The sequence below is a fragment of the Indiicoccus explosivorum genome (genome assembly GCF_002167005.1).
GTDB classification, from domain to species: Bacteria; Bacillota; Bacilli; order Bacillales_A; family Planococcaceae; genus Indiicoccus; species Indiicoccus explosivorum.
Window position 1 is genome coordinate 57672 of the sequence record NZ_NHTN01000023.1, and the last position, 57671, is coordinate 115342.

General features: G+C 51.4%; 55 protein-coding genes, 1 pseudogene and 1 riboswitch (2 of these 57 cut by a window edge). Of the genes and pseudogenes, 46 read left to right on the top strand and 10 right to left on the bottom strand.

Features of this window, described 5'->3' with window-relative positions:
- The 5 genes from murJ to CCE92_RS08355 all read left to right on the top strand — a co-directional run.
- On the top strand, positions 1–1305 hold the 3' portion of the coding sequence (murJ, locus tag CCE92_RS08335; protein ID WP_088007062.1) for a murein biosynthesis integral membrane protein MurJ. It extends 225 nt beyond the left edge of the window; only the last 1305 of its 1530 coding nucleotides appear in the window; its start codon lies beyond the left edge, outside the window; its stop codon occupies positions 1303–1305.
- A gap of 196 nt (positions 1306–1501) precedes the next feature.
- Positions 1502–2518 (top strand): NAD-dependent epimerase, encoded by a 1017-nt coding sequence (locus tag CCE92_RS08340; protein WP_088007063.1) that lies wholly within the window; start codon positions 1502–1504, stop codon positions 2516–2518.
- Positions 2518–3798, top strand: a complete 1281-nt coding sequence (locus CCE92_RS08345; protein ID WP_088007064.1) for a nucleotide sugar dehydrogenase — start codon at positions 2518–2520, stop codon at positions 3796–3798. The genes CCE92_RS08340 and CCE92_RS08345 overlap by 1 nt, the downstream gene beginning before the upstream one ends.
- 783 nt (positions 3799–4581) lie before the next feature.
- Positions 4582–8553: a hypothetical protein gene (locus tag CCE92_RS08350; RefSeq protein WP_088007065.1), complete on the top strand. Its 3972-nt coding sequence runs from the start codon at positions 4582–4584 to the stop codon at positions 8551–8553.
- Positions 8543–9838 (top strand): protein kinase domain-containing protein, encoded by a 1296-nt coding sequence (locus tag CCE92_RS08355; protein ID WP_162287841.1) that lies wholly within the window; start codon positions 8543–8545, stop codon positions 9836–9838. The genes CCE92_RS08350 and CCE92_RS08355 overlap by 11 nt, the downstream gene beginning before the upstream one ends.
- A gap of 415 nt (positions 9839–10253) precedes the next feature.
- Here CCE92_RS08355 and CCE92_RS08365 read toward each other — a convergent pair whose 3' ends face one another.
- Together CCE92_RS08365 and CCE92_RS08370 are read right to left on the bottom strand one after the other, a co-directional pair.
- Entirely contained in the window at positions 10254–10868 is a 615-nt protein-coding gene (locus CCE92_RS08365; protein WP_241535929.1) for a transposase, read from the bottom strand.
- On the bottom strand, positions 10865–12403 hold the full coding sequence (locus CCE92_RS08370) for a YifB family Mg chelatase-like AAA ATPase (protein ID WP_338152468.1): 1539 nt from the start codon (positions 12401–12403) through the stop codon (positions 10865–10867). Before CCE92_RS08370 ends, CCE92_RS08365 begins: the two co-directional genes overlap by 4 nt.
- A 213-nt stretch (positions 12404–12616) precedes the next feature.
- On the opposite strand from CCE92_RS08370, the gene CCE92_RS08375 reads away from it, so the two are divergent.
- Positions 12617–13183, top strand: coding sequence for a DUF7686 domain-containing protein (locus tag CCE92_RS08375; RefSeq protein WP_088007069.1), 567 nt, complete (start codon positions 12617–12619; stop codon positions 13181–13183).
- 1202 nt (positions 13184–14385) lie between these two features.
- Here the strand turns inward: CCE92_RS08375 and CCE92_RS08380 are convergent.
- Both CCE92_RS08380 and CCE92_RS08385 read right to left on the bottom strand, forming a co-directional pair.
- On the bottom strand, positions 14386–14691 hold the full coding sequence (locus CCE92_RS08380; protein WP_088007070.1) for a DUF2442 domain-containing protein: 306 nt from the start codon (positions 14689–14691) through the stop codon (positions 14386–14388).
- Position 14692: 1 nt separating this feature from the next.
- A complete protein-coding gene (locus tag CCE92_RS08385; RefSeq protein WP_144390993.1) occupies positions 14693–14968 on the bottom strand; it encodes a DUF4160 domain-containing protein in 276 nt (91 codons plus the stop codon).
- A gap of 220 nt (positions 14969–15188) precedes the next feature.
- On the opposite strand from CCE92_RS08385, the gene CCE92_RS08390 reads away from it, so the two are divergent.
- From CCE92_RS08390 to CCE92_RS08400, 3 genes are all read left to right on the top strand, one after another.
- Positions 15189–15698: a YfiT family bacillithiol transferase gene (locus tag CCE92_RS08390; RefSeq protein ID WP_088007072.1), complete on the top strand. Its 510-nt coding sequence runs from the start codon at positions 15189–15191 to the stop codon at positions 15696–15698.
- A 367-nt stretch (positions 15699–16065) separates the two neighbouring features.
- The gene (locus CCE92_RS08395) at positions 16066–16491 is read left to right on the top strand and encodes a VanZ family protein (protein WP_088007073.1); all 426 of its coding nucleotides are present in this window, start codon (positions 16066–16068) and stop codon (positions 16489–16491) included.
- A 197-nt stretch (positions 16492–16688) separates the two neighbouring features.
- Positions 16689–17267, top strand: coding sequence for a DUF7713 domain-containing protein (locus CCE92_RS08400; RefSeq protein ID WP_088007152.1), 579 nt, complete (start codon positions 16689–16691; stop codon positions 17265–17267).
- 328 nt (positions 17268–17595) lie between these two features.
- On the opposite strand, the gene CCE92_RS08405 is transcribed toward CCE92_RS08400, so the two are convergent.
- A complete protein-coding gene (locus CCE92_RS08405) occupies positions 17596–18543 on the bottom strand; it encodes an Abi family protein (protein WP_162287843.1) in 948 nt (315 codons plus the stop codon).
- A gap of 457 nt (positions 18544–19000) precedes the next feature.
- Between CCE92_RS08405 and CCE92_RS08410 the strand changes: the two genes are divergently transcribed.
- Together CCE92_RS08410 and CCE92_RS08415 are read left to right on the top strand one after the other, a co-directional pair.
- Positions 19001–19231 (top strand): type II toxin-antitoxin system HicA family toxin, encoded by a 231-nt coding sequence (locus tag CCE92_RS08410; RefSeq protein ID WP_241535930.1) that lies wholly within the window; start codon positions 19001–19003, stop codon positions 19229–19231.
- The gene (locus CCE92_RS08415; RefSeq protein WP_088007075.1) at positions 19228–19446 is read left to right on the top strand and encodes a type II toxin-antitoxin system HicB family antitoxin; all 219 of its coding nucleotides are present in this window, start codon (positions 19228–19230) and stop codon (positions 19444–19446) included. Before CCE92_RS08410 ends, CCE92_RS08415 begins: the two co-directional genes overlap by 4 nt.
- A gap of 162 nt (positions 19447–19608) precedes the next feature.
- Here the strand turns inward: CCE92_RS08415 and CCE92_RS08420 are convergent, their stop codons facing one another.
- The 3 genes from CCE92_RS08420 to CCE92_RS08425 all read right to left on the bottom strand — a co-directional run bounded on the left by CCE92_RS08420 (position 19609) and on the right by CCE92_RS08425 (position 22622).
- A complete protein-coding gene (locus CCE92_RS08420) occupies positions 19609–21027 on the bottom strand; it encodes a purine-cytosine permease family protein (RefSeq protein WP_088007076.1) in 1419 nt (472 codons plus the stop codon).
- Positions 21028–21667: 640 nt separating this feature from the next.
- Positions 21668–21778, bottom strand: coding sequence for a putative holin-like toxin (locus CCE92_RS16200; RefSeq protein ID WP_241535934.1), 111 nt, complete (start codon positions 21776–21778; stop codon positions 21668–21670).
- 223 nt (positions 21779–22001) lie between these two features.
- A complete protein-coding gene (locus CCE92_RS08425) occupies positions 22002–22622 on the bottom strand; it encodes a hypothetical protein (RefSeq protein WP_144390994.1) in 621 nt (206 codons plus the stop codon).
- Positions 22623–22994: 372 nt separating this feature from the next.
- Here CCE92_RS08425 and CCE92_RS08430 point away from each other — a divergent pair, with 372 nt between their 5' ends.
- The 20 genes and pseudogenes from CCE92_RS08430 to CCE92_RS08525 all read left to right on the top strand — a co-directional run bounded on the left by CCE92_RS08430 (position 22995) and on the right by CCE92_RS08525 (position 44423).
- A complete protein-coding gene (locus tag CCE92_RS08430; RefSeq protein ID WP_088007078.1) occupies positions 22995–23624 on the top strand; it encodes a CPBP family intramembrane glutamic endopeptidase in 630 nt (209 codons plus the stop codon).
- A gap of 206 nt (positions 23625–23830) precedes the next feature.
- Positions 23831–24625, top strand: a complete 795-nt coding sequence (locus CCE92_RS08435) for a DUF4397 domain-containing protein (protein WP_088007079.1) — start codon at positions 23831–23833, stop codon at positions 24623–24625.
- Positions 24626–24653: 28 nt separating this feature from the next.
- Positions 24654–25250: a class F sortase gene (locus CCE92_RS08440; protein WP_241535935.1), complete on the top strand. Its 597-nt coding sequence runs from the start codon at positions 24654–24656 to the stop codon at positions 25248–25250.
- 293 nt (positions 25251–25543) lie between these two features.
- Positions 25544–27175 (top strand): AMP-binding protein, encoded by a 1632-nt coding sequence (locus tag CCE92_RS08445; protein ID WP_206601393.1) that lies wholly within the window; start codon positions 25544–25546, stop codon positions 27173–27175.
- A 120-nt stretch (positions 27176–27295) separates the two neighbouring features.
- Complete coding sequence (locus CCE92_RS08450) at positions 27296–27553, top strand: type II toxin-antitoxin system Phd/YefM family antitoxin (RefSeq protein WP_088007082.1); 258 nt, start codon at positions 27296–27298, stop codon at positions 27551–27553.
- Positions 27554–27811 carry a Txe/YoeB family addiction module toxin gene (locus tag CCE92_RS08455; RefSeq protein ID WP_088007083.1) on the top strand — a complete coding sequence of 86 codons (258 nt, stop codon included), beginning with the start codon at positions 27554–27556 and terminating at the stop codon, positions 27809–27811.
- Positions 27812–27896: 85 nt separating this feature from the next.
- Entirely contained in the window at positions 27897–30434 is a 2538-nt protein-coding gene (locus CCE92_RS16100; protein ID WP_088007154.1) for a plasmid pRiA4b ORF-3 family protein, read from the top strand.
- Between the two features lie 269 nt (positions 30435–30703).
- The gene (locus CCE92_RS08465) at positions 30704–31171 is read left to right on the top strand and encodes a hypothetical protein (protein ID WP_088007084.1); all 468 of its coding nucleotides are present in this window, start codon (positions 30704–30706) and stop codon (positions 31169–31171) included.
- Positions 31172–31441: 270 nt separating this feature from the next.
- The gene (locus tag CCE92_RS08470) at positions 31442–31771 is read left to right on the top strand and encodes a replication/maintenance protein RepL (RefSeq protein ID WP_088007085.1); all 330 of its coding nucleotides are present in this window, start codon (positions 31442–31444) and stop codon (positions 31769–31771) included.
- 250 nt (positions 31772–32021) lie between these two features.
- Positions 32022–32213: pseudogene (locus CCE92_RS16205) on the top strand (dihydroxy-acid dehydratase); the annotation flags it as partial.
- A gap of 173 nt (positions 32214–32386) precedes the next feature.
- Positions 32387–33775: an FAD-binding oxidoreductase gene (locus CCE92_RS08480; protein ID WP_420913231.1), complete on the top strand. Its 1389-nt coding sequence runs from the start codon at positions 32387–32389 to the stop codon at positions 33773–33775.
- Positions 33776–33794: 19 nt separating this feature from the next.
- A complete protein-coding gene (locus tag CCE92_RS08485; protein WP_241535936.1) occupies positions 33795–34799 on the top strand; it encodes a TRAP transporter substrate-binding protein in 1005 nt (334 codons plus the stop codon).
- Positions 34800–34865: 66 nt separating this feature from the next.
- Positions 34866–35336, top strand: a complete 471-nt coding sequence (locus CCE92_RS08490; protein ID WP_088007087.1) for a TRAP transporter small permease — start codon at positions 34866–34868, stop codon at positions 35334–35336.
- A gap of 2 nt (positions 35337–35338) precedes the next feature.
- The gene (locus CCE92_RS08495; protein WP_088007088.1) at positions 35339–36604 is read left to right on the top strand and encodes a TRAP transporter large permease; all 1266 of its coding nucleotides are present in this window, start codon (positions 35339–35341) and stop codon (positions 36602–36604) included.
- Between the two features lie 90 nt (positions 36605–36694).
- Positions 36695–37768 (top strand): tartrate dehydrogenase, encoded by a 1074-nt coding sequence (locus CCE92_RS08500; protein WP_088007089.1) that lies wholly within the window; start codon positions 36695–36697, stop codon positions 37766–37768.
- A 4-nt stretch (positions 37769–37772) separates the two neighbouring features.
- Positions 37773–38519: an SDR family NAD(P)-dependent oxidoreductase gene (locus CCE92_RS08505; RefSeq protein WP_088007090.1), complete on the top strand. Its 747-nt coding sequence runs from the start codon at positions 37773–37775 to the stop codon at positions 38517–38519.
- A gap of 59 nt (positions 38520–38578) precedes the next feature.
- Positions 38579–40024 carry an aldehyde dehydrogenase family protein gene (locus tag CCE92_RS08510; RefSeq protein ID WP_088007091.1) on the top strand — a complete coding sequence of 482 codons (1446 nt, stop codon included), beginning with the start codon at positions 38579–38581 and terminating at the stop codon, positions 40022–40024.
- Between the two features lie 307 nt (positions 40025–40331).
- Positions 40332–40412: riboswitch (cyclic di-GMP riboswitch) on the top strand.
- 54 nt (positions 40413–40466) lie between these two features.
- On the top strand, positions 40467–42107 hold the full coding sequence (locus CCE92_RS08515) for an S-layer homology domain-containing protein (protein ID WP_088007092.1): 1641 nt from the start codon (positions 40467–40469) through the stop codon (positions 42105–42107).
- A gap of 229 nt (positions 42108–42336) precedes the next feature.
- Positions 42337–42846, top strand: coding sequence for a Jag N-terminal domain-containing protein (locus CCE92_RS08520; RefSeq protein WP_162287844.1), 510 nt, complete (start codon positions 42337–42339; stop codon positions 42844–42846).
- A complete protein-coding gene (locus CCE92_RS08525) occupies positions 42735–44423 on the top strand; it encodes a flagellar assembly protein A (protein WP_088007094.1) in 1689 nt (562 codons plus the stop codon). The genes CCE92_RS08520 and CCE92_RS08525 overlap by 112 nt, the downstream gene beginning before the upstream one ends.
- A gap of 90 nt (positions 44424–44513) precedes the next feature.
- On the opposite strand, the gene CCE92_RS08530 is transcribed toward CCE92_RS08525, so the two are convergent.
- Positions 44514–44867 (bottom strand): DUF2200 domain-containing protein, encoded by a 354-nt coding sequence (locus CCE92_RS08530; RefSeq protein ID WP_088007095.1) that lies wholly within the window; start codon positions 44865–44867, stop codon positions 44514–44516.
- Between the two features lie 442 nt (positions 44868–45309).
- Between CCE92_RS08530 and CCE92_RS08535 the strand changes: the two genes are divergently transcribed.
- Positions 45310–45666, top strand: a complete 357-nt coding sequence (locus tag CCE92_RS08535) for a LysM peptidoglycan-binding domain-containing protein (RefSeq protein ID WP_088007096.1) — start codon at positions 45310–45312, stop codon at positions 45664–45666.
- 134 nt (positions 45667–45800) lie between these two features.
- Positions 45801–46139, top strand: coding sequence for a PepSY domain-containing protein (locus CCE92_RS08540; RefSeq protein ID WP_206601394.1), 339 nt, complete (start codon positions 45801–45803; stop codon positions 46137–46139).
- Between the two features lie 144 nt (positions 46140–46283).
- Here the strand turns inward: CCE92_RS08540 and CCE92_RS08545 are convergent, their stop codons facing one another.
- Complete coding sequence (locus CCE92_RS08545) at positions 46284–47045, bottom strand: SDR family NAD(P)-dependent oxidoreductase (protein WP_088007098.1); 762 nt, start codon at positions 47043–47045, stop codon at positions 46284–46286.
- A 278-nt stretch (positions 47046–47323) separates the two neighbouring features.
- Between CCE92_RS08545 and CCE92_RS08550 the strand changes: the two genes are divergently transcribed.
- The 13 genes from CCE92_RS08550 to CCE92_RS08610 form a co-directional block, all read left to right on the top strand.
- Complete coding sequence (locus CCE92_RS08550; RefSeq protein WP_206601395.1) at positions 47324–48094, top strand: SDR family NAD(P)-dependent oxidoreductase; 771 nt, start codon at positions 47324–47326, stop codon at positions 48092–48094.
- A gap of 470 nt (positions 48095–48564) precedes the next feature.
- Positions 48565–49776, top strand: a complete 1212-nt coding sequence (locus tag CCE92_RS08555) for a PocR ligand-binding domain-containing protein (protein WP_088007100.1) — start codon at positions 48565–48567, stop codon at positions 49774–49776.
- 17 nt (positions 49777–49793) lie between these two features.
- Positions 49794–50726 (top strand): response regulator transcription factor, encoded by a 933-nt coding sequence (locus CCE92_RS08560; protein WP_241535938.1) that lies wholly within the window; start codon positions 49794–49796, stop codon positions 50724–50726.
- Positions 50727–50954: 228 nt separating this feature from the next.
- Positions 50955–51224: a hypothetical protein gene (locus CCE92_RS08565; protein ID WP_088007101.1), complete on the top strand. Its 270-nt coding sequence runs from the start codon at positions 50955–50957 to the stop codon at positions 51222–51224.
- A gap of 280 nt (positions 51225–51504) precedes the next feature.
- Positions 51505–51897 carry a DUF192 domain-containing protein gene (locus CCE92_RS08570; RefSeq protein ID WP_088007102.1) on the top strand — a complete coding sequence of 131 codons (393 nt, stop codon included), beginning with the start codon at positions 51505–51507 and terminating at the stop codon, positions 51895–51897.
- Between the two features lie 15 nt (positions 51898–51912).
- Positions 51913–52110, top strand: a complete 198-nt coding sequence (locus CCE92_RS08575; RefSeq protein WP_088007103.1) for a Flp family type IVb pilin — start codon at positions 51913–51915, stop codon at positions 52108–52110.
- Positions 52111–52209: 99 nt separating this feature from the next.
- A complete protein-coding gene (locus CCE92_RS08580; RefSeq protein WP_088007104.1) occupies positions 52210–52716 on the top strand; it encodes an A24 family peptidase in 507 nt (168 codons plus the stop codon).
- Positions 52713–53087, top strand: coding sequence for a TadE/TadG family type IV pilus assembly protein (locus CCE92_RS08585; RefSeq protein ID WP_088007105.1), 375 nt, complete (start codon positions 52713–52715; stop codon positions 53085–53087). Before CCE92_RS08580 ends, CCE92_RS08585 begins: the two co-directional genes overlap by 4 nt.
- A gap of 8 nt (positions 53088–53095) precedes the next feature.
- Positions 53096–54001 carry a pilus assembly protein TadG-related protein gene (locus tag CCE92_RS08590; protein ID WP_088007106.1) on the top strand — a complete coding sequence of 302 codons (906 nt, stop codon included), beginning with the start codon at positions 53096–53098 and terminating at the stop codon, positions 53999–54001.
- An 11-nt stretch (positions 54002–54012) separates the two neighbouring features.
- The gene (cpaB, locus tag CCE92_RS08595; protein ID WP_088007107.1) at positions 54013–54996 is read left to right on the top strand and encodes a Flp pilus assembly protein CpaB; all 984 of its coding nucleotides are present in this window, start codon (positions 54013–54015) and stop codon (positions 54994–54996) included.
- Between the two features lie 261 nt (positions 54997–55257).
- Complete coding sequence (locus CCE92_RS08600; protein ID WP_088007108.1) at positions 55258–56145, top strand: CpaE/TadZ family protein; 888 nt, start codon at positions 55258–55260, stop codon at positions 56143–56145.
- Positions 56090–57517 (top strand): TadA family conjugal transfer-associated ATPase, encoded by a 1428-nt coding sequence (locus CCE92_RS08605; protein ID WP_088007109.1) that lies wholly within the window; start codon positions 56090–56092, stop codon positions 57515–57517. The genes CCE92_RS08600 and CCE92_RS08605 overlap by 56 nt, the downstream gene beginning before the upstream one ends.
- A 5-nt stretch (positions 57518–57522) precedes the next feature.
- On the top strand, positions 57523–57671 hold the 5' end (the start) of the coding sequence (locus CCE92_RS08610) for a type II secretion system F family protein (protein ID WP_088007110.1). It continues 784 nt past the right edge of the window; the window shows 149 of its 933 coding nt (coding positions 1–149); it begins with the start codon at positions 57523–57525; its stop codon lies beyond the right edge, outside the window.

A 57671-nucleotide genomic window follows, 5' to 3' on the forward strand; every position in this document is an offset into this window, starting at 1 on the left:
GAAGCAAATCAGTATACAAGTAATTTAATTAACATCCTCATGTTGTTATCCTTGTTTATTACGATTTCTGTTCTGATTTTTGCTGAACCTATCGTTTTGCTTTTTGCTTTTGGATTTGAGGAAGAAACGCTTAGTATTGCTGTTTTATTTACTAAAATCTGTATAGTTTCGATATTTCTTTTTACTCCAGTTTACGTTTTTAATGCTTTTTTACAAGCAAAAAACAAATTTTATTCGAGCGTATTAGTAGGGATACCGCTTAATCTCATTTCTATTGTAGCGATATATCTTAGTTCCACTGTCAACCTTCTGCTTTTACCAATAGGATCAGTAATTGCAATTGGCTCTCAGCTGCTATTTTTGTACCCAACTATAAAGAAAAACAAATTTAAATATAAGTTTGTATTAAATTTAAGAGATAAATACTTGAGTAAAGTCGTCTATCTATCTATCCCCGTTATTTTAGGTACATCTCTCAATCAAATTAATATGTTGGTGGACCGCACTCTTGCTTCCCAAATAGTTGTAGGAGGTATTTCTGCTTTAACATATGCAAATAAATTAAATTTGTTTATTCAAGGAATATTCGTTATGTCTTTAGTAACTGTTTTATATCCCAGCATTTCAAGAATGGTATCTGAAGGTAGAATTAATGATTTGAAAGATTCGCTCAAAGAATACATAGTTATCATGTGTATTTTGATACTTCCCATTTCAGTTGCTACTATGGTTTTTTCAGAAGAAATTATTACTATCCTTTTTGGAAGAGGAGCTTTTGATATAAAGGCTATTGAATTAACCGAAACAGCCCTATTTTTCTATGCCATTGGAATTGCAAGCTTTGGGTTGCGGGAGCTTTTATCCAGAGTTTTCTACTCCTTTCAAGACACTAAAAGTCCAATGATTAATGCGTCTATTGGAATAATTCTTAATGTCATCTTAAATATTATTCTTTCAAAATTTTTGGGTATAGGCGGACTAGCTTTAGCAACTTCTATTTCTGGAATTGTCACAACTTCGTTAATGTTTATTTCATTAAGGAAGAAAATAGGTTCTTTTATGATTAAGGATATCTTGTGGACCTCTTTGAAGGTTATCATATCTTCATGTTTTGCAGTTGGAATTAGTAGATTACTTTTCGAATCTTTAATTGTTAAACTAGATTTTAATTTGGCCGTTTCTCTAACTCTTGCTTTATTTGTAGGAATACTTATTTATCTAGTAACGATATTTTTATTTCGAATAAAAGAGTTTCATGTCATAGTCAACATAATAACCGCTAGATTCTGGCCAAAAACCATCTAGTTTTCTTCTTAAGCTATATCTCAAAGAAAGAGTCGTTAAATCATACTCTGAAAATTTTGTGATGAAGAGTCAACAATGCTAACTATTTCTGTTAACAAGTTCGGTAAGTTAGTATACTGCTTGTATTTTAAATTACTTCAATATAAAAATAATTGAAAGTACTAATAGCTTAACATCAAATGGAGGGATGGATATTATGAAACGAATATTAGTCACAGGCGTTGCAGGGTTTATCGGATCCCATCTTTCCCAACGGCTTTTGAAAGAAGGATATCGAGTTATAGGAATCGATAATTTAAATGATTATTATGAAGTGAGTTTGAAAGAAGCACGCCTCAAGCTGATCCAGAACCACGAGAATTTCGAATTTAAAAAAGTGGCGCTTGAAGATAAAAAAGCGATGGAAGAGCTTTTCTCCACGTATAATCCGGAAGTCGTGATCAATCTGGCGGCACAGGCCGGCGTCCGGTACAGTCTTGAAAACCCTCATGCGTACATTAATGCCAACATACTCGGATTCACAAATATTCTGGAAGGCTCACGCCATCATAACATTGAACACTTGATTTATGCTTCGTCCAGTTCCGTTTATGGCGCTAATACAAGCCTTCCATTCTCGGTACATGACAACGTCGATCACCCGATGAGCTTGTACGCTGCCACGAAAAAAGCCAATGAATTAATGGCTCATACATATAGTCAGCTCTATAATATCCCGACAACCGGACTTCGTTTCTTCACAGTTTATGGGCCGTGGGGCAGACCGGATATGGCGCTGTTCATGTTTACGAAGAACATCATCGAAGGGAAAGCGATCAATGTCTTCAACAACGGGGAGATGATGCGTGATTTCACATTTGTTGACGATATTGTGGAATCGATCACCCGTCTCGTCCCGAAGCCGGCGCAGCCGAGCCCCGAGTGGTCAGGTGATAGCCCTGATCCAGGCACGAGTTACGCGCCATATAAGATTTATAATATCGGAAACAATAGTCCAGTGAATCTTATGGATTTTATTGAAGCAATTGAAGAAAAAGTTGGCAAGAAAGCTATCAAAAATTATATGCCGCTGCAGGCTGGAGATGTGCCCGCTACTTATGCAGATGTGGAAGACCTGTATCGGGATATTGATTTTCAGCCAAAAACGGATATTAAAGAAGGCGTCGGAAAATTCATCGACTGGTATGTCGACTACTATGGAGTGAAATTATAATGGACAGAAAAATTGGTGTTGTGGGGCTCGGATATGTCGGATTACCCGTAGCCGTTGCATTTGGTAAAGAACATAACATTATTGGATTTGATATTAACGAGCACCGGATTTCGACGTTAAAGGCCGGCGCTGACTATACGAACGAAATCACGGATGAAGATCTTCAGGAAGCATCGATTGAATTCACGTCCGATGCCTCCCGTTTAGCCCAAACGGATTTTATTATCGTAGCCGTTCCGACACCGATTAATGAGCATAACCAGCCAGATCTGACACCGCTAGTTAAAGCATCAGAAACGGTCGGCAGGAACTTATCCAAAGGGACAATCGTTGTATTCGAATCCACAGTTTACCCGGGAGCGACGGAAGAAGTTTGTGTGCCGATCCTGGAAAAAATGTCCGGACTGACATGTGGCGAAGATTTCTTCGTCGGCTACTCGCCTGAACGGATTAATCCGGGTGATAAAGAGCATACGTTTACGACGATTACGAAAGTCGTATCCGGGCAGACGCCGGAAGTGCTGGATATCGTAGCGGATACGTACGCGAGCGTTGTGAAGGCGGGCGTGTATAAAGCGAGTTCGATTAAAGTTGCAGAAGCTGCAAAGGTTATCGAAAACACGCAGCGTGATGTCAATATCGCGCTGATGAACGAACTCGCGCTCATCTTTGACCGGCTCGATATCGATACGGCAGAAGTGTTGGCAGCAGCGGGTACGAAGTGGAACTTCCTGAAATTCTCCCCCGGCCTCGTCGGCGGTCACTGTATCGGCGTCGATCCATACTATTTAACACATAAAGCACAGGCTGTCGGTTATCAGCCGGACGTCATACTGGCCGGCCGTCGCATCAATGATGATCTAGGAAAATACATAGCCCGTACACTCGTCAAAAAGCTTATCAAGCAAGGCGTCGGTGTACAGGGAGCGAAAGTGACAGTGCTTGGCTTGACGTTCAAAGAGAACGTGCCGGATTTGCGCAATTCAAAGGTGATTGACGTCATCAATGAACTGAAGGAATACGACGTGGATGTGCAGGTGACGGATCCGGAAGCTGATCCTGCTGAAGCGATGAAGGAATATGGAGTGACTCTTCTTGATTCATCGGAATTAGAACCAGCAGACGCGGTGGTGCTGGCTGTACCGCATCGGGAATACTTGGAGAGCGGGTGGGATTTTGTAAAGGGGCTGCTGAATGACAAAAAGGGAATAGTTGTTGATATAAAGAGCTCCTTAGACAAAAAAGAGGCTCCAATGTCTGTTGATGTTTGGAGGCTCTAATATACAAAACCATTTCCGGAAAGGCAGATCGAACGGGTTGTATCCTAAAATGGTGGTTGGCGACGGAGCAAATAAGCCGATTGCGGGAGTGGTGGTTGCACCAAGTTGAACCAGGAGGGTTCACAGGCGGAAAGTTAGTATTCGACCGGTTCCCTCAATCGATTGCGTCGGAGAAAGAGCGACGACTCATTCGTTTTAAGAACCAGCGGTTCTTATGCTGCAATCGCAGATCACCTTCGTCTCATCCCGTTTGTGTAGGAAACCTCGTTATCCGGAAGCTCGTGATGAATCTTCACGCACTGTCAGAACAGGAACTGTCGATTGGCGCAGCACCGCTCGTCGCCGTCCTCCATCTGGAGTTTCCGTGAGCCGTTCACTTTGTAATCCTCTTTCTCGCAACGGGGACATACCACTCGTTCTGCACATTTAATTGAAAACACCGGTCAAGTTGTTTTCAACTTCCCTGTAATCTGATGCGGTGAGCATATATTTAAGAGGGACGTCTTCAGTACAGTCACGGTCATGGCTATACTGAAGACGTCTTTTTCCTTTCTTCAGGGTCACTGTGAGCATTATAGCTATCAATTCTCGGACAGGTAATACTTCGAATAATTTGTCATCATGTAGAAGCATTAACAGCTTGCATGATTTCTATTGTAAACTATTAATAGAAAGGGTTTCATATTGCAGTCCATTTTTGTTGAATGATCTCTTCTTTTTCTACTTGATTCATTTACGCGAGATATTTTACGCTCTCAATTTAATTTGTAAAGGAAGATTTTGATGACAAAAGCAAATGCTTCTTTAAATCTAAAAGATATTATTAATTACGTTAAAGGTGAAAACGGTACCAGTAAAGTAGAGCTATTAACAAGTGCGACAGTGACAGCTTTAATGATTGCGAATCCAACGGTAGGGGCAACAGCATCAGCAGCATATACCTTGCAAGGCTCGAGCGTTTCAGCTCAAGTAAAAAGATTATTTGGTGTTTTAGATAACAAGAGAAAAGAGAATCAAGCAATTGAAGTATATGAAAGATGTACATTTACTGAAGTTTTGCTGTCTAGACTCGCTGTTAAGGAAGTAATATTGAAGAATCTAAATAGCAGAGATAGACTGTTCGCTCAATGGCGGCTAATTAGAACTATTGAGGAAGAACAGCAAAAGGAAATTAGCCGGTTGGATGAAGAGCGAGAAAGTGAGTTTTTATATGCTTACGTACGTAGAAAATCTTTTAGCAAAGAAAATTATTGGAATGAGTTACTCGATAGCATTATTTTCAGAGTAATTGATGTGTATCCAGATGAAATTCTAAATTTCAAAGAGCAAATGTTAAATGAAGTAGAAAGTACCTACAAAGCATTTGAAAATCAAGTTTCTTACGAATCTCAATTGTTTAAAAATTATATTCATAGGGCAATGAGTGAAAAAAGCATCGAAAAGATAATAGAAAAGCTTAACGAGCAAGTGGAATTTATGCACTCCTACGGAAATATGTATCAAACAATAGATGAGGTTGACCAGTGGTTGAAAGCAAGTACTGATCCATCGATTAGTTTAAACTTTTTTAATTATGAAGAAAAAGCGTTTGAAGAACAGTTTATTCAACAACTTAGCAATGATGTCATTTATTTAAAAGGAAAAACTCGTGAAGAAGTAGCCTTTTATATCCTTTTTATTATCAAAAACCAAGTAAAGAATCGTGAACAGGATACGTATATTATTAATAAAAAGGAAAATTGGGATGCAATTAAAGGTAAATGTGAGGGTAAGATTTTAATCCCGAATTTTCATGCTTCAGTTGTAGAGACCATACCGAATAACACGAATATTATTATTTATAGTGAAGAAGACTATATTGGTAACAAGCAGCCGATTGAATTAAATAAGAGAATACTAAGCAATATGAGCAATATGCTACAGGACGAAGTGGAAGATTTAGCTTTAGCAAATAGAATTGTTGATAAATCCAATGGTCTTTATACTACTTTTAAGAGAATGGTATTCAAAGGGAAAATGGGTCACCCGAAGTGGGAAGAAAACACTGATGTATCTTTCATTCCTGCGTTATTAACTGGAAGCTGGACAGAATCGAATTCGTTAATGGACACAAACCTACTTAGTGAAATAGCTCAGTCATCCTACAAGGAATATAAACAATCGATAAGTAATATGGTAGGAGGGGAAGACCCATTTCTTTTAGTGCATAAAAATTACCAGGACAAGATTTATAAATTAGCTAACGTGGAGGAAGCTTGGGAAATAATCTTTCCATCTATAACACCAAAGGCGATCGCAGTTTTTAAAGAGGCGGTAGTGGAAGCATTGACAAATGTTGCTCCGGTGTATCATTTACAAGTAGAAGAACACTACAAGGGAAGCATCCTAAACAAAGGATCTGAGTATTCTGAGCGCATTAAAAAGGGGATGATAAGGTCTTTAATCATGCTAGCTAATATGGACGGTAGAGACAATTACATGGATATTCACTCAACACAAAATTGGGTAGATGCGTTGCTGATAGAAGTACTTGATCAAATCGACTCGCAAGCGAAGTGGTACGCTATTTCTGAATTTTTGCCAATGATTGCTGAAGCTTCTCCTAAAGCCGTGCTGAATGCACTGGAACGAGAAGCATCTGATTCAGAATCTCCAATATGGCAGTTGTTTGAAAAAAACAGCAATGGTTTTTGGGGAAGGAACTATTACACACATATCCTATGGGCATTAGAAAAATTAATGTGTTTGGAAGAAACAGCTCTACGGGCAATAAAAATAGTGGCTTTACTAGCAGAAAGAGAAGTTGAATATTCCATCAGTAACAGTCCGATGTCGACTTTACACCATGCGCTATGTGCATGGATGCATGATATTAATATTTCAGTTACTGAAAAAATAGAGATAACAGATTATCTAGTTAAGAGAAGTAAAATCGGTTGGGGACTCCTGGAGCTAATACTACCAGATAGAACACCTCGACAAGTGATGATGAAGATAAATGAACCTCAGTATAGATATTTTAAAATGAATTATAAGTTAACTCAAAGGAAAGAAATTAAAGACACTTATAAAGCATATACTGAAATCGCAATACGAGAAGCTAAAGATGATCTTAGTAAATGGGAAATTATTTTTAATAAATTTTGTTTCTTTGAGCTGGGACTGACAGATGGTGTGGTGGCTGGTGTAACCAAAGCAATTGGTCGTTGTGACTCAGATAAATCGAAATATATGTTTAAAGAAAAAGTTCGCGAATTATTGCACCGCCATCGCTTCTACTGTGAATCAGAGTGGGCTGTTAAAGAAGAATATCTATCTCGAATAGAAGAGGAAGTATTTAGTGCTATTCATTTTGAAAATAACCTCTTCGATTTTCTGCATTTGTTTACGGCTGACAGACTAATTTCAATACATCCAACACCTTACAAAGAGAAGCGGCACGATTATAGTAAAGAAAGACAAGACTTAGGACAAATGCGAAGTGAGGCTCTCGAAGCAATATTCGCAGATCCAAACATAACAGTTATTGATTTGTTAACGATGTTAAACGCCGAGCATCGAAATGGGCGCAGAGCAATCGGTCAGATTATAGCAAGTGAACTCGATAGATACATTCTGAATTCTGTATTTGTAGATGAACTATTAGAGGAGAACGAAGGGGAAGTTTTACTTGCTTACATTCAAACGATTTATGATAGAGAAGGACTCCAAATAATTTCAGAGGTCTTAAAAAAAATTGAAGATAGTTTGGAACTAAAAGTTGAATTATTAAAAATAGCTGAAGTGAGTGAAGAATTGCTAACATTGATAGCGAGCTGCGATCAAATGGTTGCCAAGTTATATTGGGAAACCTTCTCTCCCTATACAGAGGTGGAGGATGAAACAGTACGTTTAATTACTTGGGATAAATTATTGGAAAACAAAAATTACTCAGCAGCGATTGTTCTGCTTGATAACTACTATTTCGAGGACTTCCCTAAACATGTTGATTTGTTGACAAATATACTAGAAAATCCTGGAGATTATAATGTTAATTATGATCGGTATCATGTACAACGAGCTTTTCAACGTATTTACGAGATGAATGGTATAGCCCCAGAACAAGAAACACAAATACGCCAATTGGAGTGGGCTTATTTTCATCTCTTGAAAGATGAAATAAAACCTAAATATCTACTACAAGAATTAAAGACAAATCCCGTCTTCATGGCAGAAATGATCCACTTCGCTTTTAAATCCTCAGATGAGTTAGAGGAACCGAGGGAACTGACTGAGAACGAAAAAGCCCTAGCACAACAGGCATATAGCATCTTGTTTGAATTGAAGTTTTGCCCTTGTGTGGACGAAGAGAATGAACTCTCTTTAGAGGAACTTAAGCGTTGGACCAGCAAGTATTTAGAAAAAATTGATGAAAATAAGCAGACAACCATTGGTATACAACAACTCGGAGAATCTTTTGCTCACTCACCGACAGGTAGCGATGGACATTTCCCTCATGAAGCTGTACGAGAAGTATTCGAGAACCATTACTCTGAACACCTTCACCGAGGATTTATTATTGGAGTAAATAATAGCCGTGGAATCTATACGATAACAAACGGAAAAGAGGAAGATCAATTGGCTACCGAGTACGAGAGGCACGCTCGGGCTATGAGAGTAGAATACCCGCACATGGCGAGTACATTAAAGGCAATATCGGATGATTATAAGAGGCAATCCGAAGTGGATAGAGAGAGGGCAACTCATGACTTATAGAGGGAGCGCTTTAACATTCGAGAGAGGAAAAAGGATAGGTGGAGGCGGAAACGGCACAGTGTATGAAATATCTTGTGAACCACCTTCGGATATCCCCTTAGTAGCAAAATTCCTTAAGCATTCTTCTAGGGATTTTGGAAAGAAGTACACCCGGTTCCAGTATGAAGTTAGAACCATGAGGCAACTTAGCCAGCACTATTCAGGACTATTACCAGTCATTGATCACTATTTACCTCACCGGACGCCCCGCCGAAATAATCCTGCTTGGTTTGTTATGCCTTTTGGAATGCGGTTAAAAGATCACGTCTTTGGTCGCCAATTAAACGTAAAGGAAAAAATGAACGTTATTAAGAATATAGGGCAGATTCTTAGCCATGTCCATAGCGAAGGCTATTCACATCGGGACATAAAGCTTGATAATTTATTGATATATAGAGAGGAAATTGTGTTAAGTGATTTTGGACTCGTGGGTCATCAAGATTACGACCGCTTAACAGGAATAAATGAGCGAGTAGGACCTTGGAATACAATTGCACCAGAGATGCAGAGAATGGCATATGAGATAAGAGATGCTCGTCCCGCAGATGTATATTCTTTTGCAAAACTGATCTGGATTATCTTAATGGAAGATGAAGATTGCTTTGAGGGACAATATGGCAAAGAGAAAATTTTCGGACTGAAATGTGAACAATTTGATGTTGCATCAATTGAGCGTATTGACCAACTACTAGTGGAATCAACTGATGATGATGTGGGAAAGCGACCTATGATCGATGAAGCGATGGATTTTATCAATCAGTGGGAGCAAATCATTTCGGATGAAAAATTACTGAAGCAGGAACAGCGATCTATTGCTGCTCAAACTATAAGGCGAACATTAATACCTGAAAGGTCAATATTTACGGAATTTGGTTCAATACTGGATATTATGAAAAGGGTTACGGGTCTCTATACATTTAAGAGCCTGCAATTTGAAAATTTATCGCCTGAGACTTGCAAGCGTTCAGTTATACCTGGTTGTGTGGAAATCAGTGATAGCAGGAGTGTATACATTTTAAAACCAAGGGAAATTTCAATGGAAACAAGAGCTGATACAAGTGTATACTACATCCTGAAAATCGAAGATATTTCAGATCAAGAGATTCAGGCGTCCCAAGAGGCAGTAGTAAGACCAAAAGAAATTACTGTATTAGACATATTGGCAAATACAGTAGAATTTAAAGCACCGAAAATTGTTCTGCATGCAGAGGAGCGTGTGATACTTGAAAGTACTGAAAAAATGTAAGTATCAGTTAAAAAGAATTCCTGCAGCAGGTGTGTTGATTATCCACAAAAACCCATAAATAAACGACAAAAAGGAATCTCTTCTTGTAGAATGTAAGTATGACCAAACAAATCAAGAAGAGGTATCCCTTTCGAAAAAGAATACCGTATTTCTGGGTTTGCTTCAAAAGCTGTTTCCAAATGCTGAACTGCAGAAGCTCCAGCAGGAGATCGGCTATATCATTGTTGCGTCCCTGTGACAGGAACAATTCAGTTTATTCACTACAATTGCATATAGGAGCAGCCACCCTCAGCAAAATCAAGTGGCTTCGAGGATGGCTTCTGTATTTTTATCAGGAAAAAGAAGTAGTCATAATTGAACGGAACACAGGGGCGGAAAGGAAAAAAGGAAAGAGAAAAGAACCGAGCCGCCCGTGTTACATCACCGGCGGCTCCATCTCTTCTTCGTGCGGATCTTCCTCTGCTACTTGTTTATAGGCCAGACAGTACTGGCAATATGCTTCATTTGTCTTCTCAAAAGGCGGCGGCAGCAAGTCCTTCAGCAACTCCCGATCGAGAAACGGGGGAGCGGGTTTTTCCGCGTCCCAGTACAGCGGGAAGGAACTGTACGGATAATCCTTCAAGTGTTCGACCATCGGCACTTTCGTCTCGATCGGGTTCCGGTGGATGTAGCTGCTCACCACGAGCAGGCCGAGGCGCGAGTCCACTTCTTTCGCAAAAAAGCGTTTCTGGTAGATCCGGCCGATGTGGTGATGCCGTTTCGCATAGGAATCGCTGTAGCGCCGGTTGACGAGCGCCATGATCTTATGGAGCGGCGCGCCGTCCGCTTTGATCAGAAGGTGAAAGTGGTTCGTCATGAAACAGAAAGCGAGCATCGTGAACGGATGGCGGTGGTGCACATGGAGAAAAGCCCGGCGCAGTTCGAACATGTCCTCTTTTGTCCGGAAAATCGGCTGCCGGTTGTTGCCGCGCATGATGACATGGTAATAGGAATTCGGATTGAACGCACGTTTCCTTGTCAACTCATTCACCGCGCCAGCGCGCCGTGGACGCGTCCGGCCTGGAGCTTCCACTGCAGCGCTTCCTCGACTGCCGGGTCTGTCACCCGTTCCGTTCCTTCCAGATCCGCGATCGTCCGGGCTAGCCGCATGATTTTTAACGAAGCCCGGCTGCTCAGTTTTTCCTGGAAGGAGATATCGGCGACTTTCTTCCGCTGAGCTTCCGTGAAGCCAGCCCGTTCCTCGAACAGTTTCACCGGCACGATCGCATTCGTCGTGTTCATCCCGTAGCGCACCCGCTGCCGTTCGCGGGCGGATGTGACCCGTTCCCGTATCGCTTCGGAAGTCTCGGCAGCTGATTGCGCCAGGACGCTTTGGCTTTTCAGGCCCAGCACAAAATCCATCCGGTCGATGATCGGTCCGGTAATCTTCTGCATGTATTTCAGCCGTGCGTTATCGCTGCACGTGCAGTACCGTTCACTCGATCCGTAATAGCCGCACGGACATGGGTTCGTTGCCGCAATCAGATTGATCGCGGCCGGGAACTGATCGGAGCCTTCCACCCGGTTGATGACAGCGAAACCGGATTCGAGCGGCTGCCGCAGCGTATCGATGACCCGGCGCGGGAAATGACCGAGCTCATCCAGAAACAGCACACCGCGATGAGCCAGCGACAATTCGCCGGGTTTTGGATGCCGTCCGCCGCCGATGATCGCCCCTTCGGATGACGAGTGATGCGGACTGCGGAACGGCGGCCGTCCGGACAGGCTCCGGGCTTGCTTGGCAAGCTGGTAAATGCTGTATACTTCCAGCAGTTCCTCATGCGTCATGTCGGGCAGGATGGTATGAAACGCATTGGCGAGCAGACTTTTGCCGCAGCCCGGCGGACCGGTCATGAGCACATGATGGCCGCCTGCTGCGGCAAGCGTGAGTGCGCGCTTCGCTTCTTCGTGTCCGCGGATGGCTGAAAAGCAGGCATGCGGAACGCTGTCCGTTTCTTCCGGTATTGGATCAGGTGGTAAGAGGATGACATCGTCTGTAAACAGGGAGGGCTTGCCTTCCAGATGGGCAAGCAATGAAGGCATATCCGGCATGCGGATCAATTCGATATCCGCAGCTTTCGCAAAAAGGGAAATGTCAATCGGTGGGATGTAGATCTTCTTGAAACCGAGCAGAATCGCCTGGTGAATCGTCGGAATCATGCTGTGGAACGTGGTCAGCTGGCCGTCGAGTGTCAGTGCGGCGATCACACAAGTCGTCTCAGGGATGACGGCCGGCTTTTTTGCCATGGCCTGCAGGACGGCCAGCAGCATCGCGGCATCATACGATGTGCCTTGCTTCCGTATGTCCGCAGGTGACAAATGAATCGTGATCTTCTTCATGTCGATGTCTTCATTCAAGGCATGCAGGCAGTTCAGGATCCGCTCTTTCGACTCTTTTATCGAAGCATCAGGAAGTCCGATGATTACGCACTGTTCCTTGTCGTCGCGGACCGTCGCCTCCACTTTGATTACCTGGCCTTTCAAGCCATGCATGCCGACACTGTATACATAATTCGCTATAGCTATCCCTTCTTTCTGATTTAGTGAACTGCTCTTTCAGTTTACGGCAAGGAGCAGGAGTTGTCGAAACATTTTTAACAATGGAGCCCTGTCCGGGAACAGGCAGGAAGTCATGATTAAACCGTGCAAGGGGACAGATTCGGAATCCAATTGTTTTTCAGGACGCCTTGATTTATTGTAAAGGAAAGAAAGAAAACGGAAAATGAAAGAGGTGGCGGTATGGCAAGTTGCCAAGTGTGTGAGAGTGAAGAGCCGTATATACATTTTGGGGAAGAGCACCTTTGTTTGAATTGCTTCAATGGAAAAATGACTGAAGAGCTCGGAGTGGAGGCCGAAAGCTATCCCGAGGAAGTGGTGCTTCGGGATGGAGAAGGAAAATCCCATCGGTTTCGTCTGAGAAAGCGGTTGGATCCGATCGGCATCATCATGGAAGCCGAAGAACTGACAGCGGGTGGATACCAGTTCACGCTTCACGGCGAACTGGGCGCAGATCAAGGGGAACTGCTGCTGCAATTGATCGCCAAAACTGAGCGCGGCATGAGAGAGAAGTATGTAAAGCAGGGGCGGTTTCCCAAGGGCCAGCCCTATTCCACACTGCAAAACGACCGGCTGGCTGGAAGAATTGAATGGAACCCGTCAGAAGAGGGTGTTCCGCTGCTCGCCGTAGATGGGGAATCCTATAGGTGGGGAGAGATTGGCAGAATGCTGATGACTTATGAGGGCTTTACGGTAAAGATTGAAACCTTGGATCCGTCCGAGGAAGTGATATGGGAGGAAGAGGAGTAACAGAAGAGAGAGAAATCATGTCCGAAATTATGCCACTGTGTTGAAAACAGTTCATAATACATACTCAAGATAAAGCGGAAAAGCAGTAATCAGACGGTACAAGCGCCACTGGCTACTGCTTTTGTGCTTTTTTAAGGAAAGTGAAAATCATCATCGTGTCTACAGAGGGGGATTGACCACTGTAGCTGCACACCTGGAAGCGGGAGCTGGAAGACGATGGAATGGAGCTTAAAGGGGAAGTGCAGGCGGTTGGCATTTCAATGGAGAAGAGCTGGAGGAGTTGGCGGTAAGGGGGAATCATTCTGAGTAGCTTTTATGTAACTTGGAAAAGGGATAGTAGAGAAAAGGGGCCATGACGTCCTGCTTTTCGGCTCGATAAACTGGCCGATCGGCAGAACTGTCATATCTGCTTCTCTCTTCAATAAAAGCATAATTTATTAATTATCGCCAGCTCCTTTCTAGGGAAGGAGCTGGCGATAAATGGCTGACCGTGTAATCCGTGGCAATGCATCACTTGCGATTCTTGATGTAAAAGTACAGTAAGGTTTTCAACTCTTTGAGTCTTTCCCAAACCGCTTTGAGGTCATAGAAATTCATATCGGCTAATAAAGAACCGAGCAAATACAAAATTAATTCTTTCATTTTAACTACCGCCTCTCAATGTATTTTTAAGAGCGGCAGCCATTTATCTTTTGTTGCTTTATACCAGTTTAGATTTCGATGAATAACAGTTCAAGCAAAAAGATTGATTTTGTGTAACAAAACACAAGAACCTAAAAAAGGTTCAAAAGCCTTGAATGACAAGGTTTTTTTGCATAACTTACTAATTAAATTGAGATTTTGTTTGAATCCTATAAAATATAATTTATTATTTAAAAATAGAAATTGGTGGTGCTGGGTTATGATGGTTCGAAGCTTTGTTAGATTAAGAATTTCTTTAGTTCAGTAGTGCTATGAAGGTCATCCAGCCATCGTATTCTATGGATATTCCGTTTAAAGCTAAACTGAATCTGAGCTGACAATTATAGAAAAGAGGAAAAGAAGAGAAAGATGGCGATTCTTAAATCAGAATCGCCATCTTTCTTGCAGTAAAGCAAAATGTATTAATTAGCAAAGTTGAATTTCAAGAATCCAAGAGATTGTTGAAAGTATTTTTGTAATTCCCATTCAGAAATTAAGGGGTATTCTATCATGATGCTTATTTATGCTCTCTTAAGCCGGTCGTCATTTATTGCTTCCTGACTCGCTTGTAGAAGTTTTTCTAATTCTTGGATGTCTATACCCCTTGCATAAAGAGTATCAGGGTCCAAATGCATTTCCCCTGGCCAAGCCACCGTACCTGCGTCTGAATCAATGTATACTTTATTAAAGAAATTTCTGTCGTGAAGTTTCTCTAATATACCGGTCATTGAGGGTTTAATATCAACAAATTTTTTGACCCCATTATCGAACTCACAAAGAAGCCACCCATTATAATCAAGCAAAACTGCTTGTACTATTTCTCGCATGTTATTGCCTCCCTTCGGTTGTTGGAGCTATATCATTAGGTGCTTTTCCTGCCCGGCACTGATCCCAAGCAACAAGTAACTCACGACGGTGCAAATCAAGCCACTTCTTTAACTGTCGTTCTTTGCTTCTAGGAAGAGAAGGATCATCGTTTAAATAGTTACCAGTTGCGATTTCAATCCGGGTTTTATCTTGGCCGCGCACATGGAAATGAGGCGGATCGTGATCATCATAATAGTGATAAATTTTCATTCCTGCAAATTCCGAAACTTTAGGCAATCCTAGCACCTCGCAATGGAATTTCCATACTCGCCATGTTTTCCTTTGTATTTCATTATATCATTACCTGTATAGTCCGCCTTAAAATGAAACCGTCCTCAATGGAATCAGCCGATTTCGGGGCGGCTTCTGTGCGTTTAAAGACGTTCTGTGCCGGGTTACGGAGCAAACTATGTGATAATGAGTTTATTGAAAAATAAAACAAGAAAGGTGATGGGAAATGGATGTACGGTTCCCGATCGGGAAATTGCAGGTTCCGGAAAATGCAGGATTAGCGGATGTCCGGGAATGGCTGAAGGAAATCGACACATACACCGACCGGCTGAGGGAGACTGTCGGCTCATTAAGTGACGAGGAATTAAGTAAGACGTACCGCGAGGGCAGCTGGACGGTTCGTCAGCTTGTTCATCACATTGCAGATTCCCAGCTGAACATGTATCAGCGGCTGAAATTGGCGTTGACGGATGAAAATCCGACAGTGCCGGCTTTTGATCAGGAGAAGTGGGCGGTTCTGACGGATACGGAGCTGCCGGTAGAAAGTTCTGTGAAGATGCTGGAAGGGGTAAATGAACGGGTAGTCCGTTTGGGAAGCAGCTTAACTGACGAACAGCTGGACCGGGCTTTTACACACGAGAAAAATGGAGAGATAACAGTCGCCACAAAAGTTGCCAAGTTAGCCTGGCATGAAGAGCACCACTTGGCCCACATAAAAATCGCGCTGTCGAAGTAGCGGAAGAAGGTTTTTGGACAGTTGTGGTGAAAATGACGGGGAACGGAATGTGATTGCTTTCGGGGTCGCCGAACTTGATTCGACTAGTTTAATAGCTATATAGCCGTGCAGTCGCCCTCAACGGAATCAATGGATTTCGAGGGCGGCTGTTGTGTTTTATTCCGTGAGCGTGTATCTGTGGCTGAACAGTGTGTTTTTATAGGGAAACGATGATGTCTTTAATTGAGTATGAACCCGGTTTTTATTGAAGGACAGAAAAAGCTTTCCAGGGTTTAGAAAAAAGCGGGGGGTCAATATATGTAGAAAGGAGCCTGCCTGTCGCTGGACAGGCAGCTGAGCGCGTTCCGCACGGAAGAGGGGCTTGACCATGCGAATTCTGTTATGCCTATGGATAGTGTTTATGCTTGTCGGCATGTGCACAAGCGATGTCTTTGCATTCCTGCTGGAAGGTAAAGTGAACTTCCGGTTTACCAGTGAGGTGCATTTTGCGGAGCTTTTCCACGTCAAACCGCTTCAGGCGGTGAGCAAACTTGAGCTTATCGGCCATTTCGGCATGTTCTTCATCTTGGCAGGTCTGCTGTCGGCTGTTTTAAAAAATACCATAAGCGTTGTGCTGTTCACGCTGTTCTTCGGCGCCGGAACAGAAATTCTGCAGCTGTTTTTCAACCGGGGCACCAGTCCGTATGACTTTTTAGCGAACACGGCCGGCGTTCTGCTATTCCTGCTCTGCCGGAAGATCTGGAAAGAAGAGATGGGGAGAATCAGAAAGGAGCGGAAGGTGTGGGAGATTTGAAGACGTATATATTGAAAAGGATTTCGGTTGAAATATAAGATGCACCATTTTAGGTTAAATTGTGACTCAATATAGTAAACGGAATTGGACTGTCCCACAATCCTGATTAGGGGCGTCGCCGTCTTGCGGAAGCTGTATTGTTGTTTTATTGTGAAGAAAGAGAAGTGAAAGGGAGCGAAATGATGAGGGAACGGTGTGTGCGTTGGGGTTCAGAGAAAGTGAAAGTCATTCTGACGAAGGAGACGGAGTCGGAAGCGCTTTGTCTTCGGTGTTATAACGGCTGGATGACGGAAGAGCTTGGTGTTGAAGCGGAGAGTTACCCGGAGAAGATCTCCATCCGAGATTCGGAAGGGACGTTGCGTGATTTCGAAGTGGAGAAGAAACTGGATCCGATCGGTGTCATCATGGAAGCGCGGGAAGTCGGCGGCATGGGCTATGAGTTCACACTGGCCGGTGATCTGGATGAGGACCAAGGGCAGTTGCTGCTGGAGTTGATCGAGAAGGTGAAGCGCGGCATGGCAGAGACGTATATCCGAACCGGAAATTTTCCGAACGGTCAATGCTATCACATATTGAAAGCGGACCGAATGGCAGGGAGGATTGCGTATGATGATGAGAATGAAGGAGCGCCGCTTATCGTTATTGATGGGACTACATATTCGTGGGATGAAATCGGCAAACTCCTGATGTCGTATGAAGGGTTCCAGTTCAAGCTGGAGGTCATGGATCGCTTCGAGGAAATCGAGTGGGCGGATGAGAGGGAAGAGAAGCGGTAAACTTCTGCTTTAGTATTGAATGGAGCGATGGTATCCGAGGGGAGCATATTCTCGGATTGAGGCCGCTTTTCTGTCGCAGGCAGGATGGATAGGTTGGAAAATAATCGATCGAAATGGAAACAGCCATCTCCTCGGATGGCTGTTTTGCTTTGCACTAATTATCATTTGCCTGTGTTGAAACGCTAGTGTTTTGACATAGGGGGAGACTCTAATGAATGGATAACTGGAAGTTAATTAAGAAAAGCCGTATTCAAAAACCATAAAGGTCTGAATACAGCTTTAGTCTGTGCACAAAAAAACACAATTAAGTTTTGGAAGGAGACATGATTCAGAGGTCTTTAATGTCCAGCCAGTTTTCCGGGAATCCCATTTTATCCAAAACTTCGTCAATAGAAATCACAGTTAATTTATCTGTCAATAGTGTTAACGTATCGTTTAATTCCATTGCTGTCTTTGTGAAATCCTCAGTGCTTAAGAATAATTTCAAGCAAATAAATGCAGCGAAAATATCGTGGTTGCCTTTAATGGGCTGTCCCCCAGAATTAATGGGTATCTTTAGTGATTCATGAATAGTATTGGTTGGTATTTGAGTTTTTGCGCTAAAATCGAATAGTCGTTCATCGTGAGCACATTTATTTCTTATTAATGTAAGAAAACCAATCATGTTACCAAAATCTGTTTCTTGAATTTGGAAACTTTTCCCTACCATTTGCCGGTCTCTTTGTTTCATTAGATTAAAGAATTTGCTAATGGTTCCCAAGCTTAATACATTGACTAATACCCAGAGCGGCACATAACCATATTCAGTCATATAATGTTTGATCGAGTTATGCTTAGTTATATTTTTAGCAATTTCGCCCTGAATTCCTTGAAGCAACTGGATAATGTTTTTTAGGCGGTTAACCTTATTCTTCTTAACTTCCGTGTCGAAATTTTCAATTTTTAAGTAGTTATCATGTCCATGCTGTTCAGAGAAAGTGTAAGCGATGGAACTTTTAATGTTGTTTTCAATTCTTAAAATTCTTCTTAACAGCAGCATTCTAAGTTCGAAGTCGAAATCATAAAGTGCTTTAATTTCTTCAAAAGATGCTCCGTCTTTATATTGCTCTTCTGTTGAAGAAGTGGCCGGTGTTTGAATAAATAGCTCTTTGTAGCCGTTTACCAAGCTGTAATAATTCTCTTTCTGAAGAACCTGCTTGGATTCTTCAGATATTCGAAGGCCACGATGGCGCAGAATACTTACTTGTTCATCAAGCGTTTTGAATGTTTTATCCAAGGAAGTAAACCTCCAGGTCCATCCACTGTTCTTCTGTTCATTATGAAAAGAGCGGATAAATAGAAAAGGCTCTGGACCCTAAGGTAACCAGAGCGCGATCGGTACAATTATCATAGCACTCGTATCACCGAGTGTCAAACAGTAAAAAGGCTCTGGACCCTAAGGTAACCAGAGCGCGATCATCCATTATATATAAAATAATTACCCAAGAGGCTACATATGTAAACATTGAATTTAACTTATGCTTGTGTTAAAACAGATGCGGTTTATGGTTGGGTTCTTATACACGAAACCGATTGAAGGTAAAACACTTTGATATCCAGCCGTTCTGAAATTGCATCCTTGGGCAGAAATAATTAATTTACTAGGCACCCGTGAAAGGGTTTGACAACTTCACTAAAGAGGAACAAAGTAGTACTATAAATTGATATCACTGAATGACAAGCAGAAAAGGACATTGGATAAAACACTTGAAGATCCAGTAAAATCGGATATTTTATGGGCAGATATCGAATCGCTTTTCCGGAGCTTAGGTGGAGAAATTTCTGAAGGAAGAGGATCTCGGGTCCGAGTAAGTCTGAATGGGGTCAAAGCGGTGTTCCATCGACCGCATCCAGAAAAAGCAACAAACAAAGGCGCCGTTAAATCCATGAGAAGATTCTTAGAAGAAGCGGAGGTAGTGAAATGACTCTCTTAAGGTATAAGGGATATACAGGAAAAGTGGAAATTGACTTGGAAGCGAATACTCTCTATGGCGAAGTTATCGATATAAGAGACGTTGTCACTTTTCAGGGCGAGAACATTTCACAGCTGACCGAAGCTTTCCATGATTCAGTGGATGATTACTTAGAGTTTTGTGAAGGAGAAGGCGTGAATAAGTTATGTCTCCGCTACCATAATTGAATTTTAATGAAGTCGTCCTCAGTGGAATTAGCTGGCTTTGAGGACGGCTTTTGTGTATTTACTGAAAAAATGAGAGGGTCATAACTGCATTTAACACAGCATCGCAACCCCAAAAACAGCCCCGTTACTATCCCGGGGCTGTCTCCATGTTTTATTCCATCCTCAGGCGATGTAGTCTTCTGCCGGAATGTCCTTCGCTTGTTCTTTTTGGTAGTAGCGGCCTTTTGTCAGCACTGCGAGTCCCACCGTCATTGCAGCGGCGAGGAGCGCGGCGAAAAAGGCGGCGGTGCTTTGGAGGAAGGTCCCCATGAAGCCGAGCGCGGCCACGGTGCCGATGGCGGTCGGCACGAGCAGGGATACGACGCCGACCGGATTCCATTTGAACAAGTTCGACTGGTCGGCTTCGTAGTAGCCGGGGCCGATCTTCAGCCACTTCTTGACGATGAGGGCATCCGTCACGAGGATCGATGCCCACGTCATGAGCGCCACGCCTTGGAAGGTCATCGCCGTGCCGAGGTGGTCGATGATGCCGCCGGGCATCAGTGCCATCGCGGCGACACCGGCGACGACGACCCAAAAGCGCCGGCCCGGGGTGAAGCGGAACATGTTCTCAAAAAAGCTCGACAGGGACAGCGAGCTGCTGTAGATGTTCGTGATGTTGATGCGGACTTGCGTCAGCGTCGTGAACAGGACACCGCCGAGGCCGAGCAGCACGACGATGTAGACGCCGGGATTCGACTCGCCGAGCGTGACGCCGAACCAGATGCCGAGACCGCCCATGACGCCGAAACAGAAGATCTGCGGAATGAACCCGATGGCGATGGAGCCGATTTTCAAGTCCTTCGGCTTCAGGAACCGCGCGTAGTCGGACGCGATCAGTGCAGTCAGGCCCATGATGCCGTGCTGCATGCCGATGCACAGCAGCAACGCGGTGCCGCCGATTTGGACGCCTTCCGGCATATACGTCCAGAAACTGCCTTCGTACAGGGACGTCCGGTTGAAGGCGGCTACGATCGCCGCGATCAGGAAGATGCCGAAGATCGGCAGCGACCACTTTTGGAGCTTATCCAGCTGCTGGATGCCGAACCAGTTCAGCGGAATGACGAGCGTGCCGAAGACGATGATCAGGACCCATAAGGGGATGATGGGGAAGTAGGCATGGATGGCGGATACCAGGATCATGCCTTCGAAAGCGCAATACATGATGAAGTTGGATGCGTAGATCAAGGAGGTCAGCGAGGCGCCGATGTACCCGAACCCGCCGCGTGACAGTAAGTTGACGTTCATGCCCGACTTGGCGGACAAGTAGACGATGATGGAGCCGAGGACGCCGGCGACCACGATGGCGTAGGCGGCTGAAATGAGGGCGTTCGGTGCGCCGAACTGGAGAGCCATGACACTGCCCATCTGGAAATAAAAAATGGCGGTGGCGATGCCGAACGTGATGTTCGTGATGCTCAGCCAGCCCATGTTCCGCTCTTCCCGCGGGACGCGATCGAGTGAATAATCCTTAGTCGGTTCTTCTGCTGGGTTGTAATCCTGTTCCCGTAACTCGCGATCTGCCGTAATCTCAGATCTCATCTTATCCTCTTCTTTCTTTTTACAGATTTGCCTGGCTCCGCCGGTCTCGGCAAAGGCCTGCTGGCGGCAGGCAGAAATAAAAAAGCAGGTGGCTGTCATCTGCCAGCCGCGGAGGCTGACAGAGAAAAACACTTGCTATATCAGTGTAGCATATATTTCGAGTCCCTGTATTTCGGGAGGCGAATTTTTGTGGGGAGGGCAGGATTTTTGGCGGTTTTGTGCGGGAGACCGTGCGGCAATGTTGCTGTCAAAGATGCTGAAAAAAACGATGGATGAAGCGGGTCGGTTTATTGCGCCATGTCCAAGGAAATACAAGTAAGAGATGATACAGTCTCCTCTATACGGATTTGCCGTGAAGGCGTTTTGTGTAGCGCGACTGCTTTTGGGGGGAAAGAAAAATAGCCACAATCATCTCTGCCAAAAGAGGAACATATCAAAGTAAAGAGTGGTAGACAAGCGGCGAGAAGTTTAATGAATAAACTATATACTTTAGACATGTTATGGTAACATATAGGGTATAGAAAAACCGGGTGCGTTAACACCCGGTATTGCAGTACACACCGCAAATGAGCGGCTGGCCGAGTTGAAGATGTTTCATCGTAAAGAGTAACCACCTACAATCCTGGCGGGGAGAGGGCGGTTACTTTTTTTGTTTGATGGCAAATGCGATGACTGCCACTACAACTGTCAGCGTCGAAGTTAGGAATATGCCGAACTGAAACAGCATATTCATCGCATCGTATGTCACCATATATATAAACACCCCCCTTTTTAAGGGAGTGCCAACCGCCCATCCGCTCTATGTAACTGCATTTCTAAGTTTAGCATAAACGAACGTGCCTAACACTCGAGAAATAACTTGATTGTATTTTCGGTCCTTGTTTTGTAGACCATCCGGAATCGTTACCGGCACAGGGACAGCAAAAAAGAGAAGGAGCAGCCGTTTGGCTGTTCCTTCTCTTTTTTCTCTGCCATTACACATGTTTCGGCGTCTCTCCGAATGTCGGCGGCATGGTGAGGTCCGGCCGGAAGCTCTTATCTGAAACCGAGTTCATGACGTGCAGGCTGAACCAGATGATCCCGAGCCCCCATACAGCCGGCGCGGCATATCCGACGACCGGCACAAAATCGAGGAACGGAGCGACCATGACGAGGATGGCCGCAGCGACCGGGATTTTCCGCCCCGGGATGGAGGAAGCCCCGAAGTAGAGCCAGCCGAGCGCGAATACCGCAAACGAGATGAACATGCCTTCCGCGAGCGGTGACGGCGGCGCTGCCTCCAGAATTTCCGGCACTTCAGCCATGAGCACTGGTTCCACGAACGCATGGATGAATTTTACGGATGTGAAAAGAGCGGTCCCCACAAAAGCGACAATGAAGCTGATTGTCCAGTTCATGCCGGGATTTTCCCGGCTGCTGTTAAGCGCCACCAGTCCGACCAGGATGAAAATCATGCTGACCAAATCCACTGAACCGCCGCTGATCATCAAAGCCGTACTTTCCGATTCCCCGAGCAACAGATACCAGACAGGCAACAGCAGCTGCACAGCGCCTCCGATGAGCCCGAACACTGCAAGCAGACGCAGCGTTTTCATGTCTTCGCCTCCCATTTTAGTCAGCTCCTTGCAGAGCTATGTATCACATTCCGGCAGTATGTTTGGGAGAATAAAACCGGGCGTCCGCTTCGAATTTCCATTTTCCATTACTCCCAATATACCACACACCCGGCAAAATCGCATTAAAAAGAATGAAAATTTAAAAAATAAAAACGGTCCAGCTTCATGTTCAAAAACAGGAGGGGAGTTTACACTAATAACAGCAGGAAATGGGAATTGCCGGAAAGGAATCGCTGTACAGAGTGAGTGACCGATTCCTGGCCACGTCGGCAGAAGCGACAGTGTCGCGGACTGAAAACCGGTTTTATTCTCAACAGAAGGAGGACATTGAATGGCAGAGGGGGAGACGGCATGAAAACAGCGATTCGTCTGATCGGCCCGACAGTGATCATGTTCATCGGCTTGACGCTCATCGGCAATGTGCCGATCACGTTTTTGCTGTTCTACGGCTGGCTGCTCGGCGTTCCGCTTTTGGAACGGGCGTTCCCGGCGGAGCGGTTCAAATCAGGCAAACGGGATGTGATGTGGGGAATCGGGAGCGGGCTTCTATTTTTCCTTTTCATTTTTGTGGGGATGAGGTTTCTGCACATCTATTTGCTGGATATCGGGAAGCTCCGGGTGCTGCTGGTCGAGTGGGGATTTTCGGGGCCAGGAGAAGGATGGCTCGTGCTGGTCTTTCTGCTCGTCAATCCGGTGCTGGAAGAGATCTACTGGCGGGGATATGTGTATGACCGGCTGCGCCCGCGCGGGAAGGTGGCGGCGATTTGGATCACGGCGGTTTTCTATGCGCTGTATCATCTGCTGACCGTCAACGAACTGTTCACGGGCGGGTTCAGTCTGCTCGCGGTGCTGCCGGTGCTGCTGGCCGGCCTGTTCTGGGGAATCCTTCGGGAGAAAACCGGCTCCATCACCCCCACGATCATCGGCCACGGGCTGGCGGATCTGGGAATCCTGTTCGTGTATTGGTTTATCGTGAAGTAAGTGCTCATGCGGCGGTGTTGGAAAGGTTTTGCGAATTATCGATGGCTCCCAGTCTAGCAGCGAAAAACTGACGCGAAAGATATAGGAATGACACAAAAAGAAAAATAGTTTAAAAATTTAAATTTTTTATTAAAAAAGCGAATTTTTTGTAATGAAAAGAGGTAAAGGATAAGGCACCATACAAAACTGAAAGAGGAGTTGGGAATGTGAACAAAGCGGTCGCCTCACTCTCAGTTGCCTTTGCCCTCGTCATGATGATGTTCACCAGTGTTGCTGCAGAAGAACATGCATCCGTCCGGATTCTCCACGCGTCACCGGATGCACCCGCGGTCGATGTTTATGTGGATGGGGAATTGGTGGTCCAGGAATTACCGTTCAAGGAAGCCACGGACGATTTAGGATTACCGGCTGGAACGTATACGGTGGAAGTGTTTGCGGCAGGCAGTGAGTATGTGCCGGAGGAAGCCGTGCTGGCAACGGACCTGACTGTGGAATCCGGTCAGGAGTACACAGTGGCGGCAGCCAATTTCCTGGAATCGCTTGAATTCGTCGTTGCGCCGGAATCGACGGAAGTGACGGATGGCAAAGCGAAGATCCGGGTCGGGCATTTGTCACCGGACGCACCGGCAGTGGATGTGGGGATCATTGGCGGCGACGCTTTGTTCACCGGCGTTGAATTCCCGACGGTCACGGAATATATCGAAGTGGACCCAGGAACATATGATTTGGAGATCCGGCTGCCGGACGGTACGCAAGTCCTGCCGCTGGAAAACACGGAGCTGAAAGCGAACACCGTCTACAGCGTGTACGCGATCAATTCAGCGGATGCCCTGGAAGTGACTGCGCTCGTGGATTATGAAGGAGCGCCGGCGCCGGGTGAAATGCCGGTGACCGGTCTCGGCCAGCCTGACCAGTCGCAAGGCCTCTGGGTGATGGCGCTGGCTGCGCTTGCTGTGATGGCGGGCGGTGGTGTCATGCTGAGACGGCGGTTTCAAGAATAAAATCCTCATATTGGCAGCGGTTCTTTTATTGGCCGGCTGTCAGGAAGGAGCCGATGAAGTCAGCGAGCGGACGGAGGAGATCGGATTCACCGCAGAAGTGCCGGCAGCCGAACCCCTCCTGAAGGCGCAATCGGCAGAAAATCCGATCAATGGCCTGACCCGTCCCGGCATTGAGCCGCTGGTGCTGCGGATTCCCGCAATCGGCGTCGAAGCGGACGTGCTGCATCTCGGCACGACCGAAAGCGGCGCCATGGCGGTACCTGGCAATATCGCCGACGTCAGCTGGTTCGCACCGGGTTACCGGCCGGGACAAAACGGCCGGGCGGTCATCGCCGGACACGTCGACGGTCCGAATGGGCCGGCGGTGTTCTGGGACTTGCCGGAACTGAAAGCGGGTGACGAAATCATCGTCGAAGGCGCGGACAAAAATCTCGTCTTCCGGGTGGAAGCGATGGAGTCGACAGCACTGGATGACATCGATGTCAAGGCCGTGTTCGGCTATCGCTCTTCGCCTGAACTCGTCCTCATCACCTGTTCGGGGAGCTACAGCGAATCGCTCGGGACGCGGGAAGAGCGGCTGATCGTGTATGCGGGCTTCAGTGAAGAAGTGAGCAAAGCGGAGTAGGATGATGGTTTATTATAAGCAGGAGGCCAGTCGGGTTTGCGGTCGGTGGTGAAAAGATTAGGTTGTCAGTATGCGGATGGAAGCAGCCTCACCGGTGGGTGGGGCTGTTTTTTGCGTTTTTATTTGTGTCCTGTGCTGGAAACGATTCATAGTCGGATCCGACACAGGCACGGAAAATACTCAGGAAAATCGGGAGGGGCAGAACCAGAGAAAGCGCGCCAAAAATTTCTGCGTTATAATGATAATTGTCAATGCTTTCTAAAAAGTCAATTAAAACACGAGAGGTGAAGAGGATGCAGGAGAAACTGACAAAACAGGTGGATCAGCTGATCAGCGCGTACGACCGTCCGGTTCCTTCGGTCGCTTATTTGCTTTGTGACCGGCACGATCGGGAGAAATGGGCACTGGTCTATGAAAACGGAGCGGGGGAAAAGCGGACGTATACATACGGTGAACTGCGGGATTTGTCGGAGCGGTTCGCGGCGGTGCTCCGGAATCAGGGGGTCGAAAAAGGCGAGCGTGTCGCGGTGCTGCTGCCGAAAGGGCCGGAACTGCTCGTTTCGGTGCTGGCCATCTGGCGGCTCGGCGCCGTCCATGTGCCCTTATTCACGGCGTTCGGCCCGCAGGCGATTTCCTACCGCGTGAAGAACAGCGGCGCCGGAGTGATCGTCACGGATACGGAGAACCGCGGAAAGCTGGACGGAGCGGAGCTCGGGAATGGCACTTCGGCATTCCCGGTCATCACGGTGACGGGTACTGCTGAAGGAGAGGACCGGCCGGATGACACCGATTTCTGGGAAGCGCTCCACGAGGCGGAGCCGATTCCGGAAAACGCGGAAGTCACGGGCGATGATTTGTTTATTTTATTGTATACATCCGGGACGACAGGGCATCCGAAAGGGGTGGAAGTTCCGATCCGCGCACTGGCGGCGTTCGAGGGCTACATGCGTTTCGGGCTCGATCTGCAGCCTGGTGACATGTATTGGAACATCGCAGACCCCGGCTGGGCGTATGGATTGTACTATGCGCTCGTCGGCCCGATGCTGCTTGGTCAGACGTTCATCATGGTCAATGCGAAGTTCAGTGTGGAGGAAGCGTACCGCGTGCTGAAGACGTACGGGGTCACGAATTACGCGGCGGCACCGACCGTCTACCGGGCGATGCGCGCTGAGGGTGTGCCGGAGGGGCTCGGCGATAAGCTGAAGCTGCGCGTCTTGTCCAGCGCCGGAGAACCGCTGAATCCGGATGTCAGCAAGTGGGCGGAAGAGAAGCTCGGCGTGCCGATCTATGACCATTACGGACAGACAGAGCAGGGGATGGTCGTGAACAACCACCACGCCCCGGAACTCCAGCGTCCGCTCCGTTCCGGTTCGATGGGGCAGGCGATGCCCGGTTTCCGGGCGGTCATTGTGGATGAAGCGGGCAGTGAATTGCCGGCGGAGGAAGAAGGGCAGCTCGCGCTGGATACCGAGAACTCGCCGCTGTTCTGGTTCCGCGGCTATTATCGGGATGAGGAGCGGACACGGGAGCGGTTCGTCGGCGGGAAACGCTATTATTTGACCGGGGATGCCGCCAGCCGGGACGCGGATGACTTTATTTATTTTTCCGGACGGTCTGACGACATCATTTCGAGCGCGGGCTACCGGATCGGGCCGTTCGAAGTCGAAAGCGCGCTGATGGGCCACGATGCGGTCGCGGAAGCGGCGGTGATCGGGGTGCCGGATGAGCAACGCGGGGAGATTGTGAAAGCGTTCGTCGTCCTGAAGCCGGGCTATGAGCCGGGTGACGCGCTGGCGCAGGAATTGAGCCGGTTCGTGAAAGGGAACCTTTCCGCCCACGAGTATCCGCGGGAGATCGAGTTCGTCGACGTGCTGCCGAAAACGCCGAGCGGGAAGATCCAGCGGTTCCAGCTGCGGAAAGGGTAAGGGTTTTGTGTTGTGCCGGGGCGATTCAGACGTGTATCGAGAACAGGGACCGGGAAATTGCGTGCAGCCTCTCGGTATTGTACAATATAATGTACAACAAAACGAATTGAGGGATAGCCGATGGAAGCGATTAATTATTCCGCGCTTCGAACCCATTTGAAGGATTACTTAGATCAAGTGACGGATGATTACGAGACTTTGGTCGTCACACGTAAAAATGGCAAGAATGTGGTGATAATTTCCGCTGATGAATATGATAACTTGATGGAAAGTGTTCATTTGCTCGGAAACGAAGCGAATCGCACGCGTCTGCTGGATTCGAAAAGGCAGTTGGAAGACGGATTGACTGTGTCCCGGAGCCTTATGGAGACGGATTAAATGAACATCATCTTTACTGAACAGGCCTGGGCAGAATATGTTTCTTGGCAGAGAGAAGACAAAAAGGTGCTGAAGCGTATTAATCTGCTGATTCAAGATATTCAGCGCAACGGGTATGAAGGCATTGGCAAGCCGGAACCGTTGCGCTTTGATTTGGCAGGCTATTGGTCTAGAAGGATTAATGAAACTGACCGGCTGGTCTACCGAATTGACGAAAAGAATGTGTACATATTGCAATGTAAGTATCATTACAAATAGATGATTTTTTGTGACCCTGTGCCGGAAACGATTCAGAATTGTGCCGATCACAGGGACAGAAAATTTCACGAGGAGGCGGACTCCGATGCCAGGACGGAACGACCCGTGCCCGTGCGGAAGCGGGAAGAAGTACAAGAAGTGCTGCGGACGGGAGCAGGAGGCGGGGCTGTCGATGTCGATCCAGGAAGATCTGCGGGAAATCAATAACGAATTTCTGGATAAAGGGCTCCGGCCGGAGACGCGGAAGGGGATTGAAGAACGAATCAGCCAGTGGTCGGATGAGCTGAACGGCTATTTCCATGAGGATTTCATCCAGGAAGCGGCGTATGAGACATATGTGTTCCTCGATCATCCCGAGGATTGGCGGGCTCACCTCGACAGGCAGCTGAAAAAGTATCCGCGCGGCAAGGTGGCGGATGTGATCGAGGGGTGGCGGCACCCGTTTTTGCTGCTGGCGAAAGCGGAGTTGTCGGAAGATGGCCGATTGGTCGCAAAAGATGCGATAAGCGGGGCAGTTTATGAGGTGGCGGGCAGCGACCCCGACCACGCCGGGAATTGGTTCCTCGGCACCGCTTTTCCGTACAGAGCGGCGGGGGAAGATGCGATCATGTTTTGGCACGGGACCCTCGTGCTGAAAGGAGACATGCCGGAACCGGTTATCGAAGGGCTGAAGACGCTGATACCTTTGGGCGATCTGCTGGCGCTGTTGAAGCTGCTGATCCGGTTGGGCACGGAAGAGGAGGATGCGGAACTGACGCCGTTCGGACAGAAGGTGCTGCGTACGGTGGAGCGCTATTCGGCGGCGCATCCGGATTCGCGGGCCCTCGCCGTATTTGCGGAGATGCTGCTGCACCGAGTGGAGCTGAACGCCCGGAAGCCGGAAGCGGTCGCCGCAGGGATCGTCCAGGCGGCGATGGACATTGGAATCGTGCCGGATCCGCTGCCGCAGAAGGAACTGGCGACCGCATTCGGCGTATCTGTGGGGACGATGCTGAAGTATCGGGATGTGACGCTCGATTTTATTGCCGATGAGTCGGAGGATTTCATGGCTGACGAGGAAGAAGGTTGGGACGTGCCGGAGACGGAGCGGATCCTGCAGTTCAAGGTCCGGCTGGTGGGGACGAGTCCGCCGGTGTGGCGCCGGATTCAGGCGGACAGCCAAATGACTTTCGCGGAGTTCCACGATGTGCTGCAGGCGGCGTTCGAGTGGGACGATGATCATCTGCATGATTTCCGGCTGACGCGTATTGAAGGCAGGGTCGGACAGAACCTGTTGATCGGCCGGGCGGATACAGAGGAAGCGTTTCCGCTGTCGATGATGAAGATGGATGAAACGGAGGAGCGGCTGGGGGACTGGTTCCATGCCGTGAAAGATCGGGCGGTGTACACGTACGATTTCGTTGCCGACTGGGAACATGAAATCGTTCTCGAGAAGCGGCTGCCGGCGGAGCCGGGCAAGCGGTATCCGTACTGTGTGAAGGCGGTCCGGGAAGCGCCGGGCGAGTATGGACTGGAGCCGGACGAAGAAGACTTGGCCCCTGCGGAAATAAAGGACGAAGTCAACGAACGGCTGGAACCGCTGCGGCGGGAACTGCCGACGGGAGTGAAGGAGCGGACAGAAAAAGCGCCAGATGGGGATGTGTGGCAGCGGCTGATCGCTGAAATGAAGGAGCTCCGGGAGCTCGAGCCGTGGAAATGGATATACGATGATCAAGTGTTCGCGCTGGAAGACCCGGCGGACGGAACGCCGGTGTTCGTGTCGGTCCTCGGCGCTGCAGGGCAGGAGTTCGGCCTTGCCGTTTATATCGGGGACGCCGGTTATGAGAGCCTCGTCAAGACGATGACCGGTTCGGCTTCGTTTGAGGAACTGGTCTACGGCCAGCGGAGCGTACTCGCTTCGTTTTCCGACCGGGGGGAACTCGAGGACGAGGACATCCAGCTTTTGAAGGACCATGGGTTCACGTTCCGCGGAAAGAAGTGCTGGCCGATGTTCCGCAGCATGGCGCCGGGGTTTTATCCGTGGCTGATCGACGAAGCGGAAGCGCAGCTCCTGATCGACGTGATCGGCCAGACGAAAGTGGTCCTGAAGAAAGTGCGGGACGGGCTGATCCTCCCATCCGGCAGCCGCGGGCCGTTTTTCGGCCGGCGGAAGGATGACGCCAGTGCCTGGCACGACGGTCGCTTCACGATCGACGCGCTGGTGCGGAAAGGCCAGGAAAAAGCGGCGACTTTGATGATTGCGGAAACGGACGCCGCGCGGCTGAAGAAGATGACGCCGGGCGTCGGGAAGGCGGACTTCGGTGCGTTTTATATCAACAGCCCGGTGCAGACTGAACCCGACAGCCGCCCGTATTTTCCATTCATGACGGTCGCGATGGAACAGTCGAGCGGGATGATCATTCACCAGCATGTCGATGGCGGGAAAGACCCCGCGGAAATCGCGCAGCAGGGCCTGATGGATTTTATCTCGGAACGCGGCGAGCTGCCGAAGGAACTGGCGGTGACGAAGGAAACGGCGGGGCTGATCAGGGTGCTGGCGGATCGGCTGGGAATCCGGCTGACGGTGAAGCGGCGGCTCCGGGAAATGGAAGAGCTGAAAGCGATGATGGAGCGGGGGATGTAGGCGCTGGGGGCCTGCGTCCCTTTTTTTGTGGGGCGTTTTTTCGGTTCCTGTGACTGGAACAGTTCTGAGTTGTGCCGAGCACAGGGACAGAAAAAAATCATTCAGCCGGATTGCCACTATTTGCGGCAGAAATACGTCATTGACGGGTAAGCGCTTTCAGGTAGACTGGAAATAAGCACGTCTTTATCCGGTGACCCCTGAAAGACCGCGGATCGTGCGCCTTTGCTGTCCGACCTTTCGTGTTTTATTGAAAAAAGGGAGGAATTTAAGTGGCATCGAATATGTACGCGACGGAATGCCCGCAATGCGGCCGTTCCGCGATTGTGGATGAGTATTATAAGCGAGGCGACCGGTACTTGACGTGCTGGCGCTGCGGTTATTGCCATACGGTGGAGAACCGGGCGTTCCACGAGAAAGATGGCGTCGGGTTCGAGGAAGAGGTCTGTCCGGGATTCGGGGTGTTCGTCTGGCGGGGAAAGAAAGACGGTTACCAGATCACGATGCTCGGGAAGTTCGATGAAGCGCTCGAGCGGGAGTATATGGAGAAGTTCCATGAAGAAGGGACCGATCAGGAGACGAGTTATTTCGTCCGCTATGATGAAGGACGGTTCAAGGTGCTCGCCGGCAAGCCGACGGAGAATTTCCATTTGCCGTTCGACGTGTATCGGGACAAGATGTATAAGGAGTATGACTGCGTGACGGAATTCGAACGGTACTTAGTGCCGATCGAGGAATAGACGCTGTGCGCGGCGGGTTGTAGCAGCGGTGGATGAATAGAGGCCGTCCAGCGGGATGGAAGAATTCCGGCTGGGCGGTTTTTTGCGGGTTTCTGCGGAGCCGTGGCTGGTTTTAGTAAACAGGAAATGAAAAAAGTCTGCATAAAATTTCGAGTTTAGTGAATTTTAACCGGTGGAAAACATGGAAGAGGATGACCGACGAAGGTCCCAAGGAGCTGTCACGTAACGGCTTCTTGCGGGAGCTTTCGGCAGTGAAAGGAGCGAGACTTTATGAACGGGCTGGAAAAGATGCGGGATAACCCGGCAGTCACGCTGAATCCGGCGGACGTGGAAAAGAATGCGGACGACTGGCTGGAAAAACTGAAAGCGGAGCGCCCGTTAGTGTCCCACCGGGATAAGACGCTGCTCCGCTATCTTTTGTACCATATGGATTGCTATGGTCATGTTGTGGCGACACTGGAAGACTTGAAGGAAGGGACCGGCCTGTCTGCAGGCAAGCTGAGCGGAACGCTGATCGCTTTGGAAGATATGGGTATGATCGCCCGCAGACGCGGGATTATACTGGTGGATACAGACCGGCTGGACCGCGTTTCTGTGTAAAGAGTCTGCGGGACATTTTCGGTGGAATTGGATTTGCGATAGCCGCCTTTGGAATCGGATGATTCCGGGGCGGTTTTTTGTGTTTTATTTTCATGAGGCTGTGTCGGAAAGCGTTTCGGAATTGATTGCAGCAGAGAGGTGCGGAAGGGAAAGGGGGAAATTGAACAGCAAGCGCCTAAATATTTTAAATATTCATTGTACAAGCGAAAAAGTTGGTCTATACTTTTAGTGAACAAGGAGGGGGTGCGCTTTGGAAAGAGACTTACGGATAAAAAGTACAGTCTTCGGCGATGGGGCCAGAAGAGCGCCGAATCGCGCAATGTTGAGAACAATCGGCCTGGACGATGACGATTTTAAGGAGCCGATGATCGGTATTGCCAGTACTTGGAGCGAGGTGCCGCCTTGTAAGAGCCATATCCATGACTTGGCAGTAAGTGCCCAATAAGGTGCCCGGGAAGCTGGCGGGGTGCCCTTTATTTTTAGCATTTTCCGAAAGAACTCTCCCCTTCAGGCGTGTAACGGGCGAAGCCGGGCGGTGAGGGGAGATGAAAGTTTCCTGTTCTTGAATGGGCAGTGGCCGATTTTTTGGACAGGTGAGGAGTGGATGGAAGGTTGATTGACCCGAATAAACAAACAGTTTTGGAAGAATTGAAACAGCTTCTGTCCGAGGACCGCGTCTCAACGAATGAGTCCGTCCTGGACCAGCACAGCAGAGATGAATCGTATCATGAACCGGTCATGCCGGATGCCGTCGTTTTTCCGCTATCCGCGCAGGACGTGAGCGGGATTATGAAGACGGCCGGAAAATACGGAATTCCGATCATTCCTTTTGGTCTTGGGACCAGCCTGGAGGGTCACGTCATCCCTTATAGCGGCGGCATATCGATCGATTTCTCGCTCATGGACAAAATCCTTGAAGTGAAACCTGAAGATTTTCTTGTCCGGGTCCAGCCCGGCGTCACCCGCTCAAAGCTGAACCAGGAATTGAAAAAGTACGGGCTGTTTTTCTCGGTTGATCCGGGAGCGGATGCCACGCTGGGCGGCATGGCGGCAACGAACGCGAGCGGTACGACTTCTGTGAAGTATGGCGTGATGCGCGACCAGGTCCGGGATTTGGAAGTGGTGCTGGCAGATGGCTCCATCATCCATACCGGCAATCTGGCGGTCAAGTCTTCGTCCGGCTATAACTTGAATGGCCTGTTTGTCGGTTCGGAAGGCACACTCGGCTGCTTCACGGAACTGACGCTTCAAGTATATGGGATTCCGGAATCGATTGTAGGAGCGAGAGCTTCCTTCGGAACGATCGGACAGGCGGTCAACGCGGTCGTCGGTGTCCTGCAGGCTGGAATTCAGATCGCAAGGATCGAATTGATCGATGCCCAATCCATGCGGCATGTAAACGGTTACAGTGGGACGGATTATAAGGAAGCGCCGACGCTTTTCATGGAGTTCCATGGCAACGAAGCGGGGCTCAGGCAGGACATGGAATTCGCCGAAGAGATCCTGGAGGATCATGGATGCGAGGAATTCAAGTTCGAGCGGGATTCAACGGCCCGCAATCAATTATGGGATGCCCGCCATGACCTCGCATATGCCGTCATGCGGGGGAATCCGGGGAAGAAAATGATGGTGACCGATGTTTGCCTGCCGATTTCCCAGCTTGCCGCCGGAATTGATTCCGCACAGCAGGGGATGAAGGAATTCGGGTTTGAAGGCGGAATCGTCGGCCATGTCGGAGACGGCAATTATCATGCCCTTCTCATGATCGATACGGACAATCCCGAAGAGATGGAGAGAGCTGAGAAATTCAATGAAAAAATCGTGGAATTCGCCTTGAGCAGGGGCGGGTCCTGCACTGGGGAGCATGGCGTAGGAATCGGGAAAATGAAGTACCAGAAAAAGGAACATGGCGATTCATTAAACGTGATGCTGGCGGTGAAAAAGGCACTTGACCCGGAAGGTCGGCTGAATCCGGGCAAACTTCTTCAGACAGACAGTATTTAAAACTAAGGGGGATTTGGAGATGGAATGGAAAAAGAAAATGACGGTAATGGCGGCAATGCTGGCGGGCGCAGGAGTCATGGCCGGCTGCGGGGACGAGGCTGCAGGAGGAGGGGAAGAAGAAGTCTACACGCTGCAGGCAGGCCACTCCCTGCCGGTGGACCACCCGTACCATATCGCTTTTCAGGAAATGGCGGATGATATTGAAGAACGGACGGATGGCCGCGTGATTATTGAAGTGTTTGCGAACAGTGAAATCGGGGCTGAACGGGAACTGATCGAAGGTCTGACACTGGGGACTGTGGACCTTGCGGTATCATCGACAGCGCCGATCACCAGCTTCGTGCCGGAGCTCGAAGTGTTGGACGTGCCGTTTCTTTTTGAGAGCCGGGATGCCGCTGTGGAAGTGCTGAATGGTGAAATCGGCGATGATTTGGCCGCACAGATGGAGGAGCAGGGCATCATCCTGCTGTCATGGGGAGAAAATGGATACCGGCATGTCACCAATTCCGTGCATCCGATTGAATCGCCTGAGGACCTTGAAGGACTGAAGATACGCACACAGGAAAACGAGATCCACCTCGCCGCATTCGAAGCATTGGGTGCGCAGCCGACGCCGATGGCATGGACGGAAGCACTTACTGCCCTGCAGCAAGGGGTCGTGGACGCCCAGGAAAACCCGGCGATTGTCGCGGACCAGTTCAATCTTTATGAAGCCAATCAAAAATTCATGACTCTTACTGGGCACGTCTACTCTGTTGCGGCCTACCTGCTGAGCCAGCAGACATACGAAGAACTTCCTGAAGATCTGCGCGAAATCGTAGTGGAAGAAGGAATGGAAGCCGGTGAGCGGCAGCGCGAACTGATCATCGAAATGGAAGCGGAATCGCTGAAGAACCTGAAGGAGCAGGGCATGGAAATCATTGAAGAAGTCGATATTGCCCCATTCCAGGAAGCGGTCCAGCCGGTCTATGATCAGATCGAGCACGTGGAGCTGCTGAACCGGATTAAAGAAGCGCAGCAATAAAAGCGGGAATTCAATTTCTGAAGAAAAAGAGAGAAACCTTTCTCTCTTTTTTGTTAGGGGGACGCTATGGGAACAGCAATCAAATATTTGAATTTGGGGATAAAATACATCCTAATTCTTCTCATGACGGTCCTGGTCGTCGCGGTCTTCATGCAGGTCGTGTTCAGATTCGTCATTGAGCAGCCGCTTGCCTGGACGGAGGAATTAGGCAGGTATTGCCTCATTTGGATCACATTTTTAGGAGCAGGGTATGCCATGGCCACCAACTCGCATATCGGTGTGGAATTTTTTGTAGAGAAGGCGGCTGTTCCTGTACGGCGGGTTACATACATACTCAGTGCGACTGCCTGCTTGGTGTTTTTCCTCCTGCTGGTGCTGGAAGGATACGAACTGGCAGTAAGCGGCATGTCGCAATCGTCGCCGGTTCTCCAAATACCGATGGGGTATATCTACGCCGCCATTCCGGTGAGCGGTGTCATCCTGATCATCAACTTGGCATTCCAGTTCATGAAAAATTTTAAGAGCGGGGGTGTCTGATCATGGCGATTCTTCTTTTCGCGTTGCTGGCCATCTTTTTTCTGATCAATGTGCCGATTGCAGTGGCGCTCGGATTGGCTTCCACGATCGTGTTTTTCATTCAAGGGACGGTGGAACCGATTGTCATCGTGCAGCGCATGTTCAACGCCGTCGACTCGTTCCCGCTGCTTGCGGTGCCGTTTTTCATCCTTGCGGGGAGCCTGATGGAGAGCGGCGGGATCTCGCGGAGACTGATCCGGCTCGCCAATGTGATGTTCGGAAGAGTGAAAGGCGGATTGGCGATCGTCTCGATTGTCGCCTGCGCGTTTTTCGCAGCGATCTCCGGTTCCGCGGCCGCCACGACAGCTGCCGTCGGGGCATTGCTGATTCCGGCCATGGTCAAGAAAGGCTACGACAAGGATTTTTCGACGGCTGTGCAGGCGGCTGGCGGGACGATCGGCGTCATGATTCCGCCGAGCGTACCGCTTGTCCTGTATGGCGTCACGGCTGGTGTATCGATCGGTTCTTTATTTATTGCCGGAATTCTTCCCGGCATTTTAGTCGGGGGTTCGCTGATCCTGCTCGTCTACATCATTTCGCTTAAGCGGGGATACGGCGGCGAGGAGAAAGCGGATTTCAAAGAATTCCTGAAGGCGTTTGCGGACGCCATCCTGGCACTGCTCATGCCGGTGATCATCTTGGGCGGCATCTATGGCGGCATCTTCACGCCGACTGAAGCCGCTGTCGTCGCCGTGGTGTACGGGCTGATCGTCGGGCTCGTCATTTACCGGGAAATCAAATTCAAGGATTTGATCGAAGTGTTCACTTCATCGATCCTGGTGACGGCTGTCATCATGTTCATCATCGCCGGCGCTTCCGCGTTCGGTTACTATTTGACGCGCGAGCGCATTCCGGGCGAGCTGACGGAACTAATGCTGGGGGTTACAGACAACTGGATCGTCGCACTGCTCATTATTAATGCGGTTCTCCTTGTCGCTGGTGCTTTTCTGGAGACATCGGCAGCCATCATTATTCTCACGCCGATCCTGGTGCCGATCGTCAGTGCGCTCGGAATCGATTTGACGCACTTCGGGATTATCATGATTGTGAATTTGGCCATCGGATTCATTACACCGCCGGTCGGAATCAACCTTTTCGTGGCGGCGAATATCGCCGATACGAAATTCGAAAAACTGATCGGTGCCATCATTCCGTTCATTATCATCATGGTCATTGATGTGCTGATCATTTCATTTATTCCGGCCATCAGTCTGTTTTTGATTGAATAAACCACGGTCTCTGAATTTCAGGAAATGGAGCGGGACGGTCAGGCGGATTAAGGAATGTCTGTGCTATAGGAATTGGAAGGAAGTGATTGTGTGGCGAAATATAACATCGCAGTGATTGAAGGGGACGGCATCGGCCCGGAAGTGATGGAACAGGCGCTGAACGTGCTCGGCGCACTGGGCGGGGAGGCGGACTGGCTGTCCGTCGAGAAGCTGCCGTGGAATTCCCGCTATTACCTGGAACACGGGCGGATGATGCCGGAAGGCTGGAAGGAACAGCTGCAGCGGTTCGATGCGATCCTGTTCGGCGCGATCGGTGATGCCCGCGTGCCGGATGACGTGTCGGTGTGGGAACTCATCATGCCGATCCGCAAGGAGTTCCGGCAGTACGTGAACTTCCGGCCGGTCCGGTCGCTACCCGGCATCCGCTCACCGCTTGCGGACGGCGAGGACATCGAATTCGCGATCTTCCGCGAGAATGCGGAAGGGGAATACTCCGACAGCGGGGGACGGATGTTCCGGGGGGAGCCGGCCGAACTGGCCATCCAGAACACGGTCATGACCCGGGCGGGGATCGAACGCATCACCCGCGCGGCGGGCGACTACGCGCGAAGGCACGGCAAAACGAAGCTGACGAGCGCGACCAAGTCGAACGCGGTCGTCCATGCGAATAAACTATGGGATGAACAGGTCGCCCGGACGGTGCGGACGGATTATCCGGAGCTCGAGCTGGAATCCGTCTACGTCGATGCGCTCGCCGCGTATTTCGTTCAGCGGCCGCAGTCCTTTGAAGTGGTGGTGGCATCGAATTTATTCGGTGACATCCTCTCCGATCTCGGGTCGGGCATCACCGGCGGGCTGGGGCTGTCCCCGTCCGCCAACATCAATCCGGAAAAGGACTTCCCGTCGATGTTCGAGCCGGTCCACGGATCCGCGCCGGACATCGCCGGCAAGGGGATCGCGAACCCGATCGCCCAGATCTGGTCCGCGGCGCTCATGCTCGACCATTTGGGCGAAGCGGAGAAGGGGAAGAAGATCGTGCGGGCGATCGAACAGGTACTGGCAGAAGGAAAGGTGAAGACGGCGGATATCGGCGGGGACGCGACGACCGCGGAAATGGGGCAGGCGATCCTCGATAAACTGGCCGCTCTGCCGGAGAAGGGGTGAAGGGATGGAACTGGAAGGAAAAGTGATCCTGGTGACCGGCGCGGGCGGCGGCATGGGGCAGGCGATCGTCCGGAAGCTGCTCGCTGAAGGCGCGCATGTGGCGGGCATCGATTTATCGGAAGCGGCGATGGCGGGGCTGGACCACGAGCGGTTCACCGCGGTCGGGGCGGACGTCCTGGCTGAAGAAGCGATGGCGGAAGCTTTTGCGGCGGTCCATGAAGCGCACGGCCGGATCGACAGCCTCGTGAACGCGGTCGGGATCGCCCAGGCGGCGGCGCCGATCGAGGACGTGCCGCTCAGCCAATGGCGCAAGCTGTTGGAGATCAACGCGACGGCGCTGTTCATCACGTCGAAGGAAGCGGTCCGCTACATGAAAGCGCGCAGGGAAGGGGCGATTGTGACGATCGCCTCCATCTCGGCGGTCCGGCCGCGGCCGGGCCTGCAGGCGTACATCGCGTCCAAAGGAGCGGCGGAAAGCTTTTCCCGGGCGCTCGCCATCGAAGTGGCGCCGTATGGCATCCGGGTGAACACCATCCACCCGGGGCCGACCGACACCGGCATGCTCGGGCAGTTCGCGGCATCAGGGACCGATGCCGAACAAGCGAAAAAAGAGATCTTTGCGGACAGTGTGCCGCTCGGCCGGCTCGTGAAGCCCGATGACATCGCCGATTCGGTCATCCACCTCGTGTCGGACCGGACGAAAATGATGACCGGCGCTGTATTGCATGTCGACGGCGGAAGAGGACTTTAAGTGCGCCCGCCGTTCAGAGGACACAGCGGCGATCCGCGCCGCGGAAAGGAACGGGAAGGATGAAGAAACTACCGATGCTGATCAACGGCCAGTGGGTCGGAGAGGACCGGCCGGGGGGACATCCCGTCTACAATCCCTCGACCGGTGAACAGATCGCGGCCATCACGGCCGGCACGAAAGAAGACGTGGACGCGGCGGTGGCCGCGGCCCGCGCGGCGTTCGAAAGCCCCGAGTGGCAGCGGGTCCGGCCATATGAGCGGGGGCAGCTGCTGACGGAACTCGCCCGCGAGATCCGGTCGGATCTGGACCGGTGGGCGGAGCTGGAATGCGCCGATGTCGGCAAACCGATCTCGCAGGCCCGGGCGGATGCGGAAGCCGCGGCGCGGTACTTTGAATTCTACGGCGGGGCGGCGGATAAAGTGACGGGCGATACCATTCCGATCGAAGCGGGCCTCTTGAACGCGACGGTCCTGGAGCCGGTCGGGGTCACGGCGCACATCATCCCGTGGAACTACCCGCTGCAGATCATCGCCCGCAGTGTGGGGGCGGCGATCGCGACCGGCAACGCGGTCATCGTGAAAAGCGCGGAAGACACGCCGCTCACCGCCCATGCGCTGGCGGAGTGGTTCAGCGCCAGCTGGCTGCCGGCCGGCATCTTCCAGCACATCACCGGGCTCGGCCAGGAAGTGGGCGGGCCGCTGGCGGCGCACCCGGGCATCGGCCATGTGACGTTCACGGGCTCCGTGCCGACGGGCATTTCGGTCATGAAAGCGGCGGCGGCCAACGTCGTGCCGGTAACGCTTGAACTGGGCGGCAAGTCCCCGAACATCGTATTCGCGGACGCCGATCTCGCCAAAGCGCTCGACGGCGTGACGAAGGCGATCATCCAGAACGCCGGGCAAACCTGCTCGGCGGGTTCCAGGCTGCTGGTCGAAGAAAGCGTGAAGGAGGAATTCCTCGCGCGGCTGGCGGAGAAGTTCGCCTCGCTGACCATCGGTCCGGGCAAGGACGACCCGGACGTCGGGCCGATCCTGAACGACAAGCAGTACCGGCAGATCATGGACCGGATCGAAGAAGCGAAGAAGACGGGCCGCGTCGTCGCCGGCGGGGAAGCGGTATCGCCGCCGGGCGGGGGGAACGGCCGCTACATTCGGCCGACCATCATCGACGGCCTGGCGCCGGACGATCCGGCCGCCCAGGAGGAGATCTTCGGGCCGGTGCTGACGGTCTTTTCGTTCCGGGATGAAGCGGAAGCGGTGGCGCTCGCGAACGGCACCGACTACGGGCTCGTCGCGGGCATCTGGACGAAGGACATCGATGTGGCGCACGCGGCCGCTGCCCGGCTGAAGGCAGGGCAGGTGTTCATCAACAGCTACGGCGCGGCGGGCGGCGTCCAGATGCCGTTCGGCGGCTACAAAAAAAGCGGCATCGGCCGGGAAAAGGGCTTCGTCGCGCTGCGCAACTACGTGCAGATCAAGAACATCGCCATCAAGTTCGGTGACTGAGATCCGATTATGTTCGATGTGGAAATTTCCTGAGGAAAGCCGCCTTTGGAATCGGGTGATTCCAGGGGCGGTTTTTATGTGTGCCTTTTTTCGTGTGCCTGTGTCAGAAACGATTCCGAACTATTTCTGACACAGGCACAGGAAAAATTCGGAATTGTTTGCAGCACAGGGGCTGGAAAATTTCCGAAGCAGAAACAGAAAAGTGAGGGGTACAGGGAAAGAGGATGTGAACGGCATGAAAACAGGTCTTTATGCACTGTGAAATTTCAAAAAATTAATAGTAAAATTCTCTTACAAAGAGAATTTTCTTTGAAAAAGGCAAACTTGCTGAAAGGCAGGGACGCAAAGCCACGGGCCTACGGGGAACTATGGCCGCCGGGCTGCCAGAGAAAAAGGCCGGAGACCGCCTTTTCCTTTGGATCACTTCCAAGGAGGAAAAGAGATGAAAATGAAGAAACCATTTGCCGCGGTGATGGCCGCTATGCTGCTCGCTTCGTCGGCGACAGGTGTATCCGCAGGGAAAGATGAGCGGAAAGGGATGGAGATCGCGTTCAAGGACACGGGCGGCATGCATTGGGTGAAGGATTCCATCGGCCGGATGAAGTCGAAAGGGATTTTCCAGGGCTATGGCGACGGGCTGTTCCAGCCGTATAAGCCGGTCACGCGGCTGCAGTCGGTGATCACGGTCGTGCGTCTGCTCGGACTCGAAGAGGAAGCGAAAGCGACTGCGGTCGGCGCTCCGCTCAATTTCAAAGATGTCAATTCAATCAATGAAAAGTATTACGGCTATTTGTCCGTTGCCATCGAGGCGGGAGTGCTCGAAGCTGAGGGCGATTCGTTCAACGCATACAAGCCGGCGAGCCGGCTGTGGGTGTCGGAGCTTCTCGTGAAAGCGCTCGGTCTGCTGGATGAAGCGGCGGCGGAAGCCGGGGAGACTCCTGAATTCACGGATACGGCCACGCTGTCGGCTGCGCAGTCGGGCTTCGTGAATGTGGCTGCGGATTACGATATTTTTGCGGGCACGGTCGAAGGTGCGTTCAAGCCGAATGATCCGATCACCCGTGCGCAGATGGCGGCGGTCCTCGACCGGACGTATGGCGCGCTTTTGGAAGTGGAAGGCGCACTGGCCGTGAACGGCACAGTGACAGGGACGGATTTCTCGGCATCGCCGGGGACTGTGACGGTGCGTGATTTCACAGGGGCCGAGGCAACGTATTTTATTCCATCGGACCTGCTCGTGCAGTTCGGCACACGGTTTTTGACGGCGGACCAGATTCAGGCCGGTGACGTGGTGGAACTGTTTGTCGAGGAAGGCGTCGTGACGGAAGCGGCGATTTACGATGGAGCGGCGGAAGAAGTGCTGCAGCCGGGTCTCCAGCGCGTGAAGGTGGAAGCGGAGCTTGCGGATGGCACGGAGTTCGAATTGTCGTACCGCTTCAAGAAAGGGCAGGAAGTCGGTTCGATCGAGATTGAAGGGCCTGAAGGGGAGTCCGAAGAGAAAGGCGCTGAAGCGCTTGCTTCGATCGGGGAGTACCTGGCGGCTTGGCAGCTGACGCCGGACATGACGGCTGAAGCGTTTGAAGCGGCGATTGCGGCATCGTTCACTTCGGAAATCGAGGAGCTGGAAGCGAGCGCGCTGTTTGCGGACGGCACGAAGCTGAAGGTGGATGACGAAGAGGAAGAAGCGGAGACCGGGTTCCTAGGTGTAACGGAGTTCGAAGTGTCGGCGGAATTCCCGGATGGCGATTCGTTCAAAGCGAAGTATAAGAACGAAGGCGGGGAAGCGGACGCTGAAATCGTGACGGAAGAAGGCGGAGTTGAAGCGGAAGCCGCGGAAAGCGAAGCGGCTGTGCAGCTTGAAGCATGGCTGACCGCTCTTGCCCTGACGCCTGACGTGGAGCCGGCGGTCCTGCAGGAAGCGGTCGCGGCGGCAGTCGGGATTACGGTGACGGAAACAGCAGCATTCGACGTGGAAGTAACATTCGCCGGCGGTGAGAAAGTGAAGTCGGCGTTTGAAATGGAAGAGGCGGAAGACGAAGATGATGAAGAAAATGAAGAGGAAACTGAAACAGTTCCTGAATAACGGCAGTGACCGCCAAGTGTGCGGTGCCTGACCGGCTGGATAGCTGAATGACAGAATCTCGGATGACCGCTGCGTTCGTAGCGGGATCCGGGATTTTTTAGCAGGATTCTGCGGTGCCTGGCACCCATTTTCTGAAAATGGGTGCCAGGCACTGCGATTTCTCGCCGTCCGGTGACTGAATAGTCCGGTAAATGTGGCGGCGGGGGCTGACAGGAAGGAGGGGACCGCGGTGCAGAGCGTGGTGTCGAAAGGGCCGACGGTGTCGGAAGCGATTGAGAGCGGACTGGCGATTTTGGAAACGACGAAAAAAGAAGTGGAAATCGAAGTCATCCAGCAGGCGGAGCGGAAGTTGTGGGGATTGCGGAAGGTGCCGGCGGTGGTGAAGCTGTCGATGGCCACTGAAAAGGCGGCCCCTGTTGAGGAAACGGCTAACAGGCTGTCGGCGGACGCGCTGCTGGACCGGATTTTGGAAGAGCATCCGGCGAGTCCTGCGGCGGATCCGGCGGTGTCGCCGCACTTGAGGCGGCGAGCCGGCAGTCGGTGTTTTCGCGGGATGCCGATGAGGATCTCGGCGGGAAAGCGTGGGTTTCGGACGGCAAGCTGCACTGCCGGGAGTCGCCGGGGCATATGCCGGCGGTCCGGATCGGCGAAGGGGTGCGGCTGTACAGGAATGGACAGCCGGTTCAGGAGCCGGTGGCGATTTTGTCGGAAAAAGATGCGTGGGAAGCGGTCGCTGTAGATGAGGAAATCCCGACGGACTGGGCAGTGGAAATGGACCGGGAAAAAGTGACGGTGACGCTTACCGTGCAGCCGGGCTGCGTCATCAGGCGGTCGCTGTTGGATACAGGGCCCGGGTTCCATGTGGATTTGGCTGCGGCTGAAAAAAGGGAGCCGCTGAATGATTTGCCGCTGGAACTGGTGGCGCATAAGCTGGACGCGCTCGGTGTCACGCGCGGCAAAGACGAACAGGCACTGAAGTCGGCGCAGGCGACGGAAGTGCCAGGCACTTTCATCGTCGCTGCGGGCAAAGCGGCGGAGCCGGGGAAAGACGGCTGGTTTGAGCCGTTTATCAGCCTGGAAGTGGCGGATGTGCTGAAGGAGGATGAACAGGGGCGGATCGATTACCGGGAGAGCCGGTCGTTTCCGAATGTGGAAAAAGGCGACGTGATCGGAACGATCCACCCGCCGGTTCCGGGTAAGACCGGGTACACGGTGACGGATGAACCGCTTCCGCCGAAACCGGTGAAGCCGGCTTCGGTCCGGGCGGTCGCCGGTGCTGAAGTGGCGGACGGGAAAGTGGTCGCTACGGAATCCGGCCGGCCGCGTGTGGAGAAGCGGGGCCGGAATTTATTCGTTTCCGTCGTGCCGAAACTGGTCCACAACGGCGATGTCGGGCTGGAGTCGGGCAACATCCGCTTTAAAGGGGATGTGGAAGTGCTCGGCGACATCGGGGAAGGCATGCTGGTCGAAGCGGATGGGGATGTCATCGTCCATAAAGTGACGAACGGTGCGACGGTGACGACTTCCGGCATGGTGCTGTCGCATGGCAATATCATTGGTTCTGAAATTTCCGCAGGAGAGAACAATATGCTGGTCACGGAACTCGGCCAGCTGCTGGGGACGCTTCATCTTCAGACGGAACAAGTGATCAGCATCGCGGAGCAGCTGATCCATTCCCCGGCGTTCAATCCGGCGGATGTGGAATCGGCCGGTCTGCAGCCGGTCATCCGAGTAATTGTGGATAAGAAGTTCAAAGGGCTGCCGGGGCTGGTCAAGAAGTACCGGGAAATCACGGAGCGCGGAGAGAAATTCCTTTTGGATGACCGGTGGAAGGCCGTTTCCGGTCAGCTCGCAGAGGCTTATCTGTCCTTGACGACAGAAAAGCTGCGAATGGAGAAGCTGGTTTTATTGAGCAAGACGATGAAGGAACTGCATGAGCTGAGTGAGACGGCGGCCGAACCCGACGCGGCCATCGTGGTGCCGATGGTGCTGAACAGTTCGCTCTATTGCAGCGGGGATATCATGGTCAGCGGGACGGGATGCGTGAATTCGAAAGTGCATGCCGGCGGGAAGGCGTCGATTTCCGGCATTGCCCGCGGGGGGACGATTTTCGGGCGGCTCGGCGCCGCCGTCGGGGAGACCGGCGCGGAAAGCGGGACGAAGACGACGATTGCGGTCCCAGCGGAACAGGAGATCCGGATCGGCATCGGCCGGGAAGGGACGGTGCTGCAGTTCGGCAAGCATGAGTATGTGCTGAAGGAGACGCGGGAGAACATCGTGGCGAGGCTCGATGAGAGCGGGCGTGTGGTTTTGTAGGAGCGTGTGGTATTTGTTTGCGTGGAGTCGCTTTATTTTGCGGTGCCTGGCACCCATTTTCTGAAAATGGGTGCCAGGCACCTCGTTTTTTTACTGAGTTCGCAAGATTTTTTGCATGGGTTTTCCTTTGGCGAGTTCGTCGATGAGTTTGTCGAGGCGGCGGATTTCCTGCATGGTCGGTTCTTCGATTTCTTCGACGCGGACGCCACAGATGACGCCTTTGATGGATGTCCGGGCAGGATTCGGCCCTGGCGCTTCGGCGAAGAAGGTTTCGAAGTCGGTCCCTTTGCCGAGCTGCCCTTCCAGTTCTTCTTGGCTGTATCCGGTCAGCCAGCGGATGATTTCATCGACTTCTGTTTTGGTCCGCTGTTTTTTCTCCGCTTTTTTGATGTAATGCGGGTAGACGCTTGCGAAGCTCATGGAGTAGATTTTATGGCCGGCCATGATTCGGTCCTCCTTCTGTGGGGTTGTGGTGGAAGCCAGAAGGACTGGCTGTCACTTCCTGCTTCCAGTTTATCATGAACGGGGGGAGAAGATGGCAAGGGATGGAGGGTTCTTGGTTTATTGGCAGGAAGGGGCCTGGAACGTAAATAAACTGAAACGTTCGTGGGGATTTTTTTCAGTATGGTTATTGCATTTTTACCAATCTGCCTAAAAATTGGTGCTGTCCTGTTTTATTGGACTGTGTCGTGGAAAACGTAGGAATGTAACCAACACAAGTTCCAAAGGAGGTACAAGAAACATGGCGAAACTGAAGAAGTTCTCTGCAGCGGCTCTCGCAACGGGTCTTGTCCTCGGGGGCGGACTTTCAGCCTAAGCTGCGGAAATTGTTACGGTAGAAGCAGGAGACACATTTTGGGACATTGCGAATGAATACGGGGTAGACGTGGATGAACTCATCGAGAATAACGATGAATTCGATCCGACAGCTCTACCGGTCGGCGCTGAAGTGAACGTCGACATTGAAGATGAATCTTATTTCATCGAGCCTGGCGATACGCTTTCGGAGATTGCGGCCGAGTTCGATACAACTGTGGACACATTGATTGAATACAATCCTGGCGTGGAAGCGACCGAACTGATGCCGGGTGACGCCATCACGATAGGACCGGCTGAAGACGGCGTCGTCGATGAGGTTGAAGAAGACGACGAAGCGTTTGAATATGACGATGAAGACGATATCGACGAGTTTGAAGAAGAAGACGAGCTCTTGGATGAAGAAGAGGACGAATTTCTCGAATAAGTAGGACGAGTTGATGCGGCGGGTGGTTGACCCGCCGTTTTTTTGTGCTGTTTTCTAATCGAATTCTAATTTGTCTGTCACTTTTGTGGCGATTTTATGTGATAAAATCAAGAAAATACAAAGGAGGGAATCCCGTGAAAAAACGGAATGCGGTTATAGCAGTCGCAGCGTCCGCCGCGGCGCTCGGGGGACTGGCATTCACTTCCCAGCAGTATTTCGCGGCGGGTGAAGCGGACGTGTCTTTTGATGAGGCGAAACAGATCGCTCTTGAAGCGGTTCCTGGCGAAATCGAGGAAGAAGAGACGGAAAAAGAGAATGGGTCGGTCTCTTATGAATTCGATATCATTGCCGATGAAGACGGCGTCGAGTATGAAGTGGAAGTGGACGCAGCCGGGGAAACGGCGATAGAAGTGGAAGATGAAGAAGCGGAAGGCACGGAAGAAGACGATGATGACCAGGAAGAAGCGGAATAAAGAGACCGTTTGGGATGGTGCTGTCCCGGGGTGGAGAGGATGAAAATCTGCGGTGATAAAAATCTGCGGTGACAGGCACCAGTTTTCTGAATAGTTTCAGCACAAGGTACAAAACCGGCCGAGAGGATTCCCGGCCGGCATTTTTTATCTGGCTGTCTGACCGCCATCGATGGCGAATTCCGCTCCGGTGACGAAACGGGCCTCGTCTGAAGCGAGAAACAGGACTAAGTACGCCACGTCTTCTGGTTCACCGACGATGCCAAGCGGGATGTCTTTGAGTGCCGTGTTCTTCATTTCCTCGTTATCAAGTACGACGGACGTCATGGGCGTGTTGATAAAACCCGGGTGGACGGAATTGACACGGATGTTGTCGCTGCCCAGTTCAACTGCCAGCCCTTTGGTCAGGAGCCGGGTCGCTCCTTTGGAAGCGGTGTAGTGGATGCCTGCCGCACCGCCGACAAGCCCTGCCATGGAAGAGATGTTGACGATCGAGCCGCCGCCCGCCTTCCTCATTTCCGGAATGACTGCTTTTGCCCCGAGGAAGTTGCTGGTTGCGTTCACGTTGATGAACCGGTTCCATGCGTCCATGTCGATTTCGTCCACTTGGGCAAATCCTTCTGCACCACCGATTCCTGCGTTGTTGATGAGAATGTCGACTTTGCCGTATGTCTCGACGGTTTTTGAGATGACTTTTTCCCATTCCTCTTTGCTCGTTACGTTGTGGGTCAGGGCGATCGCTTCCCCGCCGTTTTGCGTGATGCCGTCCACGACTTTCTGCAATCGATCCTCCTGGATATCTGTCGCCACGACTTTCGCGCCTTCCCTAGCGAAAATTTCCGCTTCCGCCGCACCTTGTCCGCTCGCTGCTCCGGTGATGATGGCGACTTTGCCTGCCAGTCTGCTCAATGCAATCCCTCCCAATTTTTAGTTGCTTTTTAATTTTAATATTCAGATATTTTTCTGTCCAGTAGGGGTGTTGTGGAAGCTTTGCTTTATTCCTTGGGTCAAGCACTTTTCGGGTGCTGGCGTTAAACGTGTTCTGCCGTTTTTCGATGAGCTGGCTTTTTTTATTTCTTCCGCTACTTTTAACTTGGTTTTAAAGAAGGATGCGTAACGTGGAGGGTGGGTTGATGCGCCGACGATCAGGCGTTTGCAGCCAACATCCAGGACAGGGGGAGAAGGGATTGGCCAGTTTGTCAGGCAAGAGTGCGGTTGTAACAGGCGGGGCATCGGGAATCGGATATGCGATTGTTCAGAAGCTGCTGGAGCAGGGCGTCAGCGTAGCGATCGGGGATTTGAATGAGGAAAAAATGAAAGAGCTGGAGAAGGGGCATGGAGGAAAAGTGATCGGTGTCGTCACCGATGTCACAAAAGAAGAGGATGCGGAAGAGTTGGTCCGCCAGGCTGTCGGCACGTTCGGCGGGCTCGATTATGCATTCAATGTAGCGGGTGCATCGCGACCGGGTACGGTCACGGAACAAAGTGAGGAGGACTGGGATTTTACGGTGAACCTCTGCCTGAAAGGCGTTTTTTTGTCGCAAAAACATGAAGCGAAATACATGAAGGAGCATGGCGGGGGAGCGATTGTGAATATCGCTTCCTTGAACGCTCACGTGCCGATGTTTTATGGGGCCGCTTATTCATCAGCGAAGGCGGGAGTCGAAATGCTGACGAAAAACGCCGCGCTGGAACTGGCCCAGTACGGCATACGGGTGAACGCCATACTGCCGGAGCTCGTTTCGACGCCACTGACGAAAGAGCTGACGGATGTTGAAGCGATCAATGCCGCTTATATGGATCGCATTCCGATGCGGCGGCCGGCGGAGCCTGCTGAAATCGCGGGGCCTTCCGTGTTCTTGGTGAGTGAAGAAGCTTCGTATGTGAATGGGGCGAGTCTGCTGGTGGATGGCGCCTGGGCGGTGAGCGGGTACCCGGATTTGAGCCGGTTTATGTGAGTGACGGCGGGGTTGGTGGTTGGGGGAGTTGTGTTTGTGTCGTCGATTATTGTGTTCTTATGTTAGGGATACTCTGTCCCGCCAAGAGAATGATATGGAGATGGCAAGCAGCCGTCCGCGAAACTCGCGGACGGCTGCTTGCTTTTTGAGCGTGGTTTGGTTTTTCTGAAAAGCCAGGAATTGTATCAATTGCACGCACAATGAGAATTTTGGTGCCAGGCACCGTAAATTGGCACCGCAGGATATCATCATACCTCTCCAATTAGTCTTAATAGCCCAATTTATTTTCAAAAATTGAATTAGATATTTTTTCTCATTTTGCTGTTATTTCCAGTATTGCGAGGGTAAATAATAATCAATTAGCGCAATCGGAGAAGTGGGAAAGGAGCGAGGGCGATGGACAGGAAGAGAGGAGTTCCGGCCGGTGCGGGCAGTATGCGGCCGTTTATGGTGAGCGGAGAAAAGGCGAAATGCGGGATGTGCCTATGACTTCTACGGCGGAGCTTTTGGAGGATGTGCAGAAAACGTATGCATCGCAGTACGGGCTGACGCTGATTTTTACGGATGAACAGGGGAATGTCTTGTGGTCGGTCGAAGGAGACAATGAACTTTGCAACCGGCTGCTCCAGCAGGATGAAGGGACACTTCTGACGGAGATCAGGAAAAGCCTGAACCGGGAGTGGCGGCTGTCGAGGGCTGTCATTTACGACATGCTCCCGGGAATTTGTCTGGCGGTGACGCCTGTGCCGGCAAAAACGGGACCGACTTATTTTTTATGGGCTGGTGTGCTGATCGAAGAGGAGTCGCAGGAAATGGCACGGGAACAACTGGGCATGCTGGGACATTCTGCAGCGAACTGGGAAAGCGTTCTGCAGAATACGCCTGTGGTCACGGAACGGAATAAGCAGCAATGGCTGGACCGGGTGAACCGGCTGGCGGAACTGTCGGCGCTTTCGCTGCAGCAGGAACGGACGGCACCGCCTCCGGATGCGGCTTCAGCCCTGTTCCGGGAAGCGATCCATAGTGAGTCGTTCAGTTTTCCCGAGTTCACGGCCCGGTTTTTGGATTACAGCCCGGAAATCGATTTTATCGGACTGGCGGAACCACAGGGGCCGGATGCGTACGAAATAACGGAAATAACAGGTCCCGGCACAGAAGCGCTGCGCGGCATCACGTTTACGCCGGGGGAAGGGTTCCTCGGCCGCTCCCTTTTGACCGGTGACCGGACACTGTGGGAGAACACGGAACGGGACCGGCGTTCCGGCATGTTCCGGGCAGCCAAGTCGAGGCCGAAGTCGCTGTTTTGTGAGCCGATCCGGCGGCAGGATGGTTCGCTGTCGCTCGTATTCGGCGGCAGTTTTTCAAACCGTCACATCTCTGCGGGGATGGACGCGGAAAGCCGGATGCTCACAATTTTGCTGGAAGTCGGCATGTCGGTCCATTCCCTCCGGCAGGAAAACTCCCAGCAGCTGACCCGCCTGACGTCGCTTGTCGATATCTGCAAGCTGATGGCGTCCGCGCCGGACTTGCGCCGGATTTTATTCATGCTCGTGGATATCAGCATCAACTTGGTCGAAGGGCCGTTTTCGTGCGTCGTCCTGAAAGACCGGGAAAACCAAAAATCCAGCTGGTGTCCCGGGGAGAGTTCAACGGACGGCTGGAGGAATACGCGAAAGACGTGACGAGGCGGTCGAATCATTTGACGACGCACACTCGGCCGGGCTCCCAGGAACCGCATCTCTCCACGGCGGCTTCGGGCAGCCGGGTGATCGAATGCCCGCTCCTGCAGGGCGATGAATTGTTCGGTATCCTATGTGTCGGCGTCGACGACCTTTCGGAATCGCAGCTGCAGGAACATCTCGCGTTTTTACAGACGCTGTCCATCATCGGCGGCGTATCGCTCCAGCTGGCCGGCCGGAAAGAGGGCAAACGGGCGGATGAGAAAGTGGAAGCCTTGCACCGGGCGTCTGGTGAATTCGATCCGGACGCTTTCCGGCAGTCCGAAGAGATGGCGCTGCTTGCTGCTGAATTTGCGGTGAAGATCGGAATGGCTCAGGAAACGGCGAAAAGCGTGCTCCAAGCCTGTCAGCTCGTCTGTTATTCGCCGGAATTCATCCGCGGGACGTTCCCGGACAGCCGGATTTCCGACATTTTAGAGGAAGGGAATGCGTTGGCTGGTGGAGAGCCGTCTGGAAATGAACAAGGAACGGAACCGGAGGCCGTGATATTTGCGCTTGTGCAGGGCTACATCCGAAATGATTACCGGCTCGAAGCGGTCGCTCACTTGGAAAGGGTGGATGAATCCATTTATCAGCAGTTTCTTTCATTTATTCGCAGCAGCCATGTCACCGAAACGGAGCTCGATCTGACCGATATGGAAGCGGCGGATGAGGAAAGCGCGACGGTCACTGAGGCCATCCGGAATTTGAGTGCCCTGTCGCCGCGGGAGCGGGAAGTGCTGTCTTTGATTACGGAAGGCATGAACAACCGGGAAATCGCCGAAGAACTATTCATCAGTGACCATACGGTGAAAAATCATGTGACGAAAATCTTTCAGAAACTGGAAGTTTCCGACCGCGCGCATGCCATTTCGAAAGTTTACCGCAGCATGTATGCGAAAAAGAACGGCTGACGGCCGGCGATACAGGAGGGCGGCGGTCCGCAAATGAGAAGAGAAGGGGATACCCGATTGCCGCTCCCCCCATTAAGATAGAGCTATACCCGGTCGGATAGCACGACGCGGCCGGTGGAACAAAATCCGTACAATGAACCATTGAAACCGAATCGGAAAACGCCAGGTGATTTCATCCAGTCCGGTGAAGTGCTACCGCCGGATAACACAGTTAAAAGGAGGAAAGTGATGACCGCGAAAAAAATGCTTCCGCTTCAAATGGAATGCATGATGCTGTTTCAGTCGGACCCGCTGCTGGCCCTGTCTATTGACGAGCTGGCCGGCAAGCTGGGAATAAAACAAGAAGAGATCCAGCTCGTGCTGGATCTGCTGGTGAAACAGGGGATCATCCGTCAGTCTGCTGATGCACCGGCCCAGCTGTTCACCTATCAGGAGCCGGTAACCGTCGCCGAGTTTGATGTCAATCGAACAAAACAGCAGACAATCGGAGATCTTTAAACACAAAGTGCGTTAGCGGGAGGCAGCCTGTCAGGCGGCATACCCGCTTTTTTTATTGCCCATTTCCATACAGGGGAATGGAAGGGGGGCAATAGGAACGGGAGTAGGACAATAGGAGTGAATCCGGCTTTTTTTGTTCCGAATAGGAGCTGGTTCTTATTGCATAGGATAAGCGAATAACAGGAACGGCAGGGGATATTTTTTTATTCGCTGACGGTGCATACTATGACTTGTAAGTTGATCAGCAAAACTGCAAACGACCCCGAGGAGGTGCAGATGGATGGAATTGATCAACTTCTCCAACGGCCGGACGATCGCGGCGGATTTAAAAGAAGCGTACCGCTTCTGGCCGAGATTCAAAGGTCTGATGATGACGGAACAATTTCCGGAAGGCGGGGCGCTCCACTTGGCTCCATGCCCATCGGTCCACACGTTCTTCATGAAGTACGCGATTGATGTCTTATACCTTAATGAGGAGAACGGGATTGTCGGACTCGAGGAAAACCTGGAGCCGGGGAAACTGGGCAGACGGTTCCCGGGCGCACGCTCGGTGATCGAACTCCCTGCCGGAACCATCCGTCGCACCTCCGCCGCTGTCGGTCACACTGTAGCATTCGCTGAAGGCAACAAGACGCAAGCCGGCCAGCCACTGACAAAACAAAATACGAAGTAATGGGAGAGATTTCACATGATGGAATTGTTCAAAGCGCTTTTCACTGAAGAAGACGGACAGGGTATGACTGAGTACGGGTTGATCCTTGGGTTGATCGCGGTTGGCGTAATCGCAGCAATCGCATTATTGGGAGACCAGCTGAAAGTATTCTTTGATAACATTACTGGAAATATCACAACTGAAACAGGAAATACAGGTACACCGACACCGTAACCTGAACTTAGTTTCTGAAGAAGGACCCGGGAAACACAACGGGTCCTTTTCTTTCAATAATAGGAACTGAATCAAAAAACGACTGAAAGGATGGCTGGCATGCTCGATATTTTCCTTCTATTAATACTAGCCGTTTGCGTCATCACCGATGTGAAGAGCCGAAAAATCTACAATAAAGTGATATATCCAGCGCTGCTTGTGACGTTCGCTTACCACTTATTCACGGGCGGCGTCGATGCATTGGGCCAGTCTTTCATTGGCTTTTTGATCGGGTTCGGCCTGCTGCTCATCCCGTACATGATGGGCGGCATGGGGGCGGGCGATGTGAAACTGCTCGCGCTCGTCGGGGCATTGAAAGGCGGGGCGTTCGTGTTCGAGTCGTTCTTTTACATCGCCATCATCGGCGCGGCGATCGCGCTCGGCATCATCGTATTCCGGAGCGGTGTGCTGAAGCAGCTGATGTTTGCGCTGCTCAGCTTCAGAACGAAAGGCGCGACCCGTGCTTTATTGCCGAAAGGGTCACTGACGGCGACGTACCCGTACGGCGTCGCGATCGCGGGCGGTGCGGTGCTGTGCCTCGTGTTTCAGGGAGGCTGGATGGCGTGAGGAAAAAGGAGGATGGCCAGTCCCTTGTCGAGTTCGCCCTCGTGCTGCCGCTGATATTGCTGCTGCTTGTCGGTGTGATCGATTTCGGACGGATCCTCCAGACACATCTTCAGATGGAGCTGGTCACTCAGGAAGCGGTCCGGCTCGGAGGACTGGGGCAGACGGATGAAGCGATCCGGGCGTTCGCAAAACAAGAGTTCGAGGCGAAAGATCCGGCGCTGCTGACGGTATCGGTCACGCCTTCGGGCATCCGGCCTTCCGGCACTTACGTCACGGTGGAGATGAGTTATCCGGAGGATCTGTTCACGCCGCTGGGGGATTTCGCGCTGCCTTACACAGTGACAGCAAGTTCGACGATACGAGTGGAATGAGGGACGGCATGATGAGAGAAATATTCCATAGAGAAGACGGCAACGCGCTCGTCCTGATCACGTTATGTTTTTCGGTCATGATGATGGCGTTCGGCCTTGTCATCGATGGCGGCCATCTTTATATGCAGAAAAGCCATCTGGAAAAAACGGTGAACGCGGCGGCACTGTCGGGCGCGCAGGAAATCCCGAACAGCCAGGCGAAAGTCGACCAGGTCGTCAGTGAAGTGCTGAGCGCGCATGGCGAGAGCGCGAGTTTGCTGTCTTCTGCAGTTGAAAATGGCCGCCAGCTGCGAGTCGGCTTGGAAAAGGACGTGCCGCTGTTCTTCGCTTCCCTGTTCGGAATCGATACGGTGACGATCCAGGCGGATGCCAAGGCGGGACTTAATCCGGTGAGCGCTGCAACAGGGGTCGTTCCACTCGGGATGGACGAATCGGTGGAGCTGGTCTACGGACAGACATATACATTGAAAGTGGATGCCGGGGATTCGGCGAGCGGCAATTTCGGCGTACTGGCGCTCGACGGCCCGGGTGCGAAGACCTACGGCGAAACATTGACGCATGGATTCGATGAAGAAATCCGGGTGGGTGACATCATCAACACACAGACCGGGAACATCGCCGGTGCGACCCGGACCGGAATCAATTCCAGGATCGACAGCTGCCCGTCGGTCGATTACGAGGCGCGGAATTGTCCGCGGGTCATGATGGTCCTCGTCTATAAGCCGTACACACAGACGACGAATCAGCTGACGAGCGTCCAGATCACCGGATTCGCCTACTTTTATGTAACGGACCGGATGAGCAGCACGGACGATTCGATTAAAGGAATATTCATTAAACGGGCTGGTGCCGGTTCATCCGGCACTGCCGCAACGCCTGACCGCGGCGCGTATGCAATCAAACTGACACAATAGGTGGGAAGCGGATGAAACCGAAAAAGATATTGCTGCTTGCAATTGTTTCAGGACTGGTCACGACGTTCGTGTTTTATTTGTTCATCGGCCAGCAGCAACCGGCAGCGGTCGCCGAACAGCCGGCGATGGTGAGTGTGGTGACGGCCGCGGCCGATCTTCAGGAGAGCGAGGAAATCACCGCGGAAAGCCTGACAATAAAAGAAGTGCCGGAAGGCCAGGTCCATGCGGATGCGATCCGCGATGAGGCGGAGATCGTCGGCAAATACACAGCGGCGCCGATCAAAGCGGGTGAAGTCATCCTGCTGCACCGGATCCAGCAGGAAGGGGAAGTGAAAGTCGCTTCCAAGAAAATTGCAGAAGGCTACCGGGCGGTATCGATCAACGTCGATTTCGTGAAGTCGGTCTCGAATCTGATCGAACCGGAGGATATGGTGGATGTGGTGCTCACGAAGACCGTTGAATTGCCGGAAGGTCCGGAAATTCTCACTGAACTGATGCTGGAAAACGTAAAGGTGCTGGCGGTCGGCAAACGGTTCACCGAAGCGAAAGAAGGGGAGCCACCTGCCGAATACATGGCGGTCACGCTGGAACTGACGCCGGAAGATGCGGTGGAATTGGTCGATGCGAGCAGCAGAGGCAGTCTGCAATTGCTGCTCCGCAGCCAGCTAATCTCAGAAGGAACGCCGGAAGAACCGGCTGAAGAAGTTCTTTCGGAATCAACGGACAAGGAACTGACGGAAGCAGTGGAGACAGCATCAGATGAGGAGCGGAATGTACCGGCTCCGGCTGTCATCTCCATTCCGGAACGGTCGCTGATCCGGAACGGTCCGTCGCTCGAAGCGGACGTCCTTGGCGTCGTGGAAGCGGGGGCATTGCTGACCGACTTGCATGAAGAAGAAATGGATGAAGACGGCCGGCTTTGGTTCCGGGTGGAAACGAAGGATCAGCTCCAGGGCTGGATCAGCAGCCGTATCGTCAAATACGAGAACGAGTGAGGAACTTTGCTGTGTGTTCTTCTTGAAGAGCTGGACTTAACAGTATGGAAAGGGCGTTCCATGAGTGCTCACTCCGTTATTTTTAGAAGAGAAAATAGAAGGAAAGCCGGTCCGACTCCTGCGGAAGAACGGATGATCAAGACCCCTGAAGCGAGGAACGAGCGAAGTGGCTTGGTCATTCGTCCGCGGAAAGCGGACCGGTGGTTCCGTTTGATTCCCGACATTGAAAATGACTGACACTAAAAAAGGAGTGCGAATCCCATGGACAGCGCAGCAGTGAACAGCGGTACCGAAAACAGCAAAAAGGCAAGCCGGATGATCGTCGTCTGCAGCGCTGTCGGCGGAGCGGGGAAGACGGCTGTGGCTGTCAACCTCGCGGCACTCCTGTCTGAACGCGGCACTCGGACGACCATTGCCGACGCCGATCTGCAATTCGGGGATGTGGCGCTCGCCTTGGACCTCGTTCCATACATCACGATCAAGGAAGCGGCAGAACAGCGCCGGATTGGTGCAATCCGCGATTTCTGCATCGATCATAAATCGGGCATCCGGGTTCTGGCAGCGCCGGTGAGACCGGAATTCGCGGAACTTGTCACTGCTGCTGATCTGCAGCAGGCGGTGGCCGGGCTCCGGGAAGAGACGGAAGCGCTGATCGTCGACACGGCGCCGGGATTAGCGGAGCACAACCTGCTCCTCCTGGAACAGGCGGACGACATTATCGTCGTCACCACCCCCGGGATGGCGGCGCTGAAAAACACCCGGCTGATGATCGAGACGCTGGCCGCGCTCGGGCTGCGGCAGAACGTACGGCTTATTGTGAATAAAACCGATGCGCCGACGTTGATGGACGTGAGCGATGTGCCGGAACTTCTGAATTTCCGTGCGAAGATTTTGCTGCCGGATGATCCGAAGCGGGTGAACTTCTCGATGGATACGGGCGTCCCGCTCGTCTTCAGCCATCCGCTTCACAGCTTTTCGCGGCAAATGCGAAAACTTGCGGACGCGTATTACCCGGCAGGAACGGCCGAAGACAAAGGCGTCTTTAACGGGCTGAAAGAAAAAATGACAGCGAAAAGGATAAGGGGCGAAAAAGATGAGTCTTTTAGCGAGGCTGCAATCGAAAAGTACGGAAGTAGCCACCACAGCTGAACCGGCGGTGCGTCAGGAACCGGTCCGGCAAGTAACCGCAGCGCCGGAGGAAACGGTCATCCCGGCCGTGCCGAAACCGGTCCGGCCGGCAGTGCCTGTTCGGAAAAAAGCGCCGGAACCGACCGATGAGTACGTCGAGCTGAAGAATCTGACCTTGAAGCATATCCTGAAAGAGCGCAAGAACGGCGATGTCGATGACATCGTCACCGAACTGGATGAGATCATCGCCGACATTCTGAAAGAAAACGATCATATTAAAGCGACAGAAAATCTCGATAAGCTGAAAGAGGAACTGACGAACGATCTGACGGGCTACGGGCCGATCAACCCGCTTTTATTGGATGAAAATGTGTCGGAAGTGATGGTCAATGGACCGAACATGGTCTATGCGGAGCGGGGCGGGAAGCTGGAACTGACGGATGTGACGTTCCGGGACAATGAACACGTGATGGCGGTGCTTGAGAAGATCGTCGCGCCGCTCGGCCGGCGGATCGATGAAAGCAGTCCGATGGTGGATGCCCGGCTGAAAGACGGCTCCCGGGTCAACGCGATCATTCCGCCGCTCGCGCTTGGCGGGCCGACAATCACCATCCGGAAGTTCTCGAAAGATCCGTTCACGATCCACGACCTTGTCCGCTTTGGCACACTGACGGAGGAAATGGCGGAGTTCATCCGGGCTTGCGTGGAAGCGAAGCTGAATATTTTCGTCAGCGGCGGTACGGGTTCGGGCAAGACGACGACACTGAACGTCCTTTCTTCTTTTATTTCCAATGAAGACCGCATCGTGACGATCGAGGATGCGGCGGAACTGCAGCTCGGCCAGGAGCATGTCGTATCGCTCGAAACGCGCCCGCCGAACATTGAAGGGAAAGGCGCCATTTCGATCCGCGACCTCGTGCGGAACTCGCTGCGGATGCGGCCGGACCGAATCGTGATCGGGGAAGTGCGGAGCGGGGAAGCGCTCGACATGCTGCAGGCGATGAACACAGGCCACGACGGCTCGCTGGCGACAGGGCATTCCAACAGCCCGCGGGATATGGTCGCGCGTCTGGAGACGATGGTGCTGATGGCCGGCATGGATTTGCCGATCCGGGCGATCCGCGAACAGATTGCCGGCGCGCTGCACGTCATCATCCAGCAGTCGCGATTGAAAGACGGGTCGCGCCGCATCACGAACATCACGGAAGTGCAAGGACTCGAAGGCGATGTCATCGTCCTGCAGGACATTTTCGTGTTCCGGCAGTCCGGGCTGGATGAGAACGGCAAGATTATCGGCAAATTGGTGCCGACGGGGATCCGTCCCCAGTTTTACGAGCGCATGGAGTATGAAGGGATTCATCTTCCGGCCTCGATTTTTGTTGAGAAGGAGTGAGCGGGATGGCGGTGATCGCATTTGCTGGGGTGTTCTCGTGCTGTTTTCTGCTGCTGCTGTTCATCAGTTCGCTGAAGGGCGCGGACGGGCCGGAGAAGGCGGAAAAAGATCCGGTGACGCTGAAGGCGCTGGCCAAGTCGGCCAACGACATGCT

Bases quoted from the DNA above. Each gene is read 5' to 3' on its own strand.
- CCE92_RS08340 (WP_088007063.1), top strand. From the start codon at position 1,502: ATGAAACGAATATTAGTCACAGGCGTTGCAGGGTTTATCGGATCCCAT.
- CCE92_RS08345 (WP_088007064.1), top strand. From the start codon at position 2,518: ATGGACAGAAAAATTGGTGTTGTGGGGCTCGGATATGTCGGATTACCC.
- CCE92_RS08350 (WP_088007065.1), top strand. From the start codon at position 4,582: ATGACAAAAGCAAATGCTTCTTTAAATCTAAAAGATATTATTAATTAC.
- CCE92_RS08355 (WP_162287841.1), top strand. From the start codon at position 8,543: ATGACTTATAGAGGGAGCGCTTTAACATTCGAGAGAGGAAAAAGGATA.
- CCE92_RS08375 (WP_088007069.1), top strand. From the start codon at position 12,617: ATGGCAAGTTGCCAAGTGTGTGAGAGTGAAGAGCCGTATATACATTTT.
- CCE92_RS08380 (WP_088007070.1), bottom strand. From the start codon at position 14,691: ATGCGAGAAATAGTACAAGCAGTTTTGCTTGATTATAATGGGTGGCTT.
- CCE92_RS08390 (WP_088007072.1), top strand. From the start codon at position 15,189: ATGGATGTACGGTTCCCGATCGGGAAATTGCAGGTTCCGGAAAATGCA.
- CCE92_RS08395 (WP_088007073.1), top strand. From the start codon at position 16,066: ATGCGAATTCTGTTATGCCTATGGATAGTGTTTATGCTTGTCGGCATG.
- CCE92_RS08415 (WP_088007075.1), top strand. From the start codon at position 19,228: ATGACTCTCTTAAGGTATAAGGGATATACAGGAAAAGTGGAAATTGAC.
- CCE92_RS08420 (WP_088007076.1), bottom strand. From the start codon at position 21,027: ATGAGATCTGAGATTACGGCAGATCGCGAGTTACGGGAACAGGATTAC.
- CCE92_RS16200 (WP_241535934.1), bottom strand. From the start codon at position 21,778: ATGGTGACATACGATGCGATGAATATGCTGTTTCAGTTCGGCATATTC.
- CCE92_RS08425 (WP_144390994.1), bottom strand. From the start codon at position 22,622: ATGAAAACGCTGCGTCTGCTTGCAGTGTTCGGGCTCATCGGAGGCGCT.
- CCE92_RS08430 (WP_088007078.1), top strand. From the start codon at position 22,995: ATGAAAACAGCGATTCGTCTGATCGGCCCGACAGTGATCATGTTCATC.
- CCE92_RS08445 (WP_206601393.1), top strand. From the start codon at position 25,544: ATGCAGGAGAAACTGACAAAACAGGTGGATCAGCTGATCAGCGCGTAC.
- CCE92_RS08450 (WP_088007082.1), top strand. From the start codon at position 27,296: ATGGAAGCGATTAATTATTCCGCGCTTCGAACCCATTTGAAGGATTAC.
- CCE92_RS08455 (WP_088007083.1), top strand. From the start codon at position 27,554: ATGAACATCATCTTTACTGAACAGGCCTGGGCAGAATATGTTTCTTGG.
- CCE92_RS16100 (WP_088007154.1), top strand. From the start codon at position 27,897: ATGCCAGGACGGAACGACCCGTGCCCGTGCGGAAGCGGGAAGAAGTAC.
- CCE92_RS08470 (WP_088007085.1), top strand. From the start codon at position 31,442: ATGAACGGGCTGGAAAAGATGCGGGATAACCCGGCAGTCACGCTGAAT.
- CCE92_RS08485 (WP_241535936.1), top strand. From the start codon at position 33,795: ATGGAATGGAAAAAGAAAATGACGGTAATGGCGGCAATGCTGGCGGGC.
- CCE92_RS08490 (WP_088007087.1), top strand. From the start codon at position 34,866: ATGGGAACAGCAATCAAATATTTGAATTTGGGGATAAAATACATCCTA.
- CCE92_RS08495 (WP_088007088.1), top strand. From the start codon at position 35,339: ATGGCGATTCTTCTTTTCGCGTTGCTGGCCATCTTTTTTCTGATCAAT.
- CCE92_RS08505 (WP_088007090.1), top strand. From the start codon at position 37,773: ATGGAACTGGAAGGAAAAGTGATCCTGGTGACCGGCGCGGGCGGCGGC.
- CCE92_RS08510 (WP_088007091.1), top strand. From the start codon at position 38,579: ATGAAGAAACTACCGATGCTGATCAACGGCCAGTGGGTCGGAGAGGAC.
- CCE92_RS08515 (WP_088007092.1), top strand. From the start codon at position 40,467: ATGAAAATGAAGAAACCATTTGCCGCGGTGATGGCCGCTATGCTGCTC.
- CCE92_RS08525 (WP_088007094.1), top strand. From the start codon at position 42,735: ATGCCGGCGGTCCGGATCGGCGAAGGGGTGCGGCTGTACAGGAATGGA.
- CCE92_RS08530 (WP_088007095.1), bottom strand. From the start codon at position 44,867: ATGGCCGGCCATAAAATCTACTCCATGAGCTTCGCAAGCGTCTACCCG.
- CCE92_RS08555 (WP_088007100.1), top strand. From the start codon at position 48,565: ATGCGGGATGTGCCTATGACTTCTACGGCGGAGCTTTTGGAGGATGTG.
- CCE92_RS08565 (WP_088007101.1), top strand. From the start codon at position 50,955: ATGACCGCGAAAAAAATGCTTCCGCTTCAAATGGAATGCATGATGCTG.
- CCE92_RS08570 (WP_088007102.1), top strand. From the start codon at position 51,505: ATGGAATTGATCAACTTCTCCAACGGCCGGACGATCGCGGCGGATTTA.
- CCE92_RS08575 (WP_088007103.1), top strand. From the start codon at position 51,913: ATGATGGAATTGTTCAAAGCGCTTTTCACTGAAGAAGACGGACAGGGT.
- CCE92_RS08580 (WP_088007104.1), top strand. From the start codon at position 52,210: ATGCTCGATATTTTCCTTCTATTAATACTAGCCGTTTGCGTCATCACC.
- CCE92_RS08590 (WP_088007106.1), top strand. From the start codon at position 53,096: ATGATGAGAGAAATATTCCATAGAGAAGACGGCAACGCGCTCGTCCTG.
- cpaB (WP_088007107.1), top strand. From the start codon at position 54,013: ATGAAACCGAAAAAGATATTGCTGCTTGCAATTGTTTCAGGACTGGTC.
- CCE92_RS08600 (WP_088007108.1), top strand. From the start codon at position 55,258: ATGGACAGCGCAGCAGTGAACAGCGGTACCGAAAACAGCAAAAAGGCA.
- CCE92_RS08605 (WP_088007109.1), top strand. From the start codon at position 56,090: ATGAGTCTTTTAGCGAGGCTGCAATCGAAAAGTACGGAAGTAGCCACC.